Here is a 54969-nt window from a genome sequence, read left to right as displayed (position 1 = left end):
TCTCGTTCGTGTTGACCGCGACGATCCGAATCTCGTCTTCGAGACCAGAGTCGCGCAGCTTCGCCTTCAGCAGGTTGTCGACCTGGTAGACGCCTGCGGCGCTCGTCATCGCGATTTCGACCAGCACCGGCCGGCTCTCGCCTTCACGGAGGGTGACGCGATCGATCGCCTGACTCGAGAGGGTGTTGATCCCGCGCCCGCCCTGTTCGTAGGGGATTCGCGAGCGCCCGCGCTCCATGTCGAGGGCATCGGCGACCCGGATGACGCCCGCCTCCTTGGTCAGCGGCAGTTCGTGTGAGTGGTGACAGAGGATGGCGTGGAGCGTCTCGCCTTTCACGCGCACGCGTTCTGAAACGTCGTAGAACTCGGGGAGGATCCGGTCGAGGATGTCTGAGGCGAGCGGAATCGAGTAGTAGGCGTGGTCGTTGCGGTGGACGACGTGGCCGACGTCGTGTAACATCGCCGCGAGCGCGATGATCACCGCCTCGTCGGCCTCCTCGAGTCCCTGCTCGCGCGCGCCGTTGAACTCGACACCGCCCGCCTTGAGCAGGTCGTACAGACAGAGCGCCCGGTTGCGAACGATCGAGATGTGCTTCGGGCCGTGGTCGTTGTAGCGCATCCGGTCGACCGCGTTGACGTTCTGCGCCTCGAGGTAGGTCTGAATCTCCTCGTCGGCGTCGACGAACGCGAGCACCTCGTGGAGTTTCTCGGTGGGGAAGGCGTGCTCGGCGTCGGGGTCGTAGACGCGGTGACCCGTCTCGGGGGATGTTGCATCACTCATACCCGAACGGTCGGCCGCTGGTGAGAAAAACACTCCGACGGGCGGGCCCGATCAGATGGCCGCTTCGACTGCCTGCTCGACCTCGTCGTAGTCGGGTTCGACGCCGGCGTCGTCGCTCACCCACGCGTAGGTGATCTCACCGTCGCCGTCGACGACGAACACCGAGCGCTTGGCGACGCCGTAGACGCCCAGTTCTTCGAAATCCATGCGGACGTCGTACTCGTCGATGAGTTCCTTCTCGAAGTCGCTGATCAGGTCGAACGAGAGGTCGTTCTCCTCGCGGAAGGCGTTCAGCGCGAACGGCGAGTCGACGCTCACGCCGTAGACGGCTGCCTGGAGGTCCTCGAACGCCGCGAGTCGGTCTTCGAAGGTACACATCTCTGCCGTACACACGCCGGTGAACGCGCCGGGGAAGAACGCGAGGACGAGCGGACCGCCTTCCTCGAGCCGTTCCGAGAGCGTGATCGATTCGACGTCGCCGGTCGCGAGCGGTGCTGTGAAGTCGGGGGCCGTGTCGCCTGTTCGTGGCATCGCTCGAGGGTTGTGTGTTCGGAGAAAAGACCGTTTCGTTCGGCAACGGCTCTGCAGTCGAACCTGTCTGTGCTCCACTCGTTTCGTCGGCGTGAGTGCGGTCGGGCCGTCGGCGTCTCGCGATCGGTACCGTCGATCCGAACGCCGTGACAGTCGGCGGCTCGAACTATGATTCTTGGTTGACTGGTTGGAGCAAAAAGGTTATAATTGCCAGCGCTTAAGCGACGTATAGAGATGGCAACTGACATCGCACCCCTGTTCGTGCCAACGCCAGGGGGACCGGAACTGTTGATCATCCTCTTCATCGCCATATTGCTGTTCGGGGCGAACAAGATCCCGAAACTCGCGCGCTCGACGGGCGAGGCAATGGGCGAATTCCAGAAGGGGCGAGAAAAGGTCGAGACTGAACTCGAAGAGATGCGCCAGACTGGCTTCGAAAGCGTCGAGGACGAAGAAATCGACGGCGAGCCTGTCAGCACCGAGGGGGCCGAGGCGGGGGCTGAGTCCAACACGGTTACCGAAACCGACACCGAGACGAACCCGAACTGACGCTTTTTACCCCACTCGGGGCGTGTGGCCTAGCGGAGAGGGCAGAAGGTTCCTAACCTTCTGATCGCGGGTTCGAATCCCGTCACGCCCGCTCACTCCGTTCGCGGACGTGACGTAGCTCGCGAGCGCTCTGCGCCCGCTCACTCCCGTCACGCCCGTAACAGGCGCGAACGACCGTGAGCGTCTGTTACGGACCGAGCGGGATTCTAATCAGGGAGGTCGCGCGCAGCGAAGCGAGCACGTCCGACCGTNGCTCACTCCGTTCGCGGACGTGACGTAGCTCGCGAGCGCTCTGCGCCCGCTCACTCCCGTCACGCCCGTAACAGGCGCGAACGACCGTGAGCGTCTGTTACGGACCGAGCGGGATTCTAATCAGAGAGGTCGCGCGCAGCGAACTGAAAGCACTCGGGTCCCACTCTTCGCAGTCGCACACGGAAGTCGCGTCGCAGAATTCCCTCGAGAGTCCACGTCGAGTCTCGAGTGGGTCGCTCAGAGTCCGTTCGCCCGCAGGGCAGCCCTCGAGCGCGCCAGTTGCGTCGGCCTTCGACGCCGTCGGCCGACGGTCAACCCTCGCGTTTAGCGGTCCGTCCGCTGGATGACGATCCGGTTGTCGCGGACGCGCACGAGTACTCGCTCGCCGATTTCCATGCCGGCGACGGTGAGTTCGTCCTCGTGGAGATTGACGTGCGCGTTGCGGTAGTTGTCGTCTTTGTCTTTTGGACCGCACGGACTGAGTGTCTTTCTTCGAACCATCGCGGGTAGTGTCGCCGTTATACTCGGCGAGGTTATAACCTTGACGGGCGCGCCCGCCGGTACTCGTCTCGGTCGGCGAGGATTCGTGTCACCAGTGATAATTATGCAGGGCAAATACGTATTCTATCCATGTCATTTCGTAGCCGTAAATTAAAAGTCTCCTCGGCGAGGATGCTCTTCAGATGGACGGGGATCTATCGCGTGCGTTGCGGAACCCGGCAGCGTGACCCGGTGATACAACAATGATCGGAACGAGGCTATGTGTGATTATCAAAGATGGTAATGCGTGGATGAATTTTTTGTTGGGTGAACGGTTGGTGGGTGTCAATGGCTATTGACGAGGCCGACCACTCAAGTGGCGCACATTTTTCTGACGCCGAGGCGTCACCGCCGTCGACGGACGGCGATCCCCCGCACGTGCCGGTGGAGGGGTCTCCGATCCGCGTCGGTGCGTACACGTGGGCCGAATACATGCGCGAGCACGGGTACGCAGACGAGGTATCGACGCTGTACCCAGACGGACAGACGACGCCCGACGACCAACTCGGTCTCGATACGGGCGAGGAACGGACCGTTCCTACCGGGCGTGACTGGGACCGGGTGGATTTCGACCCCGAGACCCACCTCGGCTATCACCCGGACGACCTCCCCGACCTGTTACGGTCGGTGTTCGTTCCGAACGCGAACGTGCTCCAGGAAGCGTTTCTCGAGTACGTCGACCCGGAGACGACCCCCGTGGTCAAGGACGTCTACACGTGGGAGCACTACAAGTGGGAGTACTACTACGACGGCGACGGCGCTCGGCCGCGAACGAGCGACGGTGAGATCGAGCGGTTCGACCAGGCCGACGCCCTCGGGTTCGACCTCGAGGAGGAAGACGACGATTCGACCGAGTCCGACCCGGCGGCAGTCGACATCCGGCGGACGCTCTTCGAGTGTGGGAACAGGGCGATGGAACTCGACGAACTCGTCGACGAACGTACCGTCAACGTTCGCGAGGACTTCGACGAGGACGAGTTCTTCTCGACCGACGAAGGCCACACGACCGTCGTCAACCGCTACGACCTCGAGAAGGCGGTCTCGTTCCGGAAGAAGCGATTTTACCGCGAGGTCGAGCGCTACTGGGTCAACAAGCCCTACGCGTTCGTCATCATCTTCCACTCCGAGAAGGAAAACGAGAAGAAGTACTACATGGTCGAACCGTACTTCAACGAGATCGAGGTCGAACTTCGTGAATTCCTCTCGGGGAAGCTCAGGACGGCGATCAAGTACTCCGAGGACGGCATCAAAGAGAAGGCGAACGAGGACGGCCGTCGGAACGTCATCGAGACGGAGACGCGCCGCCTGTTGAAACGCTACGACCTGTTCGAGCGGACGAGCGGTGCGAAGAAGGTCGGTCTCCTCGAGACGCTCCGGACGCTGCTCGACGACGAGGAGGAGACCGACGACGACGCGAGTGAGACGCGTCTCGAGGGGATCGAGACCCGACCCGAACCGGTCGTGCTCGAGGAAGATTCCGACACCCTGAGTGAGTACCAGGTCGAGAAGTTACTGTACCACCTCAAACGCGATTTCATCGGTTACGAGCGCATCGACGGCATCAAACACGACATCAACGTCGAGGACATCTCGGTCGACGGCTACCACTCACCGGTCTTCGTCTACCACTCCGAGTACGAGCAGATCATTTCGAACATCTACCACGGCGAGGACGACCTCGACGGGTTCGTCGTCAAACTCGCCCAGCGCTCCGGGAAGGGGATCAGCAAGCGCCTGCCACAGGTCGACGCGACCCTGCCCGACGGCTCGCGTGCGCAACTGACGCTCGGCAAGGAGGTCTCCGACCACGGGACGAACTACACGATCAGGCAGTTCAAGGACGTGCCGTTCACGCCAGTCGACCTCATCAACTGGAACACCTTCTCGCTCGACGAGATGGCGTTCCTCTGGCTGGCCATCGAGAACCACAAGAGCCTGATCTTCGCCGGGGGTACCGCGTCCGGGAAGACGACCTCGCTCAACGCCGTCTCGCTGTTTATCCCCTCGAACACCAAAATCGTCTCCATCGAGGACACCCGCGAGGTCGAACTCCCCCAGCGAAACTGGATCGCGAGCGTCACCCGTCCGTCGTTCAACGACGACGCGCAGGGCGACGTCGACGAGTTCGACCTCCTCGAGGCCGCGCTCCGACAGCGGCCCGACTACATCGTGATGGGTGAGATCCGTGGTGAGGAGGGACGGACACTGTTTCAGGTCATGTCGACCGGCCACACGACCTACACGACCTTCCACGCCGACTCCGTCGACGAGGTGCTCAAACGCTTTACGACCGATCCGATCAACGTCTCGAAGACGATGTTTACGGCGCTCGACCTGGTCTCGATCCAGACCCAGACACGGGTCCAGGGTGGGAAGGTCCGCCGAAACAAGTCGCTCACCGAGATCAACCACTACGAGGCCGAACACGACGAGATCAACGTCCAGGACGTCTACCAGTGGCAGGCCGAAACCGACGAGTACCTCAAGATGGGTGACTCGAACACCCTCTCCGAGATCCAGTTCGACCGCGGCTGGAGCCACGAGAAACTCCAGGAGGAACTGTTCAAACGGCAGGTCATCCTCGCCTACCTGATCAAGAACGGTCTCAACACCTACGCGCAGGTCGCCGCGACCGTCCAGGCATTCATCAACGACCCCGACACCATTCTGACGCTCGTCGCCAACGGCCAGCTCGAGGACAGTCTCGAGGACCTTCGGGAGATGGAGAGCGTCCAGATCAACGTCGACCCGGAGAAAGAAGAACTCGTCCCGCGTCCGGACGCGACCGACGAGACGTACAACCTCTCGATGGACATCTTAGAGCGTGCCGAGGAGTCGCTGTTCGAAGAGTACCGCGGGCGTGCGGTCAGCGGTCTCGCGAGCGCGCTCGGCGGTATCGAACCGGCGGACCCGATCACGGTCGGCGGCGACGACGAGTTCGACTTCGGTGATACCGCCGAGTCCGACGACACGTGGGACCTCGGTGACGACGAGGCGTTCACGTTCGGCGACGACGACGGTTCGACAGCCCCCTCCTGGCTCGACGACGACGGCGACGTCGGTCCTGGGGAGGGTGCGAGTGCATCAGCTGATGGGGCCGTCGACGACGCGGCCGACACACCGGCTGGCGACACCGACGCACCCGCTCGTCCGGCGCTCGAAGAGGGTGACGCGGCGGAGACGGCCACCGCACCGGCGTCGGCGTCGGATCTCGACGCTTCCGTGGGTGCAGTCGAGACCGCCGACGCGACACCGCCGTCGGCGCTCGAGGATAGCGACGAGCGCCCCCAGTTCGAGGAGTTCGAACTCGACGCCCCCGCGCTCGAGGGACACGCCGGCGAATCCGCAGAGTTCGACTTCTCCGACTGGACGAGCGCCCAGTCGACGGCCGAGCAGTCCGACGGTGACGACATCGATGCCCTCTTCTCCGATATGGACCAGGCGCTCGAAGACGTCGAGTCCGACCTCTCCGGCGGTTCGGCCGCCATCGATTCGACCGACGCCGACCCCGAACCCTCGAGTGAGACCGCCGAATTCGACGAGATGTTCCCCGGCGGTGACCTCGAGTCGATCTTCGGCGATGTCGAGGAGTTCACTACAGACGATGGGGCTGACGAACACGGCGAGCGTTCGATCTTCGGCGAGGAAACGGCGACAGACGCCTCGACCGACAGCGGTGTCGACGACGCGTTCGCCGGCTCCGACGACCCGTCAACCGGCTCCGACGATGTGGCCGTGAGTGACGACGACCGGTCTCCTGGCTCGCTCTTTACCGACTCCGACGACGATTCGATATTCGGTGACGACGAGGCTGCGGAGTCGCTCTTCGGTGAAGAGGTCGATACCGACGAGTCGATGTTCGAGTCGGAGTCGAGTGCGGACGACGAGTCGGAATCGAGTGCGGACGACGACCGTCGGGAGGCCGACGAATGAGCCTCAAGACGCCCGGCGACACCGCTCCTGGTGGGGGGACGGGGACGTCTGACCTGCTCGGTGACACGTTCTACCCGCTGTACGACCGGCTGTTCAGCGGCGACAGCCAGCTCGTCGCGGACGTCGAACTGAAACTGGCGCAGGCGCGGATGACCGATACCGTCGAGTTGTACCTCTCGCGCGCCATCGGTATCGGGTTTATTTGTGGACTGTTCCTCTGGCTGCTCGGCTTGCTGGTCGGCTACGGCCTGTTCTTTACGGGCCTCATCCAGACCCAGGGAATGCTCGGAATGCCTATCCCGGAGAATCCGACGGTCCGCTGGCTCGTGCTCAACGGACGCGACCCCGCGCTGGTGTTGCTCACCGGCCTGGTTCTCGGCTCGCTCGGCTTCGCGATGGGCTTTGGCTCGCTCGTCGCCGTCCCCTACTCGCGTGCGTCCGCCCGCAAGCGCGAGATCAACATGCTGCTGACCGACTCCGTCTCGTTCATGTACGCGCTCTCGGTCGGCGGTCTCAACCAGCTCGAGATCTTAGAGGCGATGGCACAGGCCGACGACACCTACGGCGAGGTCTCGAAGGAGTTCCAGAGCATCGTCCAGGAGACGGAGTACTTCGACATCGACTACCGGACGGCGATCCGCAAACAGGCGATCGAGACGCCGAGTGACGAACTCTCGCAGTTTCTGACCGACATGCTCTCGATCGTCAACAGTGGCGGTGACATGCAACACTTCCTCGAGGATAAGAAGGAAAAGCACATGCGAACCGCCAAACAGCAACAGGAACTCACCCTCGAGACGCTCGAGCTGTTCGGCGAGATGTACATGACGCTCTCGCTGTTCCCGCTGCTGTTGATCATCATCATGGTGATCATGCAGATGGTTCCCGGGACGGACGTCTCGAACGAGATGCTCTACATGACCGTCTACGGTCTCATCCCGATGACGGGCATCGGCTTCATCGTCCTGGTTTCGACGGTCAAACACGACGAACCCGGCGACGGCTACCTCACCGGCGGCCCGGACAATCGCCGCATCGAGAGCGAGCGAAACCAGGGGCTGTTAGACCTCGGCCTGGTCGAGCGCTTCACCGGTGAGTACAGCATCTTCGACCGGATCAAAAACCGTGAGGGCACCCACGAGACGATTTCCGTCCTGCGTCGGCCCCACATCTTCTTCCGGGAGAACCCGCTGTTGACGCTGGCGCTGACCGTCCCAGCCTCGCTCGTGATCGTCGCGACGGCGATGGTACGCGGCTCTGCGCCACTGTCCTGGGCCGAACTCGTCGAGAGCCCCGTCTGGGGAACGATCATCTACGTTTACATTCCGCTCTACATCACGATGGTGCCGCTCGCCATCTTCCGCGAGTGGAACGTCCGCTCGCGCACCCGCGTCGTCGTCACGCTCTCCGACGACCTCCGGAAGCTCTCGAGTGCGAACGATACCGGGCTGACGCTGCTCGAGTCGTTCAAGTCGGTCTCCGAGACGACGAACTCGAAACTCGCCCGCGAGTTCGAGATGATGCACACGAAGGTCAACTACGGGATGAGCCTCACCGAGGCGCTGACGGAGTTCAACAACAAGTACCACATTCCCAGACTGGCACGCACCGTCAAACTCGTCACGAAAGCCCAGGAGGCGTCGAACCAGATTTCGGCCGTCCTCCGCACTGCGGCGCGAGCCAGCGAGAACCACGACGACATCGAACGCGACCGCAAATCGCGAACGCGCATGCAGGTCGTCATCATCATCATGACGTTCATGACGCTGCTCGCGGTGATCGCCATCCTCAAGACGCAGTTCATCGACACCGTCGCCGGACTCGAGACGACGGCGAGTACGGACGTCGACACTGGCGGCGCTGGCGGCCCGCTCGACGACGCCGACCTCGCGGAGAACATCGACACCAGCCTGCTGTCGCTGTTGTTCTTCCACGCGGTGACCTTCCAGGCGATCCTCTCGGGGTTCATCAGCGGCTACATGCGCGATGCCGACCTCCTGAGCGGCCTGAAATACGTGATCGTCCTCGTGACGATCGCACTCGTCGCCTGGGTACTGGTGGCCTGAGATGACGCGCGAACGCCCTCGCAAACGGACGGTTTCGATCTCGCTTCGCGGGCGCGGGCAGACGACGCAGGACTTCGTCGTCGGCATCGGCGTCTTCTTACTCGCCATCGCGTTCGTCTTCTCGTACGTCCCCTCGCTCATCACGCCGTACGCCTCGGCTTACGGCGGCGGGGAGTCCGCACAGGCCGATCGCATCGCGGCAACGCTCGTCGACGACCTCGCGGAGAACCCGGCGCGGCCCAACCACGTCAACGGCAGCGCGCTGGTCGACCTCACCGAAAACGACAGCTTCGACCTCGCCGGGGACCTCGGTCTCCGGGCGACTGACTCGGTCGCGGTCGACCGGCTGAACGTCTCACTCGAGCGGGTCAACCAGTCGCTCTCACGCGACGACCGGCGAATCGTCGCCGGCGGCGATCCCTACACCGGACAGGACGCGGCCAGTTCGGCACGCATCGTCACCGTCGATATGCGCGATGTCGACGGGAGCGACCTCTCGCTCGATGGAGAACCGATCCACGACGTCTGTGAGCCATCGTGTCGACTCGTGGTACGGGTGTGGTAACAGATGCAACGACCTGACTCCAACCGAAAACCGAACCGATCGACCGGCTACGACGGCCACGAGCGCGCTCAGGCGTACACGCTCGAGGGATTCGTCGGCGCGATCATCGTCCTGACGGCGGTCCTCTTCGCCATCCAATCGATCGTCATCACGCCGACGACCGGCGGTGCCGTCGACCGGACGGTCCAGGCACAGCTTCAACAGGAGGTCTCTGACGCGCTCGTCGTCGCCGAGAACGACGGCCAGCTGTCGCACCTGATCCGCTACTGGAGTGCAGATGGCGGTCTCGACGGCGACGGCGGCTACCACAATGCGACCGTCCCGCCGACCCAGCGGGGGAACTACACCTCCGGTCAGTTCGCAGACGAGGCGGCGATGGCGACGGCCTTCGGGACGCTCCTCGACGAACGCTTCGAGGAGAGCGGGCGAAACTACAACGTCGAACTCGTCTACCGGACCGACGACGGGGACGACTCGAGTTCGTTCTACCTCGTCTACCAGGGCCGGCCGAGTCCGAACGCCTTCACCGGCAGCCAGACGGTCGCTCTCTACGACGGCCAGCAGCTGACCGCTCCCGACGACGACCGGACGCTCGCCGACGCCGAGGGGGAGTACCCGATCCCGAACGTCGATGACGATCGCGACCTCTACAACCTCGTCGAAGTGCGGGTGATCGTATGGTGAGCGTCCCCTCGCTCGCGCCGGCCAGGCCCGACGCGACCCGCCGCGAGCGCGCCCAGCTCGTCCTCATCGCGGCTATCGCGGTCGCCTTCATCATCCTCGGGGTCGTGGTCGTCCTCAACAGCGTCCTCTACACCCAGACCATCTCCTCGAGCACCTCCATCGAACAGACGGGCGACGCCCACCAGACCGAACTCGAACTCGAGCGTAACCTGCGCGGTCTGGTCCAGGAGACCAACCGCAACGGCGGCGACGTCGACGCAGAGGTCGCGGCCTTCCTCGAGTTGTACGAACGCTCGAGCGGGGAGTCCCGACCGGTGGCGATCAGTGCCGAGATGGTCGACGAGGAGCCCGGAGTGCTCTTCCAAGAGGAACCTTCGAGTCCGCTGAACGACGAGGGAGAGGTATTCGATAGCACTTTACCACGAGAATTTGGACAGCTGTTAGTAACGATCGACCTCGACCAGTCTGATTCAAACGGTCGACTGGAACTGAACCTCAGCGACGACACGACGGTCTGGTTCACTCGGGTTTCGGCTAGCGACACCGTTACCGTCGAGGTGGTCGGTGGTCCGCAGTGTGAAATCACTCCTCAGTCGAGTGAGTCGGTAACGATCGACGTATTGCGAGGGGAAGCGAACGGCGAGTACGATTCGAGCGACTGTCTGGACGTTGCTTCAGCCGTTCAGGGATCGTACGATTCCCTCCAGTTCGAGGACCCGGCGATCTCAATTGGTGATCTCTACGGATCGTACGAAGTAGTCGTCGCAGGCGGTGAGCCTGGTATTATTCCGTCACACGACGGTCGAGAGGTCGCCTGGGCACTCGAGCTCGAGTACACCTCCGACTCGAGTGACCTCTCCTACGAGCGCTCCCTGCCGATCGAGGTCTACGGTGATCGGCCATGATGCGCTCGCGATTCGGTCGCGACGACCGGGCGGTCTCGATCGCCGTCACGCACGTGCTCACGATCGCGATCACGGCGGTGTTGATCACGGGGCTGATGATCGGCGCGGGGACGCTCATCGACGGCGAGAAAGAACGCGGTGCCGAGAGTTCGCTGACGACGATCGGTGAGCGCCTCTCGGGTGAACTCTCGAGTGTCGACCGCCTCTCGGATGGCTCTGACGACGTAGTTCTCCGGGTGAGCCACCCGCGGTCGGTGTCGGGGTCGGGCTACTCGATCGATGTCGGTGACGACGACGACTGCACCTCACCGCTGGTGAACCAGTCTGAGCACTGTCTGCTCCTCGAGTCGAGTGGTGAGGATGTCGAGGTTCAGGTGCCGGTGGCAGTCGATGCCGACCTCGACACCGACGCGAGCGCCCGTGGCGGGCCGATCACGTTCCGCTCTGACGGTTCCGAGATCACCATGGAGAGTGGTCACTGATGGCGCGACGTGACTCCGATAGCGCGCCGCGGACGCTTCGGGTAGGTCCCTCGAGCGGGCGGACGGACCGCGGGGTCAGCGAGGTGATCGCGTTCATCCTCGTCTTCGCGATCATCATCGGCTCCGTCGGCATCCTCTATACGGTTGGCTTCCAGTCGATGGGAGACTACCAGGAGGGTGAACAGCTCCGAAACGCCGAGCGCGCGATGAGCGCCCTCTCTGAGAACTTCAACGACGTCGTCCGCCACGGCGCGATCGAAGAGCGCTCGGGCGAACTCGCCCTCCGTGACGGCCGTGTCGCCGTAGACGAGAACGGGACGACGCTCGAGATCTCGGTCAACGGGTCGCTCGAGCACACGGTCGAAACCGGCTCGATCACCTACCAGCGTGGCTCGAGCGTCATCGCGATGGAGGCGGGCGGCGTCTTCCGTGGTGTCGACGGCGAGCCGACCCAGAGCGCCGTCATCGAGCGCCCCCACCTCGTCTGTTCACCCGACCGGGAGACGGCGCTGATCTCCGTTCTCGAGATCGACAGCGAGGCCGAAGCGCGCTCGATCGCCGGGGCGGGCGGCGTCGAACTCTCCGTCGTACAGACCGACGTGCAGACGGCACGCTACACGGATGCCGGTGAGGTCAATATCACCGTCTCTGATTCGGCGTTCGAGACCGGCTGGGAGGCGCACGTCCTCGAGCGAAACGGCTGGGAGGACGGTGTGTGTGAGGTCGATACGGTGACGGTTCGGATCGTGACCGTCGATGTCGAACTCTGAGGGGGCCGGCCGGTGGCCGGTCAGTCGGGCCAGTCGCCGGTGAACATCGCGCGCAGGCCAGCGCGTTCGACCAGCGCCTCGAGTCGCGCGCGGTGCTGGGCTGGTGTGCCGCCGGTCTCGAGGATGGTTCCGTTCTCGAGGGTGGCGGGCTCGTCCATCGGCGTGCCGTCGGCGCGGACCGCTTCGGTGTGTAAGACGGTGTGGCCGTCCTCAGGTGCCCAGGGGAGACGGACTCCGCTGAGGCCGCGCTCGAAGAGGTACTCGGTGGCAGAGACCAGCGCCCCCGCCGAGGTCGCGTGGCCGACCGCGCCGATCGAGCCCCGCTCGTTGAAGAATCTGACGACGTACTCTCCGTCGCCGTCTTTGCCACCCTCGCCCGAGCTATCGCCGTCTTTGCCACCCTCGCCCGAGCTATCGCGGACGCTCGAGTCCGTGCTGGCCGTCTCCCCCTCGCCAGTTCCCCTTCCTGGCGCTCGGCCGTCCTCGCTCGCCGTCTCACTCGTCCGTGCTCGAGTATCCGACTCGCTGGTGGCCACCGAGGACGTGGGCTCGCTCGAGTCGGCTCGCGCCGGTGTCGTGGGCTCGCTCGAGTCGGCTCGCGCCGGTGTCGTGGCCTCTCGAGTTGGCCCGTCCGTCTCGGCGGGGGCCGTCTCGAAGCGTTCGCGCTCGCGCTGGCCGTCGCCTCCGAAGGTATCGAGCACCTCGTCGAGAAAGCGCCGACTCGCCCGCTCGAGTTCGCCCCGGTAGGCGGTTCCCGTCCGCACCGTGAGCGTCTCGGTGATCGTCGCTTCGATAGCGGCTCGCTCGACGGCGAGGCGGCGGCGGGCGAGCGCGCGCGAGTGGTGGCCGAGTCGCCGTTCGAGGTGGGGCCGTGAGACGAACTCGAGGTTCGAGGTGGCCTCCTCGAGCGACTCGAGCGAGGTGGTAAAGCGGTCGGTGCCGTCGGCACCGGCGAGCAGTCGGATCGTCCGTCCGTCGGTGTAGATCGCCCGGTCGACGCCGGTGGCTGCCATCGCCGCGCTGAGGCGGCGTTCGCGCCCGTCCTCGAGCCCGGTGTCGAAGGCCTCGACGGCGACGAACAGCGCCGGGATGCCCTCGACCGAAAAGCGGTACTCGAGGCGGTGCTCTCTCTCGCTCTCGCTGTCGCGGCCGGGGAGCGGTCCGTCGCGGACGCACGCGGTGGTGTCGGTCTCCCACCCGAGCGTCGTGAGCAACGGTTCGACGAGCCAGCGTTGCGTCTCCGCCCGCGTCCGTGGTGGGGCGGCGTCGACGAGCGCCCGCGCACGGTCACAGAACGCGGTGACGCCTGTGGGAGTCATCGTCAGCCACCTACTCGCGGCGGTGACATGTATCGATCGGTGCTGGCCGACGGTCCACCGAATCGAAGTGTTCTCAACAGTGATAACTGCAGGTGAGGTTTTATTGTCGGCGGTGAGTGTGTCTGAGGTATGTTAGGCCCGGTTCGTCGAGTGATACCAAAATTTATCCGACAACGCTACGCGTTGAAATTCACGCTGGCGTTGCTCGTTCTCGGTTTGTCTGCCATTGCGATCACGTTCGTCGCCCTCGAGCACCAGGGGGTGTCGTACACCTACGGCATCTACGCCCTGTGGGGGACGCTCCTGATCGTCGCGCTCGTCGGCGGCCTGCTCGCGAGAAACACCTCCCGGTCACTCCGTGACCTCTCTGAGCAGACGGCGCGACTCGAGGAGGGTGACTTCGACGGACCGATCGAGACCGGCCGCGTCGACGGAGTCGGCACGCTCTACGACCGCGTCGATGCGATGCGCGAGAGCGTCGGTACGCAACTCGAGCGTGCGACTGATGCGCGGACGGAGGCAGAACGCGCCCGCGCTGACGCCGTCCGCGAGACCGAGACCGTCGCAGAGACCGTCGAGGACTACCGCCGCGTCGTCCGGGCCTGCGCCGACGGCGACTTCACCGTGCGGATGGACCCGGCGACGGACGACGAGGCGCTCGTCGGTTTCGCCGAGGAGTTCAACGAGATGCTCGCGGAAATCGAAGAGACGACCGAGCAACTCACCGTGTTCTCGAACGAAGTCGGGACCGCCTCGAGGGAGGTGACCGCGAGCGCCGAGGAGGCGCAGGACACCTCCGCGTCGGTCGCCGAGTCGGTCCGTGACATCTCGGCGGAGGCCGACCGCCAGCACGCGAACCTCGAGTCGGTGAACTACGAGATGAACGGTCTCTCGACGACCATCGAAGAGATCGCAGCCTCCTCGAACGAGGTCGCAGACATCGCCGAACAGACCGCAGACGCCGGCAAGCGCGGGCGTGATGCGGCACAGGACGCGATCGACGGCATGTCGGAGGTCGAAGCCGACTCCGAGACTGCGGTCGCAGAAATCGCTCGTCTCGAAGCCGAGATGCAACAGATCGACGAACTGACCGAGTTCATTACCGAGATCGCAGAGCAGACCAACATGCTCGCGTTGAACGCCAACATCGAGGCTGCGCGCTCTGGCACCTCGGGCGAGGGCTTCTCGGTCGTCGCCGGGGAGGTCAAGGAACTCTCCGAAGAGACCAAACAGGCTGCCGAAGACATCGAGGCCCGCCTCGAGCAGATCAAAGCCCAGACCGAGCGGACGGCGACCGAGGTGCAGACGACCTCGGCACGGGTCTCCGAACACACGGACTCGGTCGAGCGTGCCGTCGAGGCACTCGACGAGATTGCAGCCTACGCGGAACGGACCAACAGCGGGGTACAGGACATCTCCGCAGCCAGCGAAGAGCAGGCGGCCTCGACCGAAGAGGTCGTCTCGATGGTCGACGAGGCGGCGACGATCGCAGAACGGACCAGCACGGAGAGTCGCGCCGTCGCGGCCGCCGCCGAGGAGGGGACCGCCTCGCTGCTCGAGGTCTCCCGGAGTGCGAACGACCTCTCGAGACAGGCGACGTCGCTCTCCGAGGCACTCGAGCGCTTCGAGACCGACGCCGACGTCGATACGCACTTCGCCTTCGAGGACGACACCGACGACCGGGACGTCCTCACGTTCGAGTCGACGCCGGAGGAGACGAGCGACACCGACATCGACACTGACACGGGTGCCGACTTCGCGTTCGGGACCGACATCGAAGAGACGGCCACGGAGTCGGCGCCGTCGTTCGACTTCGACCTCGAGGCGGACGACGACGTGACCGACGCGTGGGAGGAGTCCTCGGTGACGGACGAGGAGGAGACAGGTACGGTCGAGGACTCCGATCTCGAGACGGCCGATACCGAGGACGACACTGCCGCGGACGCTTCCAGTGTTGAGGAGACGACCACCGAGCACGCTGCCGTCCCGCTGGACGACGAGACGGAATCGGACGCAGGCGACGAGGAGCCGACCGCACAGGGATCGACCGACGTGAGTCTGGCGAGCGACTCGCCGTCTCTCGACGATTCCGCGACGGAGGCAGAGCCTGCACCCGCGGCCGACGACGTCGACGCCGAAGCCGACCCGGCGGCTGCTGTAGACACCGAAGCCGACCCGGCTGACGACGCCGACCCGGCGGAAACCACGCCCGATGACGGTGTCGACCTCGAGACACCCACCGATCTGGAGGACGGGACCGACCTCGCGCCGCCGATCTCGGACGAGCCGTCCGACGACGACCCGTCAGCGGAGACCGAGACGGACGCTGGCGCACCGCCGGACGAACCGATCGCTCTCGGTGGGATCGACGAGGACGTCGACGCGGCCGCACTCGAGGAGGCCCTCGAAGACGAGACCGACGCCTGGGAGGACGAGGCGGTCGACGAGGGTATCGACTCGTTCCTCGAGGAGACTGCCTGGGACCTCGAAGGCGTCGACGAACCGGTCGACGACCCAGCAGACGAGTCCGGAGACGCAGCGGACGCGTCGCTGGAGGACGAAGCGTTAGCCGACGAGGAGTTCGACGAGGCGTTCGACCAGGCGTTCGATAAGATCGAGTTCGAAATCCCTCCCGAGGAGACCGACGACGAGATCGAAGAGGTCGAGGACGTCTTCACCTTCGGCGACGACCAGAACTGACGCGTTTCGAGCGATCGCCACGGCTCACTGGTGGCTCTAACACAGCTACTCTGTTGTCGCTACCCTCGCTGGTAAATCCGTAGCCGTCCATCGAGGACGGTGAACGAAGACTCGAGCATCGGGGGAATCGTCTCGGCCTTGCCGATGACGAGGTAGCCGTCGTCGCGCAACGAGTCGGCGATGGTCTCGAGGATCGGCTTCTTGTACTCGTTGTCGATGTAGATGAAGAGGTTGCGACAGATGACGAGATCGAACCCGGATTTGGCGTCGTCGTTGATCAGGTCGTGGCGGTCGAAGGTGACGTTTCGTTTGATCGCGTCGCTGACGAGGTAGCCGCCGTCTTCCTGTGGTTCGACGTACCGTTCGTACTCGCGTAAGTACTCGAGTTGTTCGCCCAGGTCGATCGTCCGTGACCCCTGGTAGTAGCCGTTGCGTGCGGTCTCGAGGGCGTCGGCGCTGATGTCGGTGGCGATGACGTGGACGCTCGATTCGTCGATTTCGGGGTCGTCGTGGGCGACCATCGCGAGCGAGTAGGGTTCACGTCCGTCCGCACAGGCGGCGCTCCAGACGTGGATGCGGTCGTTGGTCTCGGAGAGCGTCCGCAGGAGGTCACGGATACCGTCCCAGACGTCGGGGTTACGGAAGAAGCCGGTGACGTTGATGCTCATCGAGTCGAGGAGCGCGGCTTGCTCTTCGGGGTCCGACTGTAGCCGCTCGAGGTAGGCGTCGTAGTCCTCGAGTCGGGTACGGCGCATCCGTGAGGTGATGCGTCGGTCGAGGTAGCTGTCGTTGTAGTGGCTGGTCGCGAACGAGAGTTCGCGTTCGATGTACTCGAGAAGTGTGGTGAAGGTGTCGTCTTCGCTCGTCGCTGACGGCCGGTTTCGGCCGCGGTCACGGCTCGTGGTCACAGCTCTGTTACTCCGGCGTCGGTGTTGGCCTTTTTGATCGTGAGCGTTCCGGTTCCTGGTGTGAACTCGACGGTTCGCCCTTCGGTGCCGCCGACGTCTTCGGCGACGATGGGGACGCCGAGTTTCTCGAGTTCTCGTTTTGCGGCTTCGGTGTTGCGTTTGCCGACGCCGTCGCCGAAGCTCTCGAACTCGAACATGTCGCTGCCGCCGGTGATCTTCGCTTCGACGGAGGTGTAACTCGCGCCACGTTCGACCATGCGCCGTAAGAGTGCGCGAATCGCCGTGTCGGCGTACTTTCCGGGTTTCGCGTCGCTGTTTTCGATCTCGTCGCCGTTGGGCAACATGATGTGTGCGAGTCCGCCGATCTCCGTATCCGGGTCGTAGAGTGCGATGGCGAGACACGACCCCAGTCCGTAGGACTTGAGCGTGTCGTCACCTTCGGTGACGACCAGTTCGGAGATACCGACTTGGACCGGGTCTGGAATGCCCGGTTCTGTGCCGTACGTCTTCATGTGTTCTCTATCTCGCCGAACTCTGCGGTGGTCGGCGTCTCGTCGATCTTGTCGACGTCGAGGTCGTTCAGTGCCCGCTCGAGGTCCGATTCGTCGGGAATCGCGTAGATTTCACAGTCGAACTCCCGTCCGTCGGCGACGACGACCGTGTCGAAGACGAACGCGAAGTCCTGGCTCTCGCCGAGTTGGATGATGACGGGATCGATCGCCGCCGAGCCGATGTCGTGGATGAACTCGGGCGTCGAGTGGTCGATCGTCGTATCGAGGACGTTCGCCCAGCCGTCGAGAAAGCCACTGGCCATGATGTTTCCGAGCTCCATGATGGCGCTCTTTCCCATCTCGCCGAACTCGTCGTCACCGTCGTCGGGACTCATCGGTACCATGGCGTCGATGATCTCGTGGGCCGAGGCCTCGTCGAAGAGGAACACCAGGTAGCCACTCGGCGTGCCGTCGAACTCGAAGGCGACGCCGACGAGCGTCTCGTTCGACACCGCCTCGGGAATCGCCTCGAGCGAGACGAAGTTGAGGCGGCGAATCTCGACGGAGGTGTCGATGCCGGTGAGCGTCGTGGCGGTTTTGGCCACCTCCTCTGCGCCCTGTTCTGCCATCCGGTCGAAGCCGTCGAGTTTGTCGTACTCGATGCCTTCGTTCGTCCGGAGCTGTTCGAGAAGCTGGGCCATCGACTCGCGTCGGGGAAAGAGGTAGTGGCTGAAGCCGATGTCCATCTCGGTGCCGATGGCGCTGATGTTGCTGTGAAAGAGCAACGCGAGGTCGTCGTCGTCCGGTGCCTCGTCGATGTCACCGAAGAACGCGTCGACGGTCGTCCCTTCGATGAACTCCGGCGTCGAGACGTCGATGACCGTCTCTAAGACGTCGGCCCAGCCGTCGACGAAGCCGTTGTTCATGATGTTGCCGACCTCGGTCGCGGCCGAGCGGTTCATCTCGTCGAACTCGTCGGTCTCGGCGTCGTTGATGAGCGTCTCGACGATTCGGAGGGCGCTCTCCCGGTCGAAGACGACGACCGAGTGGCCGTCGAGACCGCCGCTGAGTTCGACGCGGACGCCGACCCGGTCGGTGCCGTCACCGAAGTCACGACGGATCTCGGTGCCGCGCATGAAGTTGAGTTTGGTTATCCCAACCTGGGTTTCGACACCGGTCATGCGGGTCAGCCGACCTGCGGCCAGTCCCGCGCCCTCGCGGGCCATTCGATAGAACGTTCCGAGTGCGTTGACGTCGAGTCTCATGCGGGGTGTACTTCGATGCCGTTGACCATCTCGACGAACTCCTGGAGGTCCGGGAACGCGTAGATCTCGGCTTGAATCTGATAGCTCGGGACGTTCAGACTCGAGTCGAAGAACAACGCGAGGTCGTCGCCGCCGAGACCGGCAGTACGGACGACGATGTCGCCCGCGGGCGCGTAGACGAGTTGGGGGGCGGCGATATCGATCGCCCGTCCCAGTACGTCGGCCCAGCCGTCGATGAAGCCGCTGGCCATCATGTTCCCCATCTCCTCGACGGCGCTCCGGGCCATCTTCCCGGAGACGTTCGACATGTCGTCGACGACGTCTCTGAGCATGAGCGCGGTGATCTTCTTCGCACTCGCTTCGGGGAAGAGAATGAGGATGTGGCCGTGTGGCGGATCGAGCAGTCGCACCCGGACGCCGACGCGCTTTCCGGGCTCGAGCTGTGACTTGATGTCGTCGACGTCGATGAAGTTGGTCTTCGTCACCTCCATCTGTGCGTCCTCACCGGTGAGCTTGCTCATGTTCTCGGCGACGCCGTTCGTGCCGACTTTGGCCATCTCGTTGATGAAACTCAGCTTCCTAATGTCTACCATCAGCGTCATCGCGCTCGCCTCCGTGTGCTGACGGCGTCAGAGTGGTCGTTCGGCTGGTCGCGCTCGCGTACGTGTTCGTTGTTGATCGTGTTCATAGTGTATTCACATCCAGAATGTTGACTACCTCTCCGCGTCCTCTGACGGTCGCTCCGCTGAGACCGGGGACGTTGCTCATGAAGCCTTCGAACGGCTTGATGACGACCTCCTGTTGGCCTCGAACCTCGTTGCAGTGTAGCCCGACCGGTCGGATCTCGTCGCGAATGCGCACGACCATCCCGTCGCCGTTCGGACTCGGACCCGGTGTCTCTAAGGCCGCTGCGAGGTCGATGACGGGAACGTCTTCTCTCTCGTCGTTCACGTCGAGTTCTTCGTCGTCCGCATCGGATTCCTCGTCGTCCGTCTCGTCCGCAGTGGAGACGAGTACGGCGCGTCCGTCGACGGTTTCGACGCGGTGGGCGTCTTCGATGTCGTGGACGACTTTCGTCGGAATACCGAACTCCTCGCCGCCGCACTCGACGAACAGGACGTTTGCGATGGCGACCGTCACGGGGAGGCGCATCGTCACCGTCGTCCCGCCGTCGGGTGTGCTCTCGACGGTGACCGTCCCGTCGAGTTCGTCGACCGTCCGTTTGACGACGTCCATGCCGACACCGCGGCCGCTGACGTCGGTCACCTCCGTCGCCGTCGACAGTCCCGGGTGGAAGACCAACTCGAGTGCTTCGTCGTCGTCGAGTTCGGCCACCTCGTTCTCCGTGAGGATGTCGGCCTCGACGGCGGCCGACCGGAGCTGTTCCGGGTCCAGTCCGCGGCCGTCGTCTTCGACTTCGATCGTCACCCGGTCGCGGTCCCGACTGGCCCGCAGTTCGACCGACCCCTCGCGGGGCTTCTCGAGCGCCTCGCGTTCGGCTGGCGACTCGATTCCGTGGTCGACTGCGTTCCGAACCAGGTGAACCAGCGGGTCGCCGATCCGGTCGAGGATACTGCGGTCGAGTTCGACGTCTTCGCCGACGAGTTCGAACGCAACCTCTTTCTCCTGGGTTCGAGCGATGTCGCGCACCACGCGCGGGAGTCGGTTGGCGACCGTCTGCAACGGCACGAGACGGACGTCCATCACCGTCTCCTGTAACTCGGAAGTGATGTCCTCGAGCCCGTCGAGTTCGGCGTCGATCGTCGAGAGGTCGTCGCCCTGTTCGATCGCGTGACGGAGGCGGACGCGGCTCGTGACGAGACCCTCGACGAGGTTGAGTAGCGTGTCGATCTGCTCGACGTCGACGCGCACCGACTGGATCCGGTCGGCCTGTTGCTCGGGTTCGTCACGCGCTGGCACCTCCGGAACCGTGATGTCCGGAATGACCAGTTCGTGTTCGCTCTCGAGACCGTCGTCCGACTCGTCGGTCTCCTCGTCGCTCGCTGCCGACTCCTCGTCGAAGCCTTCGAGTTCCTCGGACGCCGACGACTCCCACTCGAGGTCGGCCGCTGCAGCGATCGTCTCGTCGTCCTGGAAGTCGTACTCGTCGAACGCCTGATCGTCGAACTCGTCGTCTTCGTAGGCGAAGGTGTCCGCACCGTCGTCGAACCCGTCGTCACCAAACTCATCGTCGTCGAACTCGCCGTCACCAAACCCGTCGTCTTCGTAGGCGAAGGCGTCCGCGTCGTCGATCTCGAGTGAGTCGTCGAACGCCTCCTCGTCGACCGGGTCGGGCGCGAACGACGTCTCGTCGATGGCGACCTCGCCGAACTCGTCGTCTACCGCTGGGACCTCGTCGCTCGCCACCTCGTCGTCCGTTGGTGGTTCGTCCGGTTCGTCTCCGTCGCCGAAGTCGACACCGTCGAGCGCCGAGAGGTCCTCGAGCGCCTGCTCGTCGGCGGCCGCGTCGGCCACCTCGGCGTCCGCGTCCGCCGCCTCCGCCTCGTCGACGGCCAGCGCTTCGAACGCCTCGTCGCTGACGGTCTCGTCGGTCTCGAGCGGTTCGGCTGGTTCGTCGACATCGGTTTCCTCGACGGTGAGGTCGGTCTCCTCGCCGGCTGGCTCGTCGTCCGGCTGCCCGCCGTCGTGGTCGTCGGTCTCGAGGGCGGCGTCGCCTGTGTCCGCCTCGGAGACCACGTCGAGAAACGAGTTGTCGTTGACGTCGACGTCGTCACCGAGGAGTTCGTCCATGTCGACCTCGTCGTCGCTGTCGAACTCGTCGAACTCGAGTTCGTCGAGTTCGGCCTGCAACTCGTCGAAGCCGACCATCTCGACTTCGGCTTTCAGCTCCGCGAACACCGCGCTGGCGTCGTCGACGACATCGTCGTCGTCGCCTGCTGGTTCGTCACTCGAGACCGGCTCTTCGTCCGTCGTGACCTCGTCTACGGGCGCTTCCGACCCGGACATGTCGTCGTCGGTGCCCTCGAGTAAGTCGTGGAACGAACCCGCTTCACCCATGTCGTCGAACGCGCTGACGTCGCCGACTTCCTCGACCATCGCGTCGAGGTCGTCGAACTCCGTGAACTCGTCGAGCAGTTCCTCGACCGACAGCTCCTGGGCGTCGTCGCTCGAGAGCGTCTCTGATGCGCCGTCGTCGGGCGCGTCGTCGACAGCCTCCCGTTCGCGCTGGAGTCGTTCGACCCGGTCGGTGACGGTGACGATCTCGAACGCGTCGACGGCATCGACCGGTTCGAGCGCGGCCGCGATAGCCGTCTCGTCGACGGCACTGCCGAAGACGGCGTCGAACGTGTGTCCGTACGCGTCGTTGTCGATCGTCTCGCGCGACGGCACGGTCCCGAGGAGGTCGAACGCGTCGATCAGCGCGTCGACGACCAGTCGGCCGTTGTTCACACCCTCGGTCTCGTCGATCAGCAGGCGCACGAAGAACGTGTCGTGATCGTCGTCCGCCGGCGGTTCGAACCCCGCGAGCGTCGACTCGAGTTCGTCGTCGCTCGGTCTCGAGATGCCGGGAGTCTGGTCTGTCCCCTCGAGCGGCGCTCTGAGCGCTTCGATCGTCTCGCTCGGGTCCGTTCGGACCTCGCCGTGGGCTCCCGCCTCGTCGATCGCCCGCTCGAGGGCGTCGACGCCCTGGAAGATCGTGTCCATGAGCGCGGGTGTCACCTCGACTTCGTCCGAGCGGACGGCGTCGAGGAGGTCTTCGATCGCGTGTGCGAGGTCGCTCGCGCGCGTCAGGCCCATCGCGCCACAGTTTCCTTTGAGCGTGTGGGCACTCCGGAAGATCGACGTCAGCGCGTCGGTGTCCGTCGGCGAGCGCTCGAGCACCAGCAACGAGTTATTCAGCTCTGTGATGTGTTCTTCGCTCTCCTGAACGAAGTCTCTCCAGTAGTCATCCATTGGTCTCACCGTCCGTGTCAGTTCTGAAGGCGTCACAGATGCGCTCGACGAGATCGTCAGCGGCGACGACCTCGTCGACGCACCCGGTTTCGATCGCTTGTCGAGGGATGCCGAAGACGGGGGACGTCGCTTCGTCCTGGGCGATGGTTCGCCCGCCGGCGCGTTTGATCGCCGCAATTCCCTCAGCACCGTCTTTTCCCATCCCCGTCAGGACGACCCCGACGAGGGGGTCGCTGACGCGGCTGGCAGCCGTCTGCATCGTCACGTCGATCGATGGGCGGACGCCGTGTACCCGTTCTCGGCTGTCGTATCTGACCCGGAGCCAGCCGCCGACGTTGTTCGTGACCGCGAGGTGGACGCCACCGCGAGCGACCACGACCTCTCCAGCTCTCACCCGGTCACCGTCTCTGGCTTCGCGGACCTCGTAGGCGCTCGCTGCGTCCAGTCGGTCGGCGAAGCGCGCGGTGAACCCCTCGGGCATGTGCTGGACGACCACGACCTTCGCGCCGAGGTCGAGCGGCAAACACTCGAGGATACGTTCGATGAGTCGTGGGCCGCCGGTCGACGCACCGACGACGAGCGTCGGGTCGTCGCAGTAGGGTCCGTCGCCGTCGACTCGCGTCTCGGCGTCGTCCGTATCCGAGCGCACCTCGGTGGCACGCTCGCGGTCGCTGTGCCCTGTACGCTGTTCGTTCGCCGCGTCGGCCGGTGCCGCGGGCGTCGGTGCAGGTATCGGCTCCGATGGACTCGCTGTCGCTTCGCTCGCCGTCGACGGTGGCGCGCTCACAGAACGCGAGAGCGCGAGCGGCGACACGTCGGCGTCGACGATGTCACCGACGGTTTCGACGATCGCGTCGACGAGGTGCGCGAGATTTCGCGAGTCCGACCCGTCCGGTTTGTGTATGAAGTCGACGGCCCCCCGTTCCAGTGCCTCGAGCGTCGCGTCGGTCCCGCGCTCGGTGTAGGCACTGAGCATCACGACCGGCGTCGGATTCGTCGCCATGACGTGTTCGACCGCTTCGATACCGCTCATGCCGGGCATCTCGACGTCCATCGTCACTACGGCGGGCTCGAGTTCGGCGACGGCGTCGACGGCTTCTTCACCGCTGGCCACCGCCGCGACCTCGTAGCCCGCATCTGTGAGCGCGTTGTCGATGACTGTCCGCATGAACTGCGAGTCTTCGACAACGAGTACCTGAGTCATACCGCGGCGACGACGTCTGCCAGAGCCTTCCGTACGCTGGGTTCTTCGAACGGCTTCGTCACGTAGCCGTCGGCCCCAGCTTTCACGGCGAGTTTCATCTTCTCTCGTTGCCCGACACTCGTACACATGATGACGCGCGACTGCGGATCGAGCTTCTTGATCGCTGCAGTCGCCTTGATACCGTTACACTTCGGCATCACGATGTCCATCATGACGATGTCCGGATTCTGTTCCTTGTATAACTTCACGGCCTCGGCACCGTTCGACGCCTCTCCAACGATGCGGTACTCTTGTTCGAGAATCTGTCGTAAGAGATTCCGCATAAAATGTGAGTCGTCTACGATGAGCACCCCTGTCGACATTCAGTTGTACACCACAGTTCGATAGAGATACCAATACCATAAATGCTGTCTCTCGATTATCAGACGTGATAAACGTCGAAAAAGAACCACTCAGCCCCTCTCTGCGCTCACTCGACGTGACCCGACGCGAGGAGCAACCGTTCGACGTCGACCAGCGGCGTCGTCTCGACGGTTGGCTCGGGAGCCTCCTCCTCGTCCTCGGTTTCGTCGGCTTCCACCTCGTCTTCGTCCTCGAAGACGTCGAACTCCTCGCTGCTCGTTCGTTGTCTCGCCGCAGTCAACGGCGACGGCCCAGCGGGTCCTTCCGCACCCGGCAGGTCGGCCAGCAACGAGTCGGGGGCCCGCAGCCGCTCGCGTTCGTCACTCCCGTCGTCGGGCTCGCGCTCGTACGTCTCTTTCTCGACGAGACCGACGACTAGCGGGTGCTCGAGCGGGCCAGCATCGTCGCCGTCCGTCTCCTCGAGCACGTTCGTCACGGGGATGGTCTCGACGCCGAGGACGTCGTCGACGCGGATCGCCGCCGGCTGCTGGTCGCTCGGCCGGTCCAGTACGAGCAGTCGCTGGTTCGTCGGAGCCGCCGCCGTGACGGGGAAGTGAATCCGCGGCTCGATGACGACCGTGATCTCCCCGCGGATGTCGACGACGCCCTCGATGGCGTCGGGCGCTCTCGGCACGCGCGTGATCTCTACCGGCGGCCGCGTGATCGACTTGACGTCGTCGACCGACAGCGCCAGCCGCTGGTCGCCGATCAGCACGAAGACGAACCGCTCGAGTTCCTCTTCGTCCGTCTCGTTGCCCCCTGCAGTCCCGCCGCTGGGGTCGTCGGTGTCGATTCCGAGAAGTTTCTTCGGGAGATCCGGAGACATAGGTCCTGTTCGTGTATTACAGCCCACCAATAAAACATTGACTCCCAACCGTACCCCGCCGACGCGCCCCCTCGACACCCCCGCGAACCGCCCGGGTCGGTACCCCGCGTCGGCGTCGACGGTGTGTCAGGGAAACGGTGGCGAGCCGCCATCGCCGTCGTCCTCGAGGTCGACGTCGAGACCCATCTCCTCTCGGCGCGCCTGGAGTTGCTTCACCTGCCGGTAGTAGTAGCCGAGCAGCGAGCCACCGATCACGACCGCGAGCGCGACGAACCCGGCGAACAACAGCAGGTCGCGCTCGAGGAAGAACCTGATCGAGATGGTGCTGCTCAGGTCGTCCCAGCGCAACACCTCGCGATCGTCGACGACCTCGCGGTCGTATCCACGCGGCGTGACGCTCCCGAAGAGGAAGTTGTCGCTCCGGTGGCCTTCGGGGAGCGTCACCTCGTACGAGCCCGAGACGAACGCCGGGAGGTGGAACGTCTTGCTACCCGCGTTGCTGGTGTAGGCGAACGTCCCGTTGCCCTCCGGGAGGCGTACCTCCGTACTCGAGCGCCCCTGGTCGATGTCGAGTTCGGAGCCGGTGACCATCGTCCCGTTCGGGTACCAGTAGCGCACCGCCTCGATGTCGATCGCCACCTCGCGATAGATCTCAGAGCGCGACATCGAGAACGAGTCGGTGTCGTTCAGGTCGTACACTGCGCGAAACTCCCCATCCTCGACGTCGATCACGGCGTCCGCCTCACGGTCGAGCAGGTCGTCGTACTCCTGTTCCCGGTCGAGCGTCTCGTCCGAGATGCCGCCGAAGATGCCTGCACACCCGGCGGTGATGGCGACCAGCGCAACCAGCACCGTCGCGAGGAGGAGGCGGCGATTCATACTAGGGGACGACACACCGCAGCTCGGACGGCAGGTAGGAGCCGACGCTCGCGAGCAGCCCCGGCGGGTCCGTGTCTTCGGTGCAGATGACGCTCTGCTCGAGCAAGCCGAGTCGCTCGATCGTCACCACGTCACGGGCGTGGCCGGCACGGTTGAGCGTCGAGCGCACCTCCGCGCGCGTCGCACTGTTGACGTTCAGGCGGCCGTCGCCGCGTCGCCAGTCGTAGAGGCGGTCGCGCTCGTCGTCGGCCAGCCGCGACGCCCCCTCCTCGTAGACGAAGCGCATCGGGAGGTGCTGGACCAGCCCGAAGCGCTCGCGAATCTGGGCGGGCGTCCCGGGACCGAGTCCGAGTTCCTCGCTCGGAATTCGCACCGCCTGGCCCGCGTCCAGGACGAACCCCTCCTCGTCCCAGGACTCGAGCGTGCCGACGTAGGTCTCTCCCTCACGGAGGTCGGGGACGACCTCGCCCCACTCCTCGCGGAGGACGTTCCGGGCGACGACGGCGTCCTCGCCCTCGATAGTGACCGAGGGGAAGTCGTCGTGGCGGATCCCCACCTCGTACTCGACCTCGAGGTCGCCGAGGTCGTTGCCGACGAGCGAGCGCAGCGAGTCGAGTGCGCGTTTCCGAGCCGAACCGCTGACGTACAGTTTGGTTGCGAGGACGACCATTATGCGCCCGCGTCGAGGTTGAGTTCGTCCTCGAGTGCTGCCAGTCGGTCTTCCATCGCGTAGACGAGCATGTCGTTGTCCATCGACTCCATCGGCGAGCCACACTCGGGGCACTCGAAGCCGAAGTCCATCGCTTCGCCGAACTCGAAGCGGATCGAACAGATCTCACAGAGGTAGAACTCGTGGTTGCGCTCGTACTCCTGGCGGCGCTCGAGCGCCTCGTGGAGGCGGTACATCTCGCTCTCTAGGTTCTCCGGGATGTTCTCGTACTCGAACGTCCAGAGGTAGGTCAGCCAGCCAGAATCCTCGTCTCTGAGCCGTCGGTAGGTCGCCAGGTCGTTCTCGTAGAGAATAAACAGCGACCGGCGGACGTCGTTGAGTTCGAGGTCGAGGGAGTCGGCGAGTTCCTCGTCCGTCACTTCGCCGTCGGGCGGGGCCGCCGCGACCGGCATCCCCTTCGGTCCGACCAGCTCGTGTAAGTACTTCTGTATTACCGGGTCCTCGAGCAGGTCCTCAAAAGCCATTACCCCTCCCTAATCGCATACAGCCATTAAGTCTTTTGAGCCAGCGGCGGACGCGGGACGGGGATCGGCGTGTGACTCGAGTTCGGCCGCCTCCTGTACCCGCTATCTTCTTTCCGCTCCGGTCCCTTTCGCTGGCGCACCCGGCGTACCGGCAACCCGCTCGCCGCGCTGGTTGTAGAGCGCGACGTCCGACTCCTCGCCGAACTCGAGTGTGTCCTCGAGGCTCGCCCCGACTCGATACCGCGGTGAGGCGAGGTCCAGTCGCGACGGCGGGCGATCGTCGAGATACACCCGCAGTTCGGATGCGCTGTGAAACACGAGGTCCATCTTTCGCCCCAGCGTGTAGCGTATCCTCCCGTCGAACTCGAGTGTCGCTCCGCTTAGCCAGAGGCGCTCGCTCGTCGTCGGTTGGACGAGTACGTGTTCGTCGCCGTCGGCGACGACCTCGAGCGTGAGTTCTCCTGCACCCGGCCACCGCCCCGTTTCGGGTGTCGAATTCGCCGACTCGCCCCGGCGGAGGACCTCCACACCCTCTGTACACCCCGCGAGTGCGCCCGCAACCGGGAGGGCTACGCCACTCAGCACCGCTCGTCTGCTCACCATCGGTGTTCCGCTCGCGTGTTCGCCAGCAGCATCTATCTATCCACGGGGGCGTATTCTCCGTCAGAACACACTCGGACGGAATATTCAGCATCACGAAGATTTATTCCGCTCCACCTCGAGAACACCGGTATGGACGAACCGCCCGTCGAGTTGAGAGCCGACGCCGCCGAACGGACAGCGGTTCCGGAGTTCGATACACTGGTGGCACCTGCGGACCTCGTCCGCGGTGACCGAACCCGAGACGACTTCTTCGACGCGGCTCTCGGACTCGAGAGTCCGGCGACGACGAGCGAAGTGGCCGAACTCGCCGGACACGGTGTCGATGCTGCTCGCGAGTACCTCGAGTGGTTCGAACGGATCGGGATCGTGATCCAGCGGACGGACTCACCAGCCACCTACGAACGCAACCAGGCGTATCTGGACTGGCGACGCGTCCAGACGCTTCGGAGAGAGTACACACAGGAGGCACTTCTCGACCTGCTGGAGACGGACGCCGAGCGTGCGGCGGCCCTGCGTGCGGAGTTCGACGCTCCTGCTCCGGATGCGGTCTCGCTGACGGCGTACTCGGCGGAGACCGGCCACTCCATCGAGGAGACCTGGGACCGCCTCTCGACGTGGAGGACGGTTCGCCGCCGGATAGCGCTTCTCGAGCGAGCGCTCACCGAGTCCGGTGACGGGGCTGGCCTGTACTCGGCTGTATGACCGGCAGCGACGACGAGTCACCTAAATTGCGAGGCGGAGGCCCCTTCCTCAAGCGCGAGCGAAGTCGTTCGAAAGACGCGTGCGTCTTTCGTGATGACGAGACGCCTTTGGCGTCTCGAACCACGAACGGAGTAGGGAGGGAAGGAGCCGACAATTCCGCAACAATCCACGTTCTTCGGCAGCCCCACCCCCATATATTTAAGTAACACCGCCGAGTTATGTGAAACGTCGTACCGCCGTAATCAAGCTCGACGTGGCTCAGGACGCCGATTCGTCCCTCCGCGAGACGGTCGAGCAATTCAAACACTGTGCGAACACCGCGAGCGAATGGTGTTGGCATGGTGACGACGGATACCACGTTACCTCGAAGGCCAAAGCCGAACGTGCCTTGTACGACCAACTGCGGGACGAAACCGACCTTACCGCGAACCTCGTTCAGAAAGGAGTCCGCCGAGCGGTCGAAGCCGTCAAGAGCGGTGTCGCACGACTGAAGCGCGGTGAACGAACGTCGCAGCCCTACTTCTCCGCCGATAGCGCGGTCTACGACAAGCGAAGCGCGACGTTCTCCCGTGACCACGTTTCGCTTTCGACCGTCAACGGGCGCGTTGAGTGCGCCTACATCCTTCCCGACGACCCTGAGCGCCATCCACGGACGTACCTCGAAGACGAGGACTACGAGTTCCGCATGGCGACCCTACAGCGTCGAGACGGCGAGTGGTTCCTTCATGCGTCGATGCGGAAGGTCGAAGCCGGCGATCCCGAACCCGACACCGAGCACAGAACAGTCCTCGGTGTGGACCTGGGGGTGAACAACATTGCCGTCTCGTCCACCGGCACGTTTTGGTCCGCCGATGAGTTCAACCATTGGCGTCGGGAGTACGAGAAGCGCCGTGGCTCGCTTCAACAGACCGGGACGCGAGCAGCCCACGAAGCTATCGAAGGCGTTGGTCGGAAGGAATACGGACGCTTCGAGATATACCTTCATGGCGTGGCGAACGAACTCATCGAGGAAGCCGTCGAATACGGCTGTTCGCACATCGTCTTCGAGGACCTAACGCATATCCGCGAGAACATCCCGCAAGCAACGTGGCAACACGTGTGGGCGTTCCGTCGGTTGTTCCAATACGTCGAGTACAAGGCGGCAGAGTATGGCGTCGAAGCCGTGCAAGTCCCGCCGAACCACACGTCCCAACGCTGTTCGACGTGTGGCTGTACTCATGAGGACAACCGTGACGGCGAGCAGTTCGAGTGCCTGAAATGCGGGTACCAGAACCACGCGGATTACAACGCGGCGAAGAACATCGGTTTCCGGTATCTCCGTCGGAGGCAAAACGCAGCCGACGGAGGCGCACCCGTAGACGTTGCGCTGAATCGCGGGACGCTGAACGTGAGTGGGGAGTACGTCCCCCCTGCTACCACGGACGGTGTTTGCAAGACGTAGTCTTGCACAGCACATCAGATCCGAAGGATCTGAGGATGCCATAGAACGGGAGTCCACGCGAAAGCCCGACCCTCAACGAGCGAGGTCGTCAGACCGAGCGAAGTAGGGTAGGGTTGTTTACCCGATTCGCCGGACGGTGCACCAGTCGACTTCGACCGACTCGAGACGATCCGAGAGCGGTTGCTCACCAGCGAGCGTTTCAGTCGGATAGACGAACAGCCACCGTTCGCTCCCGACCGTCTGGTCTGCGTCTACGACCAGCGATTCTACCCGGACCGGGTTCGCGGCGCTCGTCTGGAGGTGGTGTGGTTCACGAACGGCGATTTCTCGATTCGGTACCACGAAGACACCGATCTCGGGGCGTTCGACCACCGGTGGGACAGACATCCCTCCGATCACAACAGCCGTGATCACGTCCATCCAGGACCGGACGCACCGACACCTGGCGAGGATGCGTCCCACCCTGCTGACTGGCGTGACGTTCTCTCGCAGGCCCTCTCCGAGATTGACGACCGACAGCGTGCCTTCTGGGAGTGATGCGCTGCTGTAGAGTCCGCTGAACGCTCGAGTTCCTCGTCGAATCGGGTGTACCTGGTGTGGACGGCTCCGTATCACCGACGCCCATTTCCAGAAATTATATGTATCTATCCGTGAAACTCTGGGCTGGAAGCGACGCCCGCCGAACGCCGGTCGGGGCACGCTCAGAAAGTGCCCCGGGTGCTAGACCCACCCGAGGCGTGGCTTCCAATAAACCCTACCACGGGGTTTGAAGCCATGACTCAGTACCAACCACGCGACCTTAAAAGGCTCGCAAACGCACTGTACAGCCCGCGAAACGCCGATTCTCGGAGTGGATACGCTCGCACTCGAGCACGCTCCACACCCACTCGAGTACGTGTCACACCAACTCGAGCGCCACAGACGGTGAGGCGTCGATGAGCGGGGACCTCGGCCGGTGGGGTGGCGAGGGGTGGAACCCGCCGCGCTGTCCCCACTGTGAGAGCGTCGTCGTGGGGGTGACCGCGACTGGTCCCGACACCATCGTCGCCTCCTGTGGCTGTTATCTCACGCAGCAGGAGGCGCGAGACCTTCGGCGACACGACTGAGCCGACTGTCCAGCGTACTCTCTTGAGTCTCTCTGTTCGGTGGTGTTTAGTTTAGCTCGATCTACCGATCCGTTGGCCGTGAACGCCCAGAAAGCCCCGCCGCCATCGAGGGCTGCGACTCGCTGCGATCCTCGGACTTCGTCCTACGGTTCTTGCGTCGTCTCGCTCCTCGATGGCGACGCCCCTTTCAGTCCCACCCCGCGGCGGTTGGTCGGTTGTTTTTCGCCTAACTAAACACGACCCTCTGTTCGTTCTCACCCGGGTGGCCGCCCCGGTCTTTGCACTGGCCCAATACGTTTGGTGATCCAGCACGTACGCTCGAGCCATGTCACTCTCGTTTCGGCGCACGCTCGCGGACGAACTCGGCCGCATCGGTCTCGTCGGCGCGGGCGTCGTCTTCGTCGCGTTCGTCCTCACGGATGGTCTCGAGTGGCGGACGGGTGCCGTCGCCGTCGTCATTCTGCTCGTACTCGCGGGACTCAGAGCCGGGTGTGAGGCGTTGGGGCTCTCGTCTGCGGTCCCCGGACTCGTCGTCGGAGCCGTCGCGGGTGTGGTAATGACGTACGCTGCACTAACCGCCGTCTCCGTTCTCGCTGGCGTCCTGGCGCTCGTCGGCTGGTTGCTCGCGTTCGACTCACTCCGTCGACTCTGAGACCCGCTCACTCCTCGTCTGTCGGCTCGACGCGCTTGCCCGTCTCCTGGGGGATCACCCGGCGGTCGGCGTCGACCCACTCGCGCTCGAGTTCGCGTCCCTCGAACAGCCGATCCAGAAACACCGCGAGACCGGCGACCTCCGAGTGGGGCTGGTTCGTCACGCCGACGTTCCAGTCGGCGGCCTCGTAGACGTCGAAGGGGACTTTCTCCGCACCGACGACGACCAGCAGCGGCGCTTGGCGGTGGGCCTCGCGAACCTCGGCTTCGACGTCCTGGATCCGCTCGCCGTACATCGTCAGGTGGACGATCTTTCCCTCCCAGTTTCTGACGACCGCGCGCGGCGACTCGGTCAACTCGACGTCGAACGGCCCGCCGAAGCGCTCGGTGATGTCGGCGACGGTCTCGAGCGACTGGGTGGCGTTCGCGGGGAAGATCACGCCCTCGGCGCCGAGGGCGCGTGCGGTCAGGCCGACGTGGGTCGTCATCCGCTCGTCGCGGCCGGGGCGGTGACCGAGACGGAGGACGGTTACCTCGCGTTCGTCGTGCATACCCTACGCTCTGTGCGCGCTCGTTAGGAAATTTCGTTTTGCGCCCGCTCGGGTGGGTCGCGGCTGAATCGGAAAACGGGGTCGGTTACGCCGACGCCGAGGTCTGCTGTTTGATCTCGGCGACCGCTTCGGTGGGCCGGAACTGCTCGAGCATCGGTTCGAGTTCGTCGATACCGTCCGTCAGGACGACGTCACCGCTGCGCAGGTCGTACTCGACGACACCGTGGTCGGCGAGCATCGGCAGGTGGACGTGGACGAGCGAGATGCACACCCGCTGGTGGGTCTCCTCGTCGACGGCGTCGGTCGACTGTCCGCGCTCCCACGCGACGATCTGCGTCGCGAGGTCGTCGATCGTCACGCACGGTTCGTCCAACAGCTGATACAGCAGGTACCGGCGTCGAGACTCCCCGAGGAGTCTGTAGACGTGCGCCATGTCCGCCGACCGCCCGTTCGGCTGTTGCATGGTATACCTATTCGTCCAGCGCTACTACAACCTGCTGCCAAAATACATTGGATGTTGCTTTATTACAGGCTCTCTCTCCCACGACGATATGGACGTCTTTCCGGCCGTCGCCTCGAGAGAAACGCCACGTTTCCCGAGCGACGAGTTCGCCGGCGTGAATCACTCGAATATCTGGTTTTCACTCGTTCTATCGCCTCTCAAAGTGTTTTGGAGCCACTTCTATGGGGGTGGCCACTAATCGACAACTACGATGACACACGACGCTGCCGATCCGAGTACCTCGACACAATACGAGGTTTACCGCGCGCTCGCACACCACCGCCGTCGACGTATCCTCGCGCTACTCGAGGAACGGTCTCCGCCGGCGCGCGTCGACGACCTCGCCGCCCGCCTCGCCCGCGACGCGGGGGACACCCAGGCGGACGTGTACCTCGAGGTCGTCCACGTCCACCTGCCCATCCTCCAGGAGGCTGGACTGCTCGAGTGGACGCGTGAGTCGAGGACGGTCACCTCACGCGCTCACGACGCGTTCGAGGATCCGGACCTCGAGGACTACCGCGACCTGGTCGGTCCCGACTGGGACGACGCCATCGCGGCGCTGGCCCACCCGGTTCGCCGAGCGGTCGTATCGAGGCTCGACGGCCGAACCGGCCCGCTCGAGGGGCGCACTCTCGCCGCGGAACTCGCCGAGGATGGCGACGTCGACCGGTTCCTGACGTCGCTTCACCACTGCCACCTCCCGGTGCTCGTCGACGCGGACCTCGTCGAGTACGACCGCGACGACGGCACCGTCGCCGCGCTCGACCACCCGCTGTTCGACGACTGTCGTCTCGAGGACGCCCTCGAGACGGCTCCACGGCCGGTGTTCGGCACCGTCCGTTCCTGAGGTTCGACTCACGTCTCTCTTTGCTGGTGTATCGAGTCCCGTTTCCTGAACCGGAACACACATATTCCGTACTGGTATCGGATTGAACGATGAATCTCGTTGATCGACGATTGCTCGTGACCGGTGGTGCGGGTCTCGTCGGATCGGAGCTTACACGCCAACTCACAGCCGAGAACGACGTCACCGTCGTCGACGACCTCTCGAACGGTCTCGCCGACTCGGTTCCCGACGGAGCCGAGTTCGTCGAGGGCGACCTCACTGACCCCGCCGTCGTCGAGGAGGTCGTTACCCCGGACCTCGATGCGGTCATCCACTGCGCTGCGGCCGACAAGTACGTCGACTCCGACGACCCCCGCGCCCAGTTCGAGACGAACCCCGCGATGACCTACTCCATCGTCGACCGGATGGACGAAGTCGGCGTCAGTAACCTCGTCTTTACCTCCTCCTCGACGGTCTACGGCGAGGCCCCGCGGCCGACACCCGAAGACTACGCCCCGCTCGAGCCGATCAGCATCTACGCGGCCGCGAAACTCGCCGAGGAGTCCTTGCTCTCGGTCTACGCACACTCCCACGACTTTACCGTCTGGAACTTCCGTTTCGCGAACGTCGTCGGCGCGCGCTTCGGCGCGGGCGTCATCCCGGACTTCGTCGAGAAACTCGAGGCGAATCCCGAGACGCTGACCATCCTCGGCGACGGCCGCCAGGAGAAGTCCTACATGCACGTCACCGAGTGTGCCGAGGCCATCCGTCGGGTCGTCGAAGACTCACCAGATAGCGCCGGGCCGATGCACACCTACAACCTCGGCACCCGGACGACCACCTCGGTCGACCGCATCGCCGACATCGTCAGCGAGGAGATGGGTCTCGAGCCGACGTACGAACACACCGGCGGCGACCGGGGCTGGACCGGCGACGTCCCGAAGATGCGCCTCTCCATCGAGAAACTCTCGACCATCTGGGAGCCGTCGATGAGCAGCGACGAGTCGGTCCGCGCCGCCGCGTCGGATCTCGTCGAACTACTCGAGTAACGCGTTGGCTCCGGAGGAGTGCACGTTTGGGCTGTCCGATCGGTGTATAGGTCCCGCAAAGGGGGCGTCGGGAAAGCGGGAGTGGGGGATGCGTCGCGTTGGGGCCACACGCGCGACGGGGAATGGTGATAGCCGTAACCGCAAGTTTCGGACAGCAACCACGTGTTATTTCCGAAGGCAATTAAACGTTTCGTCACCGTTCAGGCGGCTGAAACTAATATCGTGTGAAAACGCCACACGTATGCGTCGACACGTGCTACCAGTGGCCGTGCAGGTCGTCGGCTACGAACCGAGCGGGCGCGGACGCACACTCCTGGTGAGCGGTGACGAACTCGAGCGTATCTCGCTCGAATCCGGCGACGAACTCGCCTACACTCTCGGTGAGCGCCACTGTGCGGGCGTCCTCGACGGTGATGGCCACCGCGACTGTGATCGGCCGTCGGCTCCCTACTGTTCGTTTCACACGAGTACCTGGGTGTGTGCCCGGTGTACGGGCACCTGTCTGAAAGACGAGATGGACTGTCACGAACCGCACGCCGTCTACCTCGCCGCGTTCGCCCCCGACACGTTCAAAGTCGGCGTCACGAAGGAGTGGCGACTCGAGACGCGCCTGCGCGAGCAGGGCGCAGACCGCGGCGTCCAGATCCACAGCGTCCCCGACGGCCGCATCGCCCGCGAACTCGAGACCGACCTGGCGACGCGCCCCGACCTGATCGACCGGGTTCGCACCGACGCGAAACTCGAGAGTCTCGCGACCGAGGTCGACGAGACCGCCTGGGAGGCGCTCCTCGACGAGTTCGAGGTCCTCGAGCGCCACACGCTCTCCTACGGACTCGACCTCTCGAGCCAGCCGGTTCGCGAGACGCTCGCGTCGGGGACCGTCCGCGGGGTCAAGGGCCGACTGCTCGTCCTCGAGCGCGCGGGGACGGCCTACGGCGTCGACATGCGCGACCTGGTGGGCTACGAACTCGCGGACGAAGCCGACGGCTCGACCTCGGCCCGTCGTCTCCAGTCGTCGCTCGGATCGTTCGGCTGACCGTAGACATGGCAACCCTTTTCCGAGACCACAGAGAACTCGAACTATGAGCGACGACGGCGACTCTACCCCCGAGGACGACGTACAGGACACCAGCGACGCCGAGGAGAACGGCGGTGAGGAGAAGACGTTCCGCGAGCGTGTCGAGGAGATTCGCGAGAAGCGCGCCCAGGAGGCCGAAGAGAGCGGTGGCGACCCCTTCGGTGGCCCGGGCGGCCCGGGCGGACCCGGCGGCATGGGCGGTGGCAACCCGTTCGCTCAGATGATGAGCGGGATGATGGGTGGCGGCCCGGGCGGTCCCGGCGGCGAGTCCACCGGTGACGAGGAACTCGTCCGCGAGGTCAGACAGCTTCGCGACGAGGTCCGAGACGTCACCCGACAGCTCCAGCGCATCGCCGACGCGCTCGAGGACGACTGATCGCTACACCGACCGTGCCGCCGTCGGCGGCCACCGGTCTTTTCCCCTCTCTCACCGTACTCGAGGCGGACGATCGATCCGATGCACCGGACACTCACCACGCGATACGAGGTGCTCGAGACCCTCCTCGAGGAGCCACGAACGAAACCGGAACTCGCCACAGAGACGGCAGTCTCGCGCTCGACGGTCGACCGGGCGGTGTCGGAACTCCTCGAGACCGGCTGTATCGAACGGATCGACGCCGGATCGACCTACCGCGTCACCGGCTGTGGCGCTCTCGCCTACGACGCCCACGAGTCGTACCTGGCTGACCTCGAGACGATCACCGAGGCGGCACCGATCCTCGAGACGCTCGAGCCGGGTGCGCTCGACCTGCGATTGCTCCGGGGTGCGAGCGTCGACCGACCGGACCCCGACGCGCCCTGGCGGGCGTTCGAACGGAGCGCGACGCTCGTCTACGAGGCGCGCTCGCTGACGGGGACGGCACCCGCGGTCTTCTCCCAGTTCTTCGACGACATCGGCGACTCCGTCGACAACGGGGGCCTGACCTGCGAACTGGTCGTCGACGCGACCCTGTTCGACTCGTTCGGGGACGACGAACGCGAGCGACTGCGAGCGATTCTCGAGACCGGCGGTGGCTCGCTGTACGTCACCGACATCGAGGATTCTTTCGCCATCTGGATCGCTGGCGGCGGGAAACGCGACCACGCGGGCGTCACCGTCTACGGCGAGGGTGGACCGGTCGGCGTCATCAGAAACACCAGCCCGGAGGCCGTTCGCTGGGCCGAAGACGCCTACGCCGCCCGCCGCGCCGACGCCGACCTCGTCTGGGGATTCGACTAACGATCCTCGAGTGCGTGCCAGGACAGCCGCGGCTCTCGCGCGGCGCTCGCCTGGTCGATCCGTCGCGCGGACGTGCGCTCGGGGGCACGCTCGAGTGTCTCTCGCTCTTCGTTCGCGACCGCGTTGAACGCGGCGGCGAGGTCGTCGAGGCTCGCCTTGTTCTCGACCTCCGTCGGCTCGGTCATCAGCGCCTCGGGGACGATTTCCGGCCACTTCGTCGTCGGCGGGTGGACGCCGTAGTCGAGCATGCGTTTGGCCACGTCGGCGGCGTCTTGTGCGCCCGCGCTCGCGACGAACTCGTGGTGGAACGGCCCGTAGGGGACCTCGTACTCGAGCCTGCTCGCCAGGTAGTTCGCGTTGAGGACGGCCTTCGCGCTCGCGTCGGTGAGACCCTCGTCGCCCAGGCGGGCGATGTAAGCGAACGCCTTCAGCAGGACGAGCCAGTTACCCTGGTAGCCGTGGACCGTGCCGATCGTCGACTCGGGATCGAACAGCTCGTAGCTCGCGTCGTTACCGTCTCCGCGTCTGCGAACCCGCGGGGCGGGCAGGTACGGCGCGAGTTCCGAGACGACGCCGACGGGTCCGGCACCCGGCCCACCGCCGCCGTGGGGCGTCGCAAACGTCTTGTGGACGTTGTAGTGCATCACGTCGAAGCCCATGTCGCCCGGCCGGGCACGGCCGAGCAGCGCGTTCAGGTTCGCGCCGTCGTAGTAGAGCAAGCCGCCGGCGTCGTGGACCAGTTCGGCGATCCGCGTGATGTCGCGTTCGAACAGCCCCAGCGTGTTCGGGTTCGTCAGCATGAGCGCGGCCGTCCGCTCCGAGAGCGCGGCCTCGAGCGCGCCGAGGTCGACCCGACCACCCTCGTCGCTCGGCAAGGAGACCACGTCGTAGCCGCCGAGGGCAGCGGTCGCGAAATTGGTCCCGTGGGCGCTCTCGGGGATGATGACATCGGTTCGCTCCTCGCCGCCGTTGTCGGCGTGGTAGGCCGCCGCGACGCGGATGCCGACGAACTCGCCGGCCGCCCCGGCGGGTGGCTGGAGGCTGACGGCGTCCATCCCGCCGATCCGTCCGAGGTACTCCTGTAACCGGTAGAGCACCTCGAGTGTGCCCTGGACCGTCTCGGCCTTCCGGTCCGGGTGGACGGCCGCGTCCGGGAGGGCGGCGACGTCTTCGGTGAACTTCGGGTTGTACTTCATCGTACAGGAGCCGAGCGGGTACGGACCCGTGTCGATGCCGTAGACCATCTGCGAGAGACGCGTGTAGTGGCGTGCGAGTTCGGGTTCCGAAAGCTGCGGGAGCGTGAGTTCCTCGCGCGTCAGTCCCTCGGGCAGCGGCGAGTCGACGTCGTCGCCGATTTCGACGCGCGTCGAATCCTTCTCCGAGAGCAGCGGTTCGTAGGTGCCGTTCTGCGTCCAGCGCGCCTGCTCGTAGTCCGTGTAGCCGTGGGGCGTCCGCTCCGCCCCTCCCTCCTGTGTCTCCCGTCCGTCCCCGTCTCGGCTCATCGCGCCACCTCCGCGAGCGCGTCGACGAAGCGCTCGAGTGCGGCGTCCGTGACGCCCGCGACGCAGACCTGAATCTCGTGGTCGCCGACGACGTGGATGGCGAAGCCCCGCTCCGTGAGGTCGTCCGCGACGGCGCTCGCGGGCCGCTCCGTTCGGGCGACGAACTCGCGCATGTGGCGGCGGTCGTCGACGGGGGCGTCGACGCCGTCGATAGTGTCGACCCGTTCCGCGAGCGATTCGGCGCGTCTGACGCCGCGCGCGGCGAGTTCGGCGAGTCCGGTCGGCCCGAGGACCGACGCGTGCATCGCGCTCCGGAGGGCGACCCACGCCTGGTTCGTACAGATATTACTCGTCGCCCGCTCCCGGCGGATGTGCTGTTCGCGCGTCTGGAGCGTCAGCGTGAACGCGCGCCGTCCGCTGGCGTCCTCGCTCGCGCCGACGAGGCGGCCGGGAACCTGCCGGAGGTAGCGCTCGCGCGTGGCGAACAGCCCCAGGCCCATCCCGTAACTCGTCCCCAGCCCGAGGACGCTCGCGTCGCCGACGACCACGTCCGCGCCGACGTCCGCCGGGCGCTCGAGCAGTGAGAGCGCGACCGGATCGGAGCCGAGGACGAACAGCGCGTCGGTCTCGTCCGCGAGCGTGCCGACCGCACCGAGGCGTTCTTCGATCGCGCCGCGAACCGTCGGCGTCTCGGCGTAGACCATCACCACGTCCTCGTCACAGACCGACTCGAGTGCCTCGAGGTCGACCGTCGACGCCGTCGTGGGGTAGGTCTCGACGACGAGGTCGGTGCCGGCGACGTAGTTCTCGAGCGTGGCGCGTCTGCCCGCCCTGAGGATGTCGGGGACGAGCACCCGGTGGCCGCTCGTGGCGCGAAGGCGCGCGGCGAGTGTCGCGGCCTCGCCGAGGGCGGTTGCCGCGTCGTACATCGAGCAGTTTGCGACTCCGAGTCCCGTGAGTTCGACGAGCAGCGACTGGTACTCGAACAGCGCCTGTAAGAACCCCTGGGAGACTTCCGGCTGGTACTGCGTGTAGGAGGTGAGAAACTCCGACCGGTCGGCGAGGTGGCCGACCAGCGACGGCACGTAGTAGCCGTAGTGGCCCCGGCCGAGCAGCTCGGTCAGGTCGTCGTTTCTCGAGAGCATCCCCTCGACGAGCGCGCGCGTCTCGCGCTCGCTTCGCGCCTCGATGCCGAACGTGTCCGAAAATCTGACGTCGTCGGGAATGTCGAACAACTCTTCGACGGAGTCGACGCCGACTGCCTCACACATCGCCGCCGTCTCCGCTGCCGTGTGTGGGGCGTAGGGACTCCCGTTCGCCTCTGGGTTGCCCACTTTCACTCACCTCGCCCCGTTCGCCCGTCGGTCACTCTCCGCTCTCCACCAGCACCGAAACCAGTCCATCTCACGATGGTCGTACTAGCGGGAGGGGCGTAATGACTGGCGTGGTTTCGCCTGGAACGGGCGGCCGCAGCGTCGCCTGCTCACTCGGCGAAGCGGTACTTGCGCTCGCCCATGCGGCCCCAGCCGTCGAAGACGAACTCGTCTTCGGGCGTGGTCCGCGCGTCGATGTCGACGTCCAGGTCGTGGTTGTGGACGTCGTGAATCTCCTCGTAGTCCTCCCAGGTGAGGTCGTAGCGCGACTCGAGTCGGGCGTCGATGTCGAGCGCCTCGAGTTCTTCGTGCCAGCCCTCACAGACGGTCTCTGCGTGACCCTCTGCCTGTGCGCCGCTGCCGTAGGAGCCGACGAGGAGTTTGCTGCCCGCCAGATCCAGGCCGTTCTCGTAGCCGTGTTTGAGCGCGCTGATACGCGCGACGTGGACCGAACCGGTGTACCAGTTGCCGACCTCTCGAGAGATGGTGAGTGTGGGATCGATGGTCTCCGCGTACCACTCCTGGTAGGTCTCGGTCCCTTTCAGCGCGTCCATGTACTCGCGGACTGCCTCGTGGTAGGCGTCGGCGTCGTCGAACGCCTCCTCGCGGGGCTGGCGGCCGATCTCGTCGGCGAGGTCGTCTTCGATGGCCGTATCGCGGATCATGTGGCGGTAGGCGAGCAAGCCCGCCTTCCGGACCATCCCGGGGAACGGCGTGTGGAACGGGATGTAGGCGTACTGGTCGGGGTGGCTCGCCCCGGCGACGCTCTCGAAGTCCTCGAGCGCCTCGCGCATGCGGGCGAGGTAGACCTGCACCGAGCGCTTGCCGTCGACGGAGGGGAACTGCTGGTTGGGTTTGAGAAAGTCCGTCTCGTCGGCGCTGCCGTAGCCCTGCTCGGTCGAGAGTTCGACCAGGCTCGGCTCTTCGGTGATGAGCATCGCGACGGCACCCGCCCCCTGGGTCGCCTCGCCGGCGTCGCCGCGGGCGTAGAGCGCGGTGTCGGTCGCGATCACGAGCGCCGCACGGCCACGGTTGCGCCCCGCTTTGATCCAGTTGTAGGCGTCGTCTAAGCTCTGCGTGCCGGCGATACAGGCGAACTTCCGCTCACCCTTGTTCGCGTGGTGGAAGTCGCCGTCGTAGACCTGCTCGAGACAGCCTGCGACGTACGTCGACACCGGTTTCGAGTTGTCGAAGGCGCTCTCGGTGGCGACGTCGATGCGGCCGATGTCGTCGGGGGTGAGTCCCTTTCGCTCCATCAGCCGGTAGGCGGCGTTGGCCGCCATCGTGACGATGTCCTCGTAGCTGTCCGGGAACGAACTCGCGTTGAGACCGAGCCCTTTCGTGTACTTCTCCGGGTCCTCTCCCTTCTGCGGGGCGAACGTCCCGGGAAGGTCGAGCGAGAGCTTTCCGGTCCAGATCTCGACGGCGTCGATTCCGACGGCGGTCATATACCATACCTACGGGGGACGCTACATGATAGTGTCGTTCGAGGTTTCGACACCTGTCGAGACGCGCGTCGCCGGCTACGCCCCGCTTCGCTCCTCGATCGTCACCGTGAGACCGACGGATCCCTCGTCGGTCTGTTCGTGCAACTCGCTCGAGCCGTCGACCGCCTCGCGGATTCCCTCGAGCATCGAGGTGTCGCCACCGACGTAGGTATCCTCGTCCAAGAGGTCGCGTGCGGCCAGGTTCACCGCGATGTCGTCGGCCGCCGCCGTCTCGAGTTCGAGGACGGTGCCGTCGACGAACACCCGTTTGGTCTGCCAGCCGCTGCCGTCGCTGCCCGCCGCGCCGCCGCCGGGCTGGTCGACGAGGAGGACGCGAATCTCGTGGCTCCCCTCGTCGGTCTCGAGCGTGACCGTCGTATCGATCTGCTGGTTGTTCTCGAGTTCCGCTGCGGCGACGGCGAACACCGATCCGTCCTCGATGGCGCTCGCGTCGACCCGGACGGCCCTCGAGTCCTGGGTATTCTCGCTCCGGACGGTGACTGTGTACTCCTCGTCGCGCGCATCGCTCGCCTCGGTCGCCCACTCGAGCGTCACCGCCCTCACCTCACCGCCGTCGAGGGTGACCGTCTGGCTGTCGCGTACGGTGCCATCGTCCGTCTCGAGCGTCACCGTCTGGCTCCCCGCCTCACCGCGGTTCTCGACCGTCGCGTCGACGGTGAGCACCGACCCGGCCTCGACCGGCGCGTTCGTGCCCGTGATCGCTACGTCGACGTACGGCTCGTCGGTCGGTGGCTCGAACGCCTCGACGGTGACGCCCGCCCGTGCGTGCCCCCCAGAGACGGTGGCGAACACTGCGCTCTCACCTTCGCTCTCGCCGGTGACGGTAACGCTCGCGACGCCGTCCTCGTCGGTCTCGGCGCTCGAATCGCCCTCGAAGCTGATCGCCGCGCCGCTCCTCGAGAAGTCGACTCCCGCCGCCGCGACCGGCTCACCCGTCTCGGCGTCGGTGACGAGCGCCTCGAGCGTCTCGCTCTCGCCTTCCACCACCGTCACCTCCTCGCTCGCCCACGAGACCGCAAACGGACCGGACCCGCCGTCTCCGCCAGTCTCCCCGCCTCCGCCCTCGCCCGCCCGCGCCTCGTCGAAGCGCTCGTCGCGCTCGCCTCCCTCGCCGACGCGGACCTGCGCCACCTGCAGTGCGTAGGACTCGTCCGCGAGTTCGACCGTGACGGTCCCCTCGTCGCCGTCGGGGAGGATGCGAGCGTTCGCCACACCAGCGTCGAAGGTGGTGCCGACCGACGCCTCCCAGCGCGCTTCGGCGCGCGTCGGCAGCGTGATCGTCACGTTGCCGGTGCCGTCGGACTCGAGTCGCCGCTCGTCGCTCGGCCCGCCGATGGTCTCGACCGCGACCGAGACCGTTCCGCTGGCTGCCCGCGAGAGGTTCCCGTCGACGAAGACGAGCGTGATGCGCTCTTCGCCGATCGCCGTCTGTTCCTCGAGCGTGACGCTCGCCCCGTCGAAGCGGTTGTAGAGCAGACCGTGCTCGAGGACAGTCGTCGGCGCGTCGTACTCGTTGTAGCCCGGTTCGTAGGCGAGCAGCCGCGTCGTCGGAGGGTTCTCGAGGATGTCCGCGACGGTCGGGTCGTCGACGGAGGCGTTCTCGACCCGGACTGCCTTCGGCTCCGAGGTCGCAATCTCGCCGGCGGGTGCTGGCGGGTTGATGGCCACGACGCGCGTCTGGTACTGGGTCCCGAGGCTCACCGGGACGCCGCGTTCGTGGCGGGCGTCGAAGTCGCCGATCGCGTCGCGCAGTTCGACGAGATCACCGAGCGTTCCCTGGTGGTGGGTAAACTCCGCGTCGAACGTCTGGTCGGGGACGGCGTTGACCTGATAGAGCGAGAGCGTCGCGATCAGAATCGCGAGCAACAACACCGCCCCGATCTGGACGGTGACGGCACGCTCGTCGCCCGGACGTGACATAGACGCTGATCGTCAGCGCCGGTTAAACGCTTGTTGGCCACCGAGGGCCGAAAAGAGCCACTCTTACCCTTCTTCTTCGACGAGTTCGGGATCGCTCATCGCACTCTGGAGGCTGTCGAGACCGTTGACCCACTCCGTGACGAGACCGTACTCGAACTCCTCGGCGACGCTGATGTCGAGTTCGTCGCCGTCGATCACGAGCGTCCCCGCCTGCGCGCTGTAGCCGAGCGCGCTGTCGAGGTCCTCTTCGGCCTCCGCGTCGGCCGCCGCCCTGACGTACTCTTCGACGCTCGCCTCGTCTGCGGGTCCGCCGACGATGAACTCCTCTGCGGCGACGAACACGCAGACGAGACTCGTCTGGACACCGTCGACGAGCATCGCCTTCTCCTCGTCGTCGATGTCGACCTCCGCGAGGACGATGTCGCGGACCTCGGCGATCTCTTCGAGCGCGCTCTCCTCGTCGAGTTCCCCGTCGTCGTAGGCGGAGACGATCTTCGCGACCGCAATCGCGGTATCGTCCTGGAGGTTCAACAGCAGGCGGGCCGACGACTCGTCTTCCGGATCGATCTCCTCGTCGTCGATGCGGTCGATCCAGTTCTGCCAACGGTCCGCCGAATAGAACTCGGTAGGGGGAGTGCTCATACTCACACCTACACCGGCCGCTTGAAATGCCTTTCTCTACCGTGCGGCGGCTGCAATCGCACAGATCCTCTGTAGAACCTCTCTCGAGGCGGATCTGTCCGCTCTCGTCGACACTCGCCGAACTGGCCACCTGCCCGGTCCGACCGCCCTCTCACGGACTCTCGAGCGTCCCCACCGTGTCGATGCCGTAGACCCGCTTCGGCGTCTCGACGTGTGCCGTCTCGACCGCCGCTTCGTGGCCCTCCTCGAGCAGCCACGCCACCCGCCGCGGCACCGTCTTCGGACCCAGCACCGCACCCGGCCGGTCGGGGTCGTCGATGAAGTCGGTCTCCATCAGGAACGGCTCGCCGCGGTCGGCCGCCTCGAGCAGCCAGTCTCTCTCACACATCACACTCGGCGTCACACCCTCGAGCCGGCCGCTCGCGTAGTGTTTGACCACCCGGTGGGCGGGGAGACCCGCCTCCTCGGCCCACGCGGCGACCTCGGTGAGGTCCTCGCTCGCCTCCGTGTGCAACTGGACCGCACACTCGAGGTCGGCCGCGCGTTCGAACGCCCGCCGCATCACGGCGTTCGACGCCTCCCACACTCCCTCCGGCACCTCGTAGTGGGGCCGCCCGGACTTCAGCCCGAGCGCCCGTCCGTCGGCGACGTAACCCGCCGCGGTGTCGATTCCCGTCTTCATGATCGTCTCCGCCTCCGCGCCACTGTGGCCGTCTTCGACTAACCGCGAGACCAGCCCCGGGTGGACACCGAGGATCGCCCACGCCCGTCCCGGGAGCAGGTCCGAGGCCGCCTCGACGATCTCGAGCGTGCGTTCGAACACCGCCTCGAACCCCTCGCGGCCGTCCTCACCCGCCGCCACCCCGAGGTGCCAGGAGGGCTTGTTGACGACCAGCAGGTGCGTGCCGCCGACGCGGGCGAACTCCTCGACCGCCTCGAGTCCCCGCCCGTGGTCGGGATCGAGGTGGAGGTGGTTGTCGAGAACCGGCCGCCGTAACTCCTCGCTCATGCGCTCGAGTGCGTCGTCGGCACGTGAAAAGCCTCCGTTCTTCCGACAGCGTGGCGGCCGTCGCCGCGCCGATGGCCGTCACGGCCCGAGCGTCAGCGCCTCGTCTGCGGCGTTGCGCAGCGCGTCCGAACGCCCGTAGCTTCCCGGTGCGATGGCGATTGTCCGCGTCCCGTAGGTGCCGGCGTACTCGAGCACCGGCTTGAAGTCCGTATCCCGCGAGACGACCGCGAGCACGTCGAGGGTGTCGTCGGTGACGAGTGCGGTCGCGTCGACAGCGAGTCGCACGTCGACGTCGCCGCTCGTGACGACGACCTCGAAGCCGCGGGCCTCCGCTGCCTGGATGAGTCCCGGCGTCGCGTGTTCGTTCAGGTAGAGCCGACAGACGCTCACCTGGCCGAATTCCTCGCCTGCTTCGCGCACGTCGTCTAGGTCGACGTCGAACTCGTCGCGTAGCACGTTCGGGCCGTCGACGAAGAGCCCGACGAGCGCTTCGCGCCCGGCCGCCGTCGCTTCCTCGTTCTCGCCATCGTCTCGGGCGAACCGTGCGCGCAGGCGCTCGAACATACACCCGGCCTTTCGCCGGTCGGAAAATAGGTGTGACGGAACACGCGCCGCTCGGCTCAGACGAACATCGCTCCAGCCGGGTGGGTCGCACAGACCGACGGCTCGTAGCCCGCATCGGAGAGCCCGGTTCCGAGCGCGAAGACCGTGTCGCCGAGCATCGCCATCGACGCCTGCCCGCCCGCCGCCGCGACCCGCTCGAGCGCCTCCACGACGGCCGGCGTGAGCAACTCCGCCTCCCGGGCGAAGCGTCTCGAGGCGAAGACGAACGAGGCGAGCGTCGGCTCTTCGACGACCCGCGAGAGCGCCTTCGCTCCGGCCGCACTCAGTGCCTCGGTATCGCCCGAGAGCACCTCCGCGGTCGAGAGCGAGCCGAACGAGACGTACTCGACGCGCGCTCGCTCGGGGATCGAATCCAGTGCGTTGTGCGCCGGTGCCCCCGGCTCGAGTCGGATCGGAATCCCGCCGTGGGCCTGGGCGACGACGTCCCCGAGTCCGGTCCCGGCCTCGACCTCGCTCGCGTGGGCGATGGTCACCAGTTCGTTCGTCGAGAGCCGCCGGTCGAAGACGCGGTTGGCCGCGAGCGCCGTCCCGAGCGCTACCGCCCCCGAGACGCCGAAGCCAGCCCCGAGCGGGAGGTCGGCCGCGACCTCGACGCGGGCGCTCACCGCGAGCGTCTCGAGAACCGTCTCGACCGGTTCGATCTCGACGGGACCGGTGCTCGCCTCGCCGGCGCTCCCCTCGAGAATCACTTCCGACGCCTCCGCTGGCCGTACCGTCACCTCCACGCCGTCGGTGAGGGTGAGTCCGGCCCCTCGAGAGCCCGCCTTCGTCGGGTCGTCGTCCGGATGGGCGCTGAAAAAGCCCGTGATGTGGCCCGGAACGAACACCGTCGCCTCGTCCACCATGTGCCGTCGTTTCGCTCGACCGGCTATAAGATGCCGGATTCGAGACCGCTGGCCACCGACGCAACGCTTCCCTCACGGCCCTGCCCACCAGACACGTGCTCAGACGTACCGTTCGAAGCCGACGACCGGCGCGCTCTGATATGGATCGCGCTCAAGTGTTCTCGGTGACCACGTCACGCGCCGAAACAGCTATGCATGTACTCGGTGTAATACAGTGTATACATGCCTGCGATCAGCGCCCGGCTCCCCGACGACGAAGCCGACGAACTCGAGGAGGTCGCCGAGCTACTCGGTCTCGACCGGAGTACGACGATACGCAAGGCACTCGGCGAGGGACTGGCCGAACTCCGGGTGCGCCGAGCCATCGAAGCCTACCAGAGCGGGGATGCCTCGGTTAACCAGGCGGCACGGATCGCTGGCGTGAGCATCGCCGAGTGGCTCGAGATCGCACGGGAGCGAAACCTCACGACACACCTACAGCCCGACGACCTGAGCGCCGATGCAGATGCTGCACGTGAGTTATGAGGATTCTGGTCGATGCGACGACCGCTATCGCGCTCGGAGGGGTCGGTGAACTCGAGTTACTCGCCGTCTTCGACGCCACCCCCGAGATACCGCCAGCAGTTATCGCCGAGGTGACGACCGAACCCGCTGCGACCGCCCTCGAACGGTTCCTCGAGACCGACCTGTGTGTCCGATCGGCTGCCGTCGAGGACGCGTACCTCGAGCAGTCGATGGCGGTTCTCGACGAGCGCACCCGAAACGGCGACGTGCGCCTCCTCGCGGACGTACTCGCAGCCACCGACGACGGTCGCCCCATCGGCGTCGTCTCCGACGACAGACGGGTTCGGACGGTCACTCGAGGGTTCGGTGCGACGGTCACCGGCACGATCGGTGTGATCGTGCGCGCCGTCGAGGACGGCTACGCGCTGTCGGACGCGCGATCACTCGTCCACCGCCTCGACGCGAACGGACTCCACATGACCGGCGAACTCCGCGTACGCGCCGACGAATTACTCGAGGCAGCCGCACGAGAGTGATCGCTCGAGGGTCGGCGACCAGTCTTACGGACTCAGTCGCTGACGATCTGACGAGAGTCGCTTCGCTCTTCTCGTTGGCTCTCAGAGACTTCGTCAGGGACTCAATCGCTGACAATCTGACGAGGCTCAACTCGCAACCGCACTCGTGAGTCTCGTTGGCTCTCAACGTCTTCGCCTACGGCTCAGACGTTGACAATCTGACGAGGCTCAACTCGCAACCGCACTCGTGAGTCTCGTTGGCTCTCAACGTCTTCGCCTACGGCTCAGACGTTGACGATCTCGCGGGAACACCGTTGGACTCGCGCTGCTCGTCCAACGAGCTCCCGCTCGACGGTCAGCGACCAGTCCTACGGACTGAGTCGCTGACGGTCTCGCGGGAACAACACAGCCTCCCGAATGTTCTCGAGACCGAGCATCGTCATCACGAGGCGCTCGCCGCCGAGACCCCAGCCAGCGTGCGGTGGCATGCCGTACTTGAACATCTTGGTGTAGTACTCGAAGGCGTCGGGGTCGAGCCCCTGCTGTTCGAAGCCGTCGACGAGTTCCTCGTAGCGGTGTTCGCGCTGGCCGCCGGAGACGAGTTCCATCCGTGGGTGCATCAGGTCGAAGCCGGTCGAGAGCTGTTCGTCCTCCTCGTGGTCCATGATGTAGAAGGGCTTGATCTCGCTGGGCCAGTCGGTGATGAAGTAGTGGGTGCCGACGTCCTCACCGAGGGCCTTCTCGCCCTCGGTGGGCAGGTCGTCGCCCCAGACGAGCTGCTCCTCGAGTTCACCCGTCGCGTTGATCCGCTCGATGGCTTCCTCGTAGCTCAGTCGGGGGAACGCCTCCTCGGGTACCTCGAACTCGTCTGCGAGGCCGAGCGTCTCGAGTTCCTCGCTGCACTCCTCGGCGACAGCCTCGTAGGCGGCTTTGACGACGCCCTCGACGACGTCCATCGCCTCCTGGTGGTCACAGAACGCGCCCTCGAAGTCGATCGAGGTCGCCTCGTTCAGGTGTCGGGGGGTGTTGTGCTCTTCGGCGCGGAAGATGGGACCGATCTCGAAGACGCGCTCGAGACTCGAGCCGGCCATCAGCTGTTTGAACAGCTGTGGACTCTGGTTCATGAATGCCTCCTGGCCGAAGTAGGTGATCGGGAACAGTTCGGTGCCGCCTTCGGTACCCGTGGCGACGATCTTCGGGGTGTTGATCTCCGTACAGCCGACCTCGCGGAAGTGGGCTCGGATCGCGGCGAGCGCCTCGGCGCGGATCTCGAAGATCGCCTGCACCTCCTCCTTGCGGAGGTCGAGCGTGCGGTTGTCGAGGCGCGTCGAGATTTCGGCGTCGACCTTCCCGGAGGGGTCGAGCGGCAGTTCCGGGTCGGCGGCGGCGACGACCTCGACCGACTCGGGGGTAATCTCGACGCCCGTCGGCGCGCGTGGCTCCTCTTCGACCGCACCCGTGACGGTGATGACGCTCTCTCGAGAGACGCCGAGACCGGTCTCGACTAAGTCCTCGTCCATCTCGTCTTTCTGGAACTTGACCTGGATCTGTCCGGTGGTGTCTCTGAGAATCAGAAAGGCGATGCCTCCGAGGTCGCGCACCTCGTGGACCCAGCCAGCGACGGTGACCGTCTCGCCTGGCTCGGCCTCGGCAGTGTAGGTTCTGTCCTGCATACGTTCGCGTTCTCGAGGCCCAAACGTAAGCGCAGTGGTTCGCGATTGCCGGCCTAGTACGGCGTCACCGACGCACTCGTTCGGCGAAACTCGCCGACGTTTCTGGTGACGACCGTCTTGTTCGCCTCGATGGCCGTCGAAGCGATTAGCAGGTCGACGGTCCCGATCTGTCGTCCCTCGCGCCGAAGTCGACGATGTTCGCGCGTCGCTCGCCTCGCCTCCTCGAGTCCGAACGGCAACACGTCGATTCGGCTCACGATCGATTCGAACCGTTCCTGATCGGTGGGCGTGAGTCCCCGGCCGACTTCGGTGACGGTGAGCGTCGACACTGACGCCGTGGTCCACGCGAACTCGTTGAGTTTCTCGACCGCGCCGGGGTCCGCATCGAGGAGGTCGATGATGAAACAGCTATCGAGGAGGACCATCACTCCTCCACTGGCGCGTCGTCGCGGTCACTGAAGCGTGCGTCGACGTCCTCACGGAAGGCGTCGGAGTGGTGGCGGACTCGCTCGAGTTCCTCCTCGTCGACGAGACCGATCAGTTCTCGGAGTGGGTTCTCCGTCTCGCCCGTGAGCAGGCGGTCGACAACGTCGCTGAAGCTCTCGTCGGCTCGTTTTTCCCGGTCGAGTCGCCGGTAGGTTTCCTCGTGAAGACTGATCGTTTTGCTCCCCATCTGTGTCTCTATTGTTCGTCTTCTGTGTACTTGTGTCTTTTTCCCCGCGTGGCCAACTCAGCTGGGCCGTCTCAGCGCCGGTAGACCGTCATCGGGATCTCGTGGGTCGGCCGTGCGGTGATCGTCGCCAGCAGGTCGAGGTCGACGCCGGGGACCAACTCGAGGTGGAACTGCTGGTAGATAGTCGCGAGCATGAGCCGCGCCTCGAGCATGGCGAAGCGGTCGCCGATACACCGGCGCGGACCCGCCGAGAACGGGAAGTACGCCAGGTTCGGCAGCTCCGACTCGAGGTCGCCGTCCCAGCGCTCGGGGCGGAACGCCAGCGGGTCGTCGTACCAGCGGGGGTCGCGGTGGACGACCCACTGGTGCATTCGAACCGTCGCACCCGGCGGAATCACGTAGCCGTCGATGACGTCGGGCTTGACGGCCTCGCGGATGATACCGGGGACGGGCGGGTAGAGGCGCATCGACTCCTCGACGACCTGCTCGGTGTAGGTCAGCCGCTCGAGGTCGGCCATCGTCGGCGTCTCGCCGTCGAGTTCCGCCTCGAGTTCGGCGACGAGTTTCTCCTCGACGTGGGGGTGCTGAGAGAGGAGGTAGGCGGTGAACGTCAGCGCGAGCGCCGTCGTCTCGTGGCCGGCCAGCAGGAGGGTGACGACCTCGTCTCTGATCTGCTCGTCGGTGAGGGTGACGTCCGCCTCGTCGCTCACCTCGAGCAGTTTCGAGACCACGTCCCGCTCGGTCGGATTCGCCCGCCGCTCCTCGATCATGCCGTAGACGACGGTATCGAGGCGTTCGCGGGCGCGGCGGATCTCTCGGCGAGCGGGCGTCGGCACCCACGGCGGCAACACCAGGTGTGCGAGGTTCTCGGAGGCGAGCATGAACGCCTCGAGCGAGGAGCCGACGGTGTCGACGTCTTCGCCGATGTCGACGCCGAAGAGCGCGCGGGCGACGATTTTCAGCGTTAGCTCCATCATCTCCTCGTGGATGGGACGGACCTGCCCATCGCGCCAGCGCTCGAGACCCTCCGCGGTCACCTCGGTCATCATCGTCGCGTACTCTTCGATCCGGTCGGGGTGGAACGCGGGCTGGATCAGGTGGCGGTTGCGTCGCCAGAGTGCTCCCTCGCTGTTCAGAATGCCGTTTCCGGTGATTGGCCCGAGGATGGTCTGGAACTGCTCGCCTTTGACGTACGACTCGTTGTTGTGCACGAGCACCTGCTCGATGTGTTCGGGGTGGTTCAGCTGGTAGACCGGCCCGGCGGGGTCGTCCCAGCTCACGATGTCGCCGTACTCACGCGCCGTCCGCGTCACGAATCCGTACGGATCGCGCACGAACGCGAGCTGGTTGCCGAGAACTGGCAGCCCCGAGGGGCCGGGTGGTCGACGCGTGCCTGTCGGCGTGGGCTGGTTGGGCATACTCGCTTCGACGGGTGCGAGCCGTCTATCTCTGTGTACGAGCATGCTAGGTGCTTTTTATTCAGCCTCGCCTCCCCCGAGCCATGAGATACGCGACGGTCGCGCTGACGTGGGGGGACCGGGGCATCCACCCGGTCGACGATTTGCTTCGGCAGGCCGAAGCCGTCACCGTCACCGCGGTTCGAGACATCAGTCCGCTCCCGGGGTCGATGTACCTCGAGCTTCTCGAACTCCGCGGCGACGTGGCGCGCGCCGAAGCGCTGCTCGAGAGTTCGCCGGACGTTCTGGGCTACAACGTTGCCGGTACCGACGAACGCGCCGTCGCCTCGGTTCGGTTTCGGTCCGTCGGTCTCGTCGACGATCTGCTCGCGGTCCTCTACGAACACGAGATCGTTCTCGAGTGGCCGCTGCCGATTCTCGAGACCGGGTCGACGCGCGGACTCGAGGTGACCGTCGTCGGGTCGACCGGAGCGATCGAACGCGCGGTCGCGGCGGTGCCGGACGGCATCGGCGTCGACCTCCGGCGGATCGGCGCGTACGATCCGACAGCCAACGCGTTCGCCAGGTCGCTGACGGCGAGACAGCGCGAACTGCTCGCGGTGGCGATCCGTGAGGGCTACTACGAGGTGCCGCGCCGGACCACCCAGCGCGAACTCGCCGAGACCCTCGACCTCGCGACGGGCACGGTGAGCGAACACCTCCAGCGCATCGAAGCGGCGTTGATGGCCGTCTACGCCGAGACGATGCGCTAGCGTTCCGTACGACGCGCTATCGGTCCGAGCGTTTTTGCCCGCCCCAGCCGATGCCAGCGTATGGACGCGCTCGAGCGACTCGCCGCCGACATCCGCGACGCCGAGCGCGTCGTCGCCCTCACCGGTGCGGGTATCTCCGCCCCGTCGGGCGTTCCGACCTTTCGCGGCGAAGGTGGCGTCTGGGAGCAGTTCGACGCCGGCCAGTTTACCTCCGGCCGTTTCGAGCGCGACCCCGCGGGCTTCTGGAACGACCGGCTGACGCTCCAGCGGGCGATGTTCGGCGCCCCCGTCGAACCGAACGTCGCCCACGAGGCGCTCTGCGCCCTCGAGCGTGCGGGCCACCTCGAGGCAATCGTCACCCAGAACACCGACGGCCTACACCTCGGGGCGGCCGCGGCTGTGCCCGACGGCGGCGGTCCCGACACAGACCCGGCCGAATCGGTCGTCGAACTCCACGGTAACGCCCACCGCGTCGTCTGCACGGCCTGTGGGGGTCGGGCCGACGCCGCGCCTGCCTTCGAGCGCGTCGCGGCTGGCGAGACGCCGCCGCGCTGTGACTGTGGGGGTGTCTACAAACCCGACGTCGTCCTCTTCGGTGAGACACTCTCACACGACTCACTCGAGCGCGCACAGACACTCGCGCGCACCTGCGACGTGTTCCTCGCCATCGGCTCCTCGCTGGTGGTCGAACCCGCCGCCTCGCTCCCGCGGCTGGCCGCTCGGAACGGCGCGACGGTCGCCGTGTTCACGCTCGAGGAGACGCCGGTCGACGGGGTGGCGACGGTCGTCCACCGTGCGGACGTGACCGACGCACTCCCCGACCTGTACCGGCTCGTCACCGGCCGCGAGCAGCCACGACCGTGAGGAAACCGCTACCTACCCGGTCGAAACAACGGGATAACTAACCGGCCGAGACCGCTCGCGCTAGCTATGTGGCCCTGGGAGCACGCCATCGTCGGCTACCTCGTCTACTCACTGGTCAGTCGGGTCGTGTTCCGCGAACCCCCCGGTGGACTCGAGGCGTTCGCGGTCGTCTTCGCGTCGGTCTTGCCCGACCTCATCGACAAACCCCTCGCCTGGGAGTACGGCGTCTTCGAGACCGGCTACGCGCTCGGCCACTCGATATTCTTCGCCCTGCCGCTCGCGATCTGCGTCGGCCTGCTCGCTCGAGCGGCCGGTCGCTCGCGCGCCGGGCTCGCGTTCGGTCTGGGCTACCTCCTCCACCTCCCGGCTGACGTGCTCCACCACTACGCCGTCCGCGGCGTCGTCCAGTGGGAGCTGATGCTCTGGCCGGTCGACAGCGTCCCCGACACACACGGCCACGGCATCGTCGAGGGATTCTCGAGGCTGTTCAGCGACTACTCGGCGGCGTTGCTCGCGGGCGACCTCTCGACGTACATGTGGCTCCAGGTGGGTCTCGCCGTCTTCACCTTCCTGCTGTGGCTCGCCGACGGCGCACCCGTCGCGCGCGATTTCGTCCTCGCCGTGAAACGCCTGCTCGTCGGTGCGCTCTCCGGTGTCGGCGACGGTCCCCAGCGCTCGAAGTGACCAGTGGCTTTCCAAGCCTGAACCGATGAGTCGATCCAGTTGGCGGGTACCGGTTCGACTCACCAGTCGGCGCTTGGGAGGGCACTATAGGACGTGGCGCTCGACCAGCCGCGACTGTCCGCGCCGAAGCCGCTCGCTCAGCGCCTGATCCGAGATGCCGAGTTCCGCCGCGATTTCCTCGAGCGTCGACCCGCGCGGCACGTCGAAGAACCCGCGCTCGTAGGCGGTGCGTAACGCGTTCCGCTGATACGGGGTCAGTATCGCCCCGTCCACCGAGTCGCCGCCGGTGGCGAGGCGGTGTAAGTCGAAGCCGACGCCCTGCACTGTGAGGTACTCGTGGTAGGCTGCGAGCGCGTCCCGACCGGGAAAGCGCATGCGACACTCCCACCCACCCGCGCTCACGCACGCCTCGAGCAACTCGCTGCCGAGAGCGACCCAGCGCCGGTAGGTACCGACGCTCTCCTCGCCGCACTCGGTCAGCGCGTAGAGGGTCCGCTCGTCCGCCGTCTCGAGTCGCTCGCTCGTCGCGACCGTCCCGTCGCGCTCGAACACCTCCTCGAGCACCGGTGGCTGCACACCGGCCATCCAGCAGAAGGAGATCGGCCGGTCGGGGTCGAGCGCGAACTGGCGCTCGAGGGTGACCTCGAGTGTGGGGCACTCCTCGAGGGTCGGTCCCAGGAGGAGGTTCGACGAGGTGAGTTCGAAGTCCGCGACGAGGCTCATAGCTCCCGTCCGTCCCGCCGGTCTAAAACAGTTCAGGTCGGGCGTCCGCCGAGGCGTCGTTGGCCGCCTCGACGGTTTCGCGGACCGCCTCGACACCCTCGTCGTGGGCGAGGTTGCCGACGACGATCACGTCGGCGTGGCTGGCCATCGCGTAGGCGGAGTCGTAGTCGCGGATGCCGCCGCCGTAAAACAGCGTCGACTCAGAGAGCGCCTCGCTCGCGGCCGCGACGACGGACTCCTCGCCCAGCATCCCGGAGTACTCGACGTAGACGATCGGCTGACCGAACATCCGCTCGGCGACGGTCGCGTAGGAGGCGACGTCGTCGGGTGAGAGGTCACAGTCGGCTTCGGTCAGCGTGGCGACGTCGGCCTCGGGATTGAGGACGATGTAGGCCTCGGTCCAGGTGCGATTCCAGTCTAAGTCGCCGTCGATCCGGACCCACTCCTTGTGCGCGCCGGTGATCCAGAACGGCGAGCCAGCGTTGAACACCGTCGGGATGAGGTAGCCCGCCAGCGCCTCGTCGTCGACGACGACGCCTGGGTTCGACGGCTCCTGATAGAGCGGCACGTCGTGTTCGGCACACGCCTGGATCACCGCCGTCATGTTCTCTTCGGTCATCCCCATCGTGCCACCGATCTCGATCGCGTCCGTCCCGGTCGCACACAGATCGCCGTAGGTGACGCCGTCGGGGAGGTCTTTGTCCGGATCGAGCTTCAGAATGTGGTTCCACTCGTCCCAGGGCGCATTGACATCCTCACCGCGCCTAAAGGCGCGGGAATCCTCACGTTGGGGGTCTCGGCTCATGCCGAACCACCACGCGAGCGACTTTCTCCTAACGGTGGATACTCCG

At 65.4% G+C, this 54969-nt stretch carries 56 protein-coding genes and 1 tRNA gene (1 of these 57 only partly in view); 25 read left to right on the top strand and 32 right to left on the bottom strand.

Features of this window, described 5'->3' with window-relative positions:
- Both N0B15_RS00970 and N0B15_RS00965 read right to left on the bottom strand, forming a co-directional pair.
- Positions 1 to 781: the 5' portion of an HD domain-containing protein gene (locus N0B15_RS00970; protein ID WP_263005129.1), read on the bottom strand. Its footprint begins 35 nt before the window's first position; 781 of the gene's 816 nt are visible here — the first part of the coding sequence; the start codon lies at positions 779 to 781; the stop codon falls past the left edge of the window.
- A gap of 51 nt (positions 782 to 832) precedes the next feature.
- Entirely contained in the window at positions 833 to 1312 is a 480-nt protein-coding gene (locus N0B15_RS00965; RefSeq protein ID WP_263005128.1) for a redoxin domain-containing protein, read from the bottom strand.
- 234 nt (positions 1313 to 1546) lie between these two features.
- Here N0B15_RS00965 and tatA point away from each other — a divergent pair, with 234 nt between their 5' ends.
- The gene (tatA, locus tag N0B15_RS00960) at positions 1547 to 1861 is read left to right on the top strand and encodes a twin-arginine translocase TatA/TatE family subunit (RefSeq protein ID WP_263005127.1); all 315 of its coding nucleotides are present in this window, start codon (positions 1547 to 1549) and stop codon (positions 1859 to 1861) included.
- A gap of 18 nt (positions 1862 to 1879) precedes the next feature.
- Positions 1880 to 1952: transfer RNA gene (locus N0B15_RS00955), tRNA-Arg, on the top strand.
- 485 nt (positions 1953 to 2437) lie between these two features.
- On the opposite strand, the gene N0B15_RS00950 is transcribed toward N0B15_RS00955, so the two are convergent.
- On the bottom strand, positions 2438 to 2614 hold the full coding sequence (locus N0B15_RS00950) for a hypothetical protein (RefSeq protein WP_263005126.1): 177 nt from the start codon (positions 2612 to 2614) through the stop codon (positions 2438 to 2440).
- 327 nt (positions 2615 to 2941) lie between these two features.
- Between N0B15_RS00950 and N0B15_RS00945 the strand changes: the two genes are divergently transcribed.
- The 7 genes from N0B15_RS00945 to N0B15_RS00915 are packed head-to-tail and all read left to right on the top strand — an operon-like array spanning position 2942 to position 12058.
- Positions 2942 to 6586, top strand: coding sequence for an ATPase, T2SS/T4P/T4SS family (locus N0B15_RS00945; RefSeq protein WP_263005125.1), 3645 nt, complete (start codon positions 2942 to 2944; stop codon positions 6584 to 6586).
- The gene (locus N0B15_RS00940) at positions 6583 to 8652 is read left to right on the top strand and encodes a type II secretion system F family protein (protein ID WP_263005124.1); all 2070 of its coding nucleotides are present in this window, start codon (positions 6583 to 6585) and stop codon (positions 8650 to 8652) included. The genes N0B15_RS00945 and N0B15_RS00940 overlap by 4 nt, the downstream gene beginning before the upstream one ends.
- A 1-nt stretch (position 8653) precedes the next feature.
- Positions 8654 to 9217, top strand: coding sequence for a DUF7287 family protein (locus N0B15_RS00935; protein ID WP_263005123.1), 564 nt, complete (start codon positions 8654 to 8656; stop codon positions 9215 to 9217).
- A gap of 3 nt (positions 9218 to 9220) precedes the next feature.
- Positions 9221 to 9901: a DUF7288 family protein gene (locus tag N0B15_RS00930; RefSeq protein WP_263005122.1), complete on the top strand. Its 681-nt coding sequence runs from the start codon at positions 9221 to 9223 to the stop codon at positions 9899 to 9901.
- Positions 9895 to 10806 (top strand): DUF7261 family protein, encoded by a 912-nt coding sequence (locus N0B15_RS00925; RefSeq protein WP_263005121.1) that lies wholly within the window; start codon positions 9895 to 9897, stop codon positions 10804 to 10806. The genes N0B15_RS00930 and N0B15_RS00925 overlap by 7 nt, the downstream gene beginning before the upstream one ends.
- A complete protein-coding gene (locus N0B15_RS00920; protein ID WP_263005120.1) occupies positions 10803 to 11288 on the top strand; it encodes a DUF7266 family protein in 486 nt (161 codons plus the stop codon). Before N0B15_RS00925 ends, N0B15_RS00920 begins: the two co-directional genes overlap by 4 nt.
- A complete protein-coding gene (locus N0B15_RS00915) occupies positions 11288 to 12058 on the top strand; it encodes a DUF7289 family protein (RefSeq protein ID WP_263005119.1) in 771 nt (256 codons plus the stop codon). Before N0B15_RS00920 ends, N0B15_RS00915 begins: the two co-directional genes overlap by 1 nt.
- 20 nt (positions 12059 to 12078) lie before the next feature.
- Here N0B15_RS00915 and N0B15_RS00910 read toward each other — a convergent pair whose 3' ends face one another.
- Entirely contained in the window at positions 12079 to 13377 is a 1299-nt protein-coding gene (locus N0B15_RS00910) for a hypothetical protein (RefSeq protein ID WP_263005118.1), read from the bottom strand.
- 216 nt (positions 13378 to 13593) lie between these two features.
- Here N0B15_RS00910 and N0B15_RS00905 point away from each other — a divergent pair, with 216 nt between their 5' ends.
- Entirely contained in the window at positions 13594 to 16077 is a 2484-nt protein-coding gene (locus tag N0B15_RS00905; protein ID WP_263005117.1) for a methyl-accepting chemotaxis protein, read from the top strand.
- A 59-nt stretch (positions 16078 to 16136) separates the two neighbouring features.
- On the opposite strand, the gene N0B15_RS00900 is transcribed toward N0B15_RS00905, so the two are convergent.
- From N0B15_RS00900 to N0B15_RS00845, 12 genes are all read right to left on the bottom strand, one after another.
- The gene (locus N0B15_RS00900) at positions 16137 to 16985 is read right to left on the bottom strand and encodes a CheR family methyltransferase (protein ID WP_263005116.1); all 849 of its coding nucleotides are present in this window, start codon (positions 16983 to 16985) and stop codon (positions 16137 to 16139) included.
- Positions 16982 to 17497: a chemotaxis protein CheD gene (locus tag N0B15_RS00895; protein ID WP_263005115.1), complete on the bottom strand. Its 516-nt coding sequence runs from the start codon at positions 17495 to 17497 to the stop codon at positions 16982 to 16984. The genes N0B15_RS00900 and N0B15_RS00895 overlap by 4 nt, the downstream gene beginning before the upstream one ends.
- Positions 17494 to 18741 carry a chemotaxis protein CheC gene (locus N0B15_RS00890; protein ID WP_263005114.1) on the bottom strand — a complete coding sequence of 416 codons (1248 nt, stop codon included), beginning with the start codon at positions 18739 to 18741 and terminating at the stop codon, positions 17494 to 17496. Before N0B15_RS00890 ends, N0B15_RS00895 begins: the two co-directional genes overlap by 4 nt.
- The gene (locus N0B15_RS00885) at positions 18738 to 19343 is read right to left on the bottom strand and encodes a chemotaxis protein CheC (protein ID WP_263005113.1); all 606 of its coding nucleotides are present in this window, start codon (positions 19341 to 19343) and stop codon (positions 18738 to 18740) included. Before N0B15_RS00885 ends, N0B15_RS00890 begins: the two co-directional genes overlap by 4 nt.
- An 82-nt stretch (positions 19344 to 19425) precedes the next feature.
- Positions 19426 to 22656, bottom strand: a complete 3231-nt coding sequence (locus N0B15_RS00880) for an ATP-binding protein (RefSeq protein WP_263005112.1) — start codon at positions 22654 to 22656, stop codon at positions 19426 to 19428.
- Positions 22649 to 23860, bottom strand: coding sequence for a chemotaxis-specific protein-glutamate methyltransferase CheB (gene cheB, locus N0B15_RS00875; RefSeq protein WP_263005111.1), 1212 nt, complete (start codon positions 23858 to 23860; stop codon positions 22649 to 22651). Before cheB ends, N0B15_RS00880 begins: the two co-directional genes overlap by 8 nt.
- Positions 23857 to 24222 (bottom strand): chemotaxis protein CheY, encoded by a 366-nt coding sequence (gene cheY, locus N0B15_RS00870; protein ID WP_263005110.1) that lies wholly within the window; start codon positions 24220 to 24222, stop codon positions 23857 to 23859. Before cheY ends, cheB begins: the two co-directional genes overlap by 4 nt.
- Positions 24223 to 24329: 107 nt before the next feature.
- Positions 24330 to 25088 carry a chemotaxis protein CheW gene (locus N0B15_RS00865; RefSeq protein WP_263005109.1) on the bottom strand — a complete coding sequence of 253 codons (759 nt, stop codon included), beginning with the start codon at positions 25086 to 25088 and terminating at the stop codon, positions 24330 to 24332.
- A 126-nt stretch (positions 25089 to 25214) separates the two neighbouring features.
- Positions 25215 to 25967: a DUF5803 family protein gene (locus N0B15_RS00860; RefSeq protein ID WP_263005107.1), complete on the bottom strand. Its 753-nt coding sequence runs from the start codon at positions 25965 to 25967 to the stop codon at positions 25215 to 25217.
- Between the two features lies 1 nt (position 25968).
- The gene (locus tag N0B15_RS00855; protein ID WP_263005106.1) at positions 25969 to 26637 is read right to left on the bottom strand and encodes a DUF2110 family protein; all 669 of its coding nucleotides are present in this window, start codon (positions 26635 to 26637) and stop codon (positions 25969 to 25971) included.
- A complete protein-coding gene (locus tag N0B15_RS00850) occupies positions 26637 to 27161 on the bottom strand; it encodes a transcription factor (protein WP_263005105.1) in 525 nt (174 codons plus the stop codon). Before N0B15_RS00850 ends, N0B15_RS00855 begins: the two co-directional genes overlap by 1 nt.
- 102 nt (positions 27162 to 27263) lie before the next feature.
- The gene (locus N0B15_RS00845; protein ID WP_263005103.1) at positions 27264 to 27746 is read right to left on the bottom strand and encodes a hypothetical protein; all 483 of its coding nucleotides are present in this window, start codon (positions 27744 to 27746) and stop codon (positions 27264 to 27266) included.
- A gap of 147 nt (positions 27747 to 27893) precedes the next feature.
- Between N0B15_RS00845 and N0B15_RS00840 the strand changes: the two genes are divergently transcribed.
- From N0B15_RS00840 to N0B15_RS00820, 5 genes are all read left to right on the top strand, one after another.
- On the top strand, positions 27894 to 28466 hold the full coding sequence (locus tag N0B15_RS00840) for a DUF7342 family protein (RefSeq protein WP_263005101.1): 573 nt from the start codon (positions 27894 to 27896) through the stop codon (positions 28464 to 28466).
- A 220-nt stretch (positions 28467 to 28686) separates the two neighbouring features.
- Positions 28687 to 29907 carry an RNA-guided endonuclease InsQ/TnpB family protein gene (locus tag N0B15_RS00835; RefSeq protein WP_263005100.1) on the top strand — a complete coding sequence of 407 codons (1221 nt, stop codon included), beginning with the start codon at positions 28687 to 28689 and terminating at the stop codon, positions 29905 to 29907.
- Positions 29908 to 30087: 180 nt separating this feature from the next.
- Complete coding sequence (locus tag N0B15_RS00830; protein WP_263005099.1) at positions 30088 to 30444, top strand: toxin-antitoxin system TumE family protein; 357 nt, start codon at positions 30088 to 30090, stop codon at positions 30442 to 30444.
- 398 nt (positions 30445 to 30842) lie between these two features.
- On the top strand, positions 30843 to 31013 hold the full coding sequence (locus N0B15_RS00825; protein ID WP_263005098.1) for a hypothetical protein: 171 nt from the start codon (positions 30843 to 30845) through the stop codon (positions 31011 to 31013).
- Positions 31014 to 31338: 325 nt separating this feature from the next.
- The gene (locus tag N0B15_RS00820; protein ID WP_263005096.1) at positions 31339 to 31665 is read left to right on the top strand and encodes a hypothetical protein; all 327 of its coding nucleotides are present in this window, start codon (positions 31339 to 31341) and stop codon (positions 31663 to 31665) included.
- Between the two features lie 7 nt (positions 31666 to 31672).
- On the opposite strand, the gene N0B15_RS00815 is transcribed toward N0B15_RS00820, so the two are convergent.
- A complete protein-coding gene (locus N0B15_RS00815; protein ID WP_263005095.1) occupies positions 31673 to 32215 on the bottom strand; it encodes a tRNA (cytidine(56)-2'-O)-methyltransferase in 543 nt (180 codons plus the stop codon).
- A gap of 85 nt (positions 32216 to 32300) precedes the next feature.
- Complete coding sequence (locus tag N0B15_RS00810) at positions 32301 to 32678, bottom strand: DUF7344 domain-containing protein (RefSeq protein WP_263005093.1); 378 nt, start codon at positions 32676 to 32678, stop codon at positions 32301 to 32303.
- Between the two features lie 250 nt (positions 32679 to 32928).
- Here N0B15_RS00810 and N0B15_RS00805 point away from each other — a divergent pair, with 250 nt between their 5' ends.
- The 5 genes from N0B15_RS00805 (at position 32929) to N0B15_RS00785 (ending at position 36889) form a co-directional block, all read left to right on the top strand.
- The gene (locus tag N0B15_RS00805; RefSeq protein ID WP_263005092.1) at positions 32929 to 33564 is read left to right on the top strand and encodes a winged helix-turn-helix domain-containing protein; all 636 of its coding nucleotides are present in this window, start codon (positions 32929 to 32931) and stop codon (positions 33562 to 33564) included.
- 89 nt (positions 33565 to 33653) lie between these two features.
- Positions 33654 to 34592, top strand: a complete 939-nt coding sequence (locus tag N0B15_RS00800; protein ID WP_263005090.1) for an NAD-dependent epimerase/dehydratase family protein — start codon at positions 33654 to 33656, stop codon at positions 34590 to 34592.
- A 268-nt stretch (positions 34593 to 34860) separates the two neighbouring features.
- The gene (locus N0B15_RS00795; protein ID WP_263017553.1) at positions 34861 to 35628 is read left to right on the top strand and encodes a DUF2797 domain-containing protein; all 768 of its coding nucleotides are present in this window, start codon (positions 34861 to 34863) and stop codon (positions 35626 to 35628) included.
- Positions 35629 to 35674: 46 nt separating this feature from the next.
- Positions 35675 to 36046: a hypothetical protein gene (locus tag N0B15_RS00790; protein WP_263005088.1), complete on the top strand. Its 372-nt coding sequence runs from the start codon at positions 35675 to 35677 to the stop codon at positions 36044 to 36046.
- An 81-nt stretch (positions 36047 to 36127) separates the two neighbouring features.
- Positions 36128 to 36889, top strand: a complete 762-nt coding sequence (locus N0B15_RS00785) for a helix-turn-helix transcriptional regulator (RefSeq protein WP_263005087.1) — start codon at positions 36128 to 36130, stop codon at positions 36887 to 36889.
- On the opposite strand, the gene gcvPB is transcribed toward N0B15_RS00785, so the two are convergent.
- The 8 genes from gcvPB to N0B15_RS00745 all read right to left on the bottom strand — a co-directional run bounded on the left by gcvPB (position 36886) and on the right by N0B15_RS00745 (position 46312).
- Positions 36886 to 38391 (bottom strand): aminomethyl-transferring glycine dehydrogenase subunit GcvPB, encoded by a 1506-nt coding sequence (gcvPB, locus tag N0B15_RS00780; RefSeq protein ID WP_263005085.1) that lies wholly within the window; start codon positions 38389 to 38391, stop codon positions 36886 to 36888. The genes N0B15_RS00785 and gcvPB overlap by 4 nt on opposite strands.
- The gene (gene gcvPA / locus N0B15_RS00775) at positions 38388 to 39725 is read right to left on the bottom strand and encodes an aminomethyl-transferring glycine dehydrogenase subunit GcvPA (protein WP_263005083.1); all 1338 of its coding nucleotides are present in this window, start codon (positions 39723 to 39725) and stop codon (positions 38388 to 38390) included. Before gcvPA ends, gcvPB begins: the two co-directional genes overlap by 4 nt.
- A gap of 149 nt (positions 39726 to 39874) precedes the next feature.
- Positions 39875 to 41212, bottom strand: coding sequence for a hydroxymethylglutaryl-CoA synthase (hmgB, locus tag N0B15_RS00770; RefSeq protein ID WP_263005082.1), 1338 nt, complete (start codon positions 41210 to 41212; stop codon positions 39875 to 39877).
- A gap of 75 nt (positions 41213 to 41287) precedes the next feature.
- On the bottom strand, positions 41288 to 43192 hold the full coding sequence (locus tag N0B15_RS00765) for an Ig-like domain-containing protein (protein ID WP_263005081.1): 1905 nt from the start codon (positions 43190 to 43192) through the stop codon (positions 41288 to 41290).
- A 63-nt stretch (positions 43193 to 43255) separates the two neighbouring features.
- Positions 43256 to 43834, bottom strand: a complete 579-nt coding sequence (locus N0B15_RS00760; RefSeq protein ID WP_263005080.1) for a DUF2150 family protein — start codon at positions 43832 to 43834, stop codon at positions 43256 to 43258.
- Positions 43835 to 43985: 151 nt separating this feature from the next.
- Complete coding sequence (locus tag N0B15_RS00755; protein ID WP_263005078.1) at positions 43986 to 44843, bottom strand: TatD family hydrolase; 858 nt, start codon at positions 44841 to 44843, stop codon at positions 43986 to 43988.
- Between the two features lie 78 nt (positions 44844 to 44921).
- Entirely contained in the window at positions 44922 to 45407 is a 486-nt protein-coding gene (locus N0B15_RS00750) for an NYN domain-containing protein (protein WP_263005076.1), read from the bottom strand.
- Positions 45408 to 45463: 56 nt separating this feature from the next.
- A complete protein-coding gene (locus tag N0B15_RS00745; protein WP_263005074.1) occupies positions 45464 to 46312 on the bottom strand; it encodes a pantoate kinase in 849 nt (282 codons plus the stop codon).
- Positions 46313 to 46534: 222 nt separating this feature from the next.
- On the opposite strand from N0B15_RS00745, the gene N0B15_RS00740 reads away from it, so the two are divergent.
- Together N0B15_RS00740 and N0B15_RS00735 are read left to right on the top strand one after the other, a co-directional pair.
- Entirely contained in the window at positions 46535 to 46837 is a 303-nt protein-coding gene (locus N0B15_RS00740; protein WP_263005072.1) for a UPF0175 family protein, read from the top strand.
- Entirely contained in the window at positions 46834 to 47352 is a 519-nt protein-coding gene (locus N0B15_RS00735; RefSeq protein ID WP_263005070.1) for a PIN domain-containing protein, read from the top strand. The genes N0B15_RS00740 and N0B15_RS00735 overlap by 4 nt, the downstream gene beginning before the upstream one ends.
- A 347-nt stretch (positions 47353 to 47699) precedes the next feature.
- Here N0B15_RS00735 and aspS read toward each other — a convergent pair whose 3' ends face one another.
- The 4 genes from aspS to N0B15_RS00715 all read right to left on the bottom strand — a co-directional run bounded on the left by aspS (position 47700) and on the right by N0B15_RS00715 (position 51095).
- Positions 47700 to 49004 carry an aspartate--tRNA(Asn) ligase gene (gene aspS / locus N0B15_RS00730; protein ID WP_263005068.1) on the bottom strand — a complete coding sequence of 435 codons (1305 nt, stop codon included), beginning with the start codon at positions 49002 to 49004 and terminating at the stop codon, positions 47700 to 47702.
- 53 nt (positions 49005 to 49057) lie between these two features.
- Entirely contained in the window at positions 49058 to 49429 is a 372-nt protein-coding gene (locus N0B15_RS00725) for a type II toxin-antitoxin system VapC family toxin (protein WP_263005067.1), read from the bottom strand.
- A complete protein-coding gene (locus N0B15_RS00720) occupies positions 49429 to 49677 on the bottom strand; it encodes an antitoxin VapB family protein (protein ID WP_263005065.1) in 249 nt (82 codons plus the stop codon). The genes N0B15_RS00725 and N0B15_RS00720 overlap by 1 nt, the downstream gene beginning before the upstream one ends.
- 71 nt (positions 49678 to 49748) lie before the next feature.
- A complete protein-coding gene (locus tag N0B15_RS00715) occupies positions 49749 to 51095 on the bottom strand; it encodes a cytochrome P450 (RefSeq protein ID WP_263005063.1) in 1347 nt (448 codons plus the stop codon).
- 83 nt (positions 51096 to 51178) lie between these two features.
- Between N0B15_RS00715 and N0B15_RS00710 the strand changes: the two genes are divergently transcribed.
- From N0B15_RS00710 to N0B15_RS00700, 3 genes are all read left to right on the top strand, one after another.
- Entirely contained in the window at positions 51179 to 51847 is a 669-nt protein-coding gene (locus N0B15_RS00710; protein WP_263005061.1) for a helix-turn-helix domain-containing protein, read from the top strand.
- Between the two features lie 60 nt (positions 51848 to 51907).
- Positions 51908 to 52711, top strand: coding sequence for an SIR2 family NAD-dependent protein deacylase (locus N0B15_RS00705; RefSeq protein WP_263005060.1), 804 nt, complete (start codon positions 51908 to 51910; stop codon positions 52709 to 52711).
- Between the two features lie 66 nt (positions 52712 to 52777).
- Complete coding sequence (locus N0B15_RS00700) at positions 52778 to 53395, top strand: metal-dependent hydrolase (RefSeq protein WP_263005059.1); 618 nt, start codon at positions 52778 to 52780, stop codon at positions 53393 to 53395.
- Between the two features lie 84 nt (positions 53396 to 53479).
- Here the strand turns inward: N0B15_RS00700 and N0B15_RS00695 are convergent, their stop codons facing one another.
- Together N0B15_RS00695 and N0B15_RS00690 are read right to left on the bottom strand one after the other, a co-directional pair.
- On the bottom strand, positions 53480 to 54118 hold the full coding sequence (locus N0B15_RS00695) for a helix-turn-helix domain-containing protein (RefSeq protein ID WP_263005057.1): 639 nt from the start codon (positions 54116 to 54118) through the stop codon (positions 53480 to 53482).
- 22 nt (positions 54119 to 54140) lie between these two features.
- Positions 54141 to 54923: a phosphoglycerol geranylgeranyltransferase gene (locus N0B15_RS00690; protein WP_263005056.1), complete on the bottom strand. Its 783-nt coding sequence runs from the start codon at positions 54921 to 54923 to the stop codon at positions 54141 to 54143.
- Positions 54924 to 54969: the final 46 nt, after the last annotated feature.

It is taken from the genome of Natronobiforma cellulositropha, from assembly GCF_025629245.1.
Classification (GTDB): Archaea; Halobacteriota; Halobacteria; order Halobacteriales; family Natrialbaceae; genus Natronobiforma; species Natronobiforma cellulositropha.
The sequence above is the reverse complement of the archived record's forward strand: the minus strand, read 5'-3'. Positions and strand labels throughout refer to the sequence as shown.

What these genes read in the sequence shown, in the direction of transcription:
- N0B15_RS00915 (WP_263005119.1), top strand. Translation starts at nt 11,288, where the DNA reads ATGGCGCGACGTGACTCCGATAGCGCGCCGCGGACGCTTCGGGTAGGT.
- N0B15_RS00895 (WP_263005115.1), bottom strand. Translation starts at nt 17,497, where the DNA reads ATGAAGACGTACGGCACAGAACCGGGCATTCCAGACCCGGTCCAAGTC.
- N0B15_RS00745 (WP_263005074.1), bottom strand. Translation starts at nt 46,312, where the DNA reads ATGGTGGACGAGGCGACGGTGTTCGTTCCGGGCCACATCACGGGCTTT.
- N0B15_RS00695 (WP_263005057.1), bottom strand. Translation starts at nt 54,118, where the DNA reads ATGAGCCTCGTCGCGGACTTCGAACTCACCTCGTCGAACCTCCTCCTG.
- N0B15_RS00815 (WP_263005095.1), bottom strand. Translation starts at nt 32,215, where the DNA reads ATGCACGACGAACGCGAGGTAACCGTCCTCCGTCTCGGTCACCGCCCC.
- N0B15_RS00755 (WP_263005078.1), bottom strand. Translation starts at nt 44,843, where the DNA reads ATGAGCGAGGAGTTACGGCGGCCGGTTCTCGACAACCACCTCCACCTC.
- N0B15_RS00790 (WP_263005088.1), top strand. Translation starts at nt 35,675, where the DNA reads ATGAGCGACGACGGCGACTCTACCCCCGAGGACGACGTACAGGACACC.
- N0B15_RS00855 (WP_263005106.1), bottom strand. Translation starts at nt 26,637, where the DNA reads ATGGTCGTCCTCGCAACCAAACTGTACGTCAGCGGTTCGGCTCGGAAA.
- N0B15_RS00935 (WP_263005123.1), top strand. Translation starts at nt 8,654, where the DNA reads ATGACGCGCGAACGCCCTCGCAAACGGACGGTTTCGATCTCGCTTCGC.
- N0B15_RS00810 (WP_263005093.1), bottom strand. Translation starts at nt 32,678, where the DNA reads ATGCAACAGCCGAACGGGCGGTCGGCGGACATGGCGCACGTCTACAGA.
- N0B15_RS00735 (WP_263005070.1), top strand. Translation starts at nt 46,834, where the DNA reads ATGAGGATTCTGGTCGATGCGACGACCGCTATCGCGCTCGGAGGGGTC.
- N0B15_RS00690 (WP_263005056.1), bottom strand. Translation starts at nt 54,923, where the DNA reads ATGAGCCGAGACCCCCAACGTGAGGATTCCCGCGCCTTTAGGCGCGGT.
- N0B15_RS00945 (WP_263005125.1), top strand. Translation starts at nt 2,942, where the DNA reads ATGGCTATTGACGAGGCCGACCACTCAAGTGGCGCACATTTTTCTGAC.
- N0B15_RS00715 (WP_263005063.1), bottom strand. Translation starts at nt 51,095, where the DNA reads ATGCCCAACCAGCCCACGCCGACAGGCACGCGTCGACCACCCGGCCCC.
- N0B15_RS00885 (WP_263005113.1), bottom strand. Translation starts at nt 19,343, where the DNA reads ATGACGCTGATGGTAGACATTAGGAAGCTGAGTTTCATCAACGAGATG.
- N0B15_RS00750 (WP_263005076.1), bottom strand. Translation starts at nt 45,407, where the DNA reads ATGTTCGAGCGCCTGCGCGCACGGTTCGCCCGAGACGATGGCGAGAAC.
- N0B15_RS00760 (WP_263005080.1), bottom strand. Translation starts at nt 43,834, where the DNA reads ATGAGCACTCCCCCTACCGAGTTCTATTCGGCGGACCGTTGGCAGAAC.
- N0B15_RS00880 (WP_263005112.1), bottom strand. Translation starts at nt 22,656, where the DNA reads ATGGATGACTACTGGAGAGACTTCGTTCAGGAGAGCGAAGAACACATC.
- N0B15_RS00965 (WP_263005128.1), bottom strand. Translation starts at nt 1,312, where the DNA reads ATGCCACGAACAGGCGACACGGCCCCCGACTTCACAGCACCGCTCGCG.
- tatA (WP_263005127.1), top strand. Translation starts at nt 1,547, where the DNA reads ATGGCAACTGACATCGCACCCCTGTTCGTGCCAACGCCAGGGGGACCG.
- N0B15_RS00865 (WP_263005109.1), bottom strand. Translation starts at nt 25,088, where the DNA reads ATGTCTCCGGATCTCCCGAAGAAACTTCTCGGAATCGACACCGACGAC.
- hmgB (WP_263005082.1), bottom strand. Translation starts at nt 41,212, where the DNA reads ATGACCGCCGTCGGAATCGACGCCGTCGAGATCTGGACCGGAAAGCTC.
- N0B15_RS00765 (WP_263005081.1), bottom strand. Translation starts at nt 43,192, where the DNA reads ATGTCACGTCCGGGCGACGAGCGTGCCGTCACCGTCCAGATCGGGGCG.
- N0B15_RS00950 (WP_263005126.1), bottom strand. Translation starts at nt 2,614, where the DNA reads ATGGTTCGAAGAAAGACACTCAGTCCGTGCGGTCCAAAAGACAAAGAC.
- N0B15_RS00890 (WP_263005114.1), bottom strand. Translation starts at nt 18,741, where the DNA reads ATGAGACTCGACGTCAACGCACTCGGAACGTTCTATCGAATGGCCCGC.
- N0B15_RS00800 (WP_263005090.1), top strand. Translation starts at nt 33,654, where the DNA reads ATGAATCTCGTTGATCGACGATTGCTCGTGACCGGTGGTGCGGGTCTC.
- N0B15_RS00930 (WP_263005122.1), top strand. Translation starts at nt 9,221, where the DNA reads ATGCAACGACCTGACTCCAACCGAAAACCGAACCGATCGACCGGCTAC.
- gcvPB (WP_263005085.1), bottom strand. Translation starts at nt 38,391, where the DNA reads ATGAGCCGAGACGGGGACGGACGGGAGACACAGGAGGGAGGGGCGGAG.
- aspS (WP_263005068.1), bottom strand. Translation starts at nt 49,004, where the DNA reads ATGCAGGACAGAACCTACACTGCCGAGGCCGAGCCAGGCGAGACGGTC.
- N0B15_RS00820 (WP_263005096.1), top strand. Translation starts at nt 31,339, where the DNA reads ATGTCACTCTCGTTTCGGCGCACGCTCGCGGACGAACTCGGCCGCATC.
- cheY (WP_263005110.1), bottom strand. Translation starts at nt 24,222, where the DNA reads ATGTCGACAGGGGTGCTCATCGTAGACGACTCACATTTTATGCGGAAT.
- N0B15_RS00940 (WP_263005124.1), top strand. Translation starts at nt 6,583, where the DNA reads ATGAGCCTCAAGACGCCCGGCGACACCGCTCCTGGTGGGGGGACGGGG.
- N0B15_RS00920 (WP_263005120.1), top strand. Translation starts at nt 10,803, where the DNA reads ATGATGCGCTCGCGATTCGGTCGCGACGACCGGGCGGTCTCGATCGCC.
- N0B15_RS00710 (WP_263005061.1), top strand. Translation starts at nt 51,179, where the DNA reads ATGAGATACGCGACGGTCGCGCTGACGTGGGGGGACCGGGGCATCCAC.
- N0B15_RS00825 (WP_263005098.1), top strand. Translation starts at nt 30,843, where the DNA reads ATGAGCGGGGACCTCGGCCGGTGGGGTGGCGAGGGGTGGAACCCGCCG.
- N0B15_RS00910 (WP_263005118.1), bottom strand. Translation starts at nt 13,377, where the DNA reads ATGACTCCCACAGGCGTCACCGCGTTCTGTGACCGTGCGCGGGCGCTC.
- N0B15_RS00705 (WP_263005060.1), top strand. Translation starts at nt 51,908, where the DNA reads ATGGACGCGCTCGAGCGACTCGCCGCCGACATCCGCGACGCCGAGCGC.
- cheB (WP_263005111.1), bottom strand. Translation starts at nt 23,860, where the DNA reads ATGACTCAGGTACTCGTTGTCGAAGACTCGCAGTTCATGCGGACAGTC.
- N0B15_RS00725 (WP_263005067.1), bottom strand. Translation starts at nt 49,429, where the DNA reads ATGGTCCTCCTCGATAGCTGTTTCATCATCGACCTCCTCGATGCGGAC.
- N0B15_RS00925 (WP_263005121.1), top strand. Translation starts at nt 9,895, where the DNA reads ATGGTGAGCGTCCCCTCGCTCGCGCCGGCCAGGCCCGACGCGACCCGC.
- N0B15_RS00850 (WP_263005105.1), bottom strand. Translation starts at nt 27,161, where the DNA reads ATGGCTTTTGAGGACCTGCTCGAGGACCCGGTAATACAGAAGTACTTA.
- N0B15_RS00860 (WP_263005107.1), bottom strand. Translation starts at nt 25,967, where the DNA reads ATGAATCGCCGCCTCCTCCTCGCGACGGTGCTGGTTGCGCTGGTCGCC.
- N0B15_RS00740 (WP_263005072.1), top strand. Translation starts at nt 46,535, where the DNA reads ATGCCTGCGATCAGCGCCCGGCTCCCCGACGACGAAGCCGACGAACTC.
- N0B15_RS00805 (WP_263005092.1), top strand. Translation starts at nt 32,929, where the DNA reads ATGACACACGACGCTGCCGATCCGAGTACCTCGACACAATACGAGGTT.
- N0B15_RS00720 (WP_263005065.1), bottom strand. Translation starts at nt 49,677, where the DNA reads ATGGGGAGCAAAACGATCAGTCTTCACGAGGAAACCTACCGGCGACTC.
- N0B15_RS00700 (WP_263005059.1), top strand. Translation starts at nt 52,778, where the DNA reads ATGTGGCCCTGGGAGCACGCCATCGTCGGCTACCTCGTCTACTCACTG.
- N0B15_RS00840 (WP_263005101.1), top strand. Translation starts at nt 27,894, where the DNA reads ATGGACGAACCGCCCGTCGAGTTGAGAGCCGACGCCGCCGAACGGACA.
- N0B15_RS00785 (WP_263005087.1), top strand. Translation starts at nt 36,128, where the DNA reads ATGCACCGGACACTCACCACGCGATACGAGGTGCTCGAGACCCTCCTC.